Genomic DNA, 42,520 nt, shown 5'->3' on the forward strand with positions numbered 1-42,520 from the left:
CGCAGGCGCCCGTGCGAGTCTAGTCGGTGACGTCGTCGACCTCGGAGGAGCCTGCCCATGCCGCGCACGATCGCCACCACCCGCCGGATCGACCGCGAGGAGCTGCTCGAGCTGCTGCGCTCGCGTCACGACGGCGTGCTCGTCACCACCCGCTCGGACGGTTCGCCGCAGCTCAGCCCGGTGACGTACGGGGTCGACGGCGAGGGCCGGGTCGTCGTGTCGTCGTACCCGGAGCGGGCGAAGGCGGTGAACCTGCGGCGTCGTCCGCAGGCGTCGTTGCTGTCGCTCGCGCCGGGCTTCTCGGACCCGTGGGTGCAGGTGGACGGCGCGGCGGAGGTGATCGAGCTGCCGGACGCGGTCGAGCCGCTGGTCGACTACTACCGGGCGATCTCGGGCGAGCACCCGTACTGGGACGAGTACCGCGCGGCGATGGTCGAGCAGGGCAAGTGCCTGCTGCGCGTGACGATCACGCGGTGGGGCCCGGTGGCGACGGGCGGTTTCCCGGCCCGTCTCGCCGAGGGGTGACGTGACGCGCCGAGGGCTGACGTGACGACGGGTGCCGCGCGGGAGGGCCCGTTCCCCCCGCCGTGGCTCGCCCTGCCGGGTGCTGCGGCGCTGCTCCGGACGTTCCGCCGCGAGGACGCAGCACTGGGCGTCGAGCTCTCGCGCGTCGACGACGTCCCGCGCTGGACCTTCGTCCCTCCTCGCATGTCTGCCGTCGAGGCGGACGAGTGGGCCGCACGGGCCGTGTCCCGCGCGCGGGACGGCAGCTCGGCCCGCTACGTCGTCGAGCTCGACGGGCGCGCCGTCGGCACGGCCGGCCTGTCGGGGATCGACGGCGCCGCACCCGAGGTGTTCTACGCCCTCCTGCCGCGGGCGCGGGGTCTCGGGCTCGCGACACGAGCCGTCGCCTCGCTGGGCGCGTGGGCCCTCGCCGCCGGGGCGGAGGAGGTGCGGCTGGTGACGCGTCTCGGCAACGGCCCGAGCGAGGCGGTCGCGCGACGCGCGGGGTTCGTTCTCGTGGACGAGGCGACGGACCCGCGCGACGGCGCGTCGGTCCGTGTGTGGGCGCTGCGCGACGCGGGTGCTCCCCCGACGCTCTGACCACGGCTCAGAAGAGCACCTGCTCGACCCCGCTCCCGACGACGTCGAGCCCGTCGCCGTCGGTCGGCATGCCGGCGAGCGCCCCGGTGTGCCTGCGTGGGGTCGTGGCGGACGGCAGGCTCCCGGTCGGGTACGCGCCGTCGACGGGAGCGTGCTCGCCGCGCCGGTGGCGCCCGCCGACGCCCGCGGGTGCGCGGTGGCCGGAGACGGCGAACCCGCGCGCGACGAGCAGAGGCCGGACCCGGTCCCACAGCCAGGAGCGGTAGGCCTTCGTCGCGTGGGAGCCGCGGCCGTAGACGCGCTCGTACCCCGGCAGGAGGTGCGGGTGCTCGCGGGCGAGCCACGCGAGGTACCACTCGCGGGTGCCGGGCTTGAGGTGCAGGGGCAGGACGGTGACGCCGGTGGCGCCGGCGTCCTTCACGGCGTCGAGCAGGTCGGTGAGGGCGCGCGTGGAGTCGGTGAGCCACGGCAGGACGGGGGCCACCATGACGCCGCAGGGCAGCCCGGCGTCGCGCACCGCGCGGATCAGGTCGAGGCGTGCCCGCGGCGAGGGGGTCCCCGGTTCCACGGACGCCTGCAGCTCGGGGTCCAGCAGGGCGAGGGACACGCCGACGCCCACGTCGACGCGCCGGGCCGCGTCCGCGAGGAGGGGGAGGTCACGGCGCAGCAGGGTGCCCTTGGTGAGCACGGACAGCGGTGTGCCGGAGTCCGCGAGCGCCGTGACGATGCCGGGCATGAGGCGGTAGCGGCCCTCGGCGCGCTGGTACGGGTCGGTGTTGGTGCCGAGCGCGACGGGCTCGCGCGCCCACGTGCGTCGGGACAGCTCGGCGCGCAGGACCTCGTCGACGTTGACCTTGACGACGACCTCGCGGTCGAAGTCGTCGCCCGCGTCCAGGTCGAGGTACTGGTGCGTCGGGCGGGCGAAGCAGTACGAGCACGCGTGCGAGCAGCCGCGGTACGGGTTGACGGTCCACCGGAACGGCATGCGTGACATCGCGGGGACCTTCGACAAGGCGCTCTTCGCCGTCACCTCGTGGAAGGTGATGCCCGCGAACTCGGGTGTGCGGACGCTGCGCACGAGCCCGGCGCGCTCGAGCCCGGGGAGCGCGCCGTCGTCCGCCCCGATCGCCTGCCCGTCCCATCGCACCACCTCAGTCGAACACGTGTTCGAACCACGGTCAACCCGCACGCGATCACGACAGGAGGCGTCCGGTGCGTGAGACGCCGGGATTGTCCCGTCGCCCCGGAGGGCCTAGGGTCGGCGCGAACGCCCCCGGGGAGCGCACGAGCGCTGAGAGTGTAGGCCGGACACCCGTCCCTCCTGCAGACCCGTGGAACCTGATCTGGTTCGTACCAGCGAAGGGAGCAGGGCCGACGTCACCGTCCTCTGCGCGCTCGCGCCCGCGCCGTCGCGCGGGCCGGTCGCGCGGGAGGCCGGGGCGCGTCGTCGTGCACCCCTCGCCCCGGGGGCCCGACGAAGGGACACGCATGACCACCGGAACGCGGACGACGCCCGAGCCCGCAGCACCAGCCACCGGCCGCCGCGGCCGACGCGGCCTCACGCTCCACGAGACCGTGCTCGTCGCGGTCCTCGGCGTGGTGTTCGGGTTCGTGTACTGGGTCTTCGTGCAGCTCTGGGCCCCGCTGCAGATCGCCATGGGACCGCTGGGTGACCTGGCCTCGAACGTCCTCGCCGGCGCGTGGATCGTCGTCGGGCCGCTCGCCACCTACATCGTCCGCAAGCCGGGCGTCGGCATCCTCACGGAGACGCTCGCCGCGCTCGTCGAGGTGGTCTTCCTCGCGTCCCCCGCCGGGCCCCTCCTCCTCCTCGTCGGGCTGGTCCAGGGCGCCGGGGCCGAGGTCGCGTTCGCCGCCACCCGCTACCGCCGCTACGGGTGGTGGGTGTTCGTCGTGTCCGGCGTGAGCGCCGCGCTCGTGACGTTCGCGTTGAACGCCGTGCGCCTCGGCTGGCTCGGCCAGGACTACGCGATGCTGCGGCTCGGCATCCAGGTCGTCTCGTGCGTCGTGCTGTGCGGGATCGCCGCCCGCCTGCTCGGCGACGCGCTCGCCCGCACCGGCGCGCTCGACGCCTTCGCGATCGGGGCGGCGCGCCGTGCGTGAGCCCGCACCCGCACCCGCATTCGCACCCGGCCGCGCGCACGACCGTCGGACCGGCGGACAGGAGACCGACGCCGTCCGTACCGTCGGCCTGCGCGTCGACGTCGGCCACCACGGCACGCGGGTCGTCGACGACGTCACCACCACCGTGCCCGCGGGCGGCGCGCTGCTCGTCCTCGGCCCGTCCGGGTGCGGCAAGTCGACGCTCCTGCGCGCGATCGTCGGCGTCGTGCCGCACACCCTGCCCGGCGCGGTGACGGGCGAGCTGTCCGTCGTCGGGCAGGACCCGCGCGACGTCACGCCCGCCGCGCTCGCGGCCCGCGTGGGCCTCGTCCAGCAGCGGCCCGGCGACCAGCTGTGCCTCGACCACGTGGGCGAGGAGCTGCGGTTCGCGCTCGAGAACCGCGGCGCCGACCCGGACGGCATGGACGAGCGCGCCGCCGGCGCGCTGGCCGCCGTGGGTGCCGGCGCCCTGCACGACCGCCCGACCCACGCGCTGTCCGGCGGCGAGGCGCAGCGCGTCGCGCTCGCCGCCGCGCTCGTCGCCGACCCGTCCCTCGTCGTCCTCGACGAGCCCACGGCGCTCCTCGACCCCGCGGCCGCGCACGAGGTCGGCGCGCTGATCGCCGCGCTCGCGAGCGGCACGGGCGGCATCCGCAGCACGAACGGCACGAACGGCACGGACAGCGGCGTGGCGCCCGACGACGACGCCGCACCGGCGACGGGACGCACCGTCGTCCTCGTCGAGCACCGCCTCGACGAGCTCGGGACGCTGCCGGGGAGCACCCTCGTGCTCGGGCACGACGGTCGCGTCGTCGCCCAGGGACCCACCGACCACGTGCTGCGCGCGCACGCCCACGAGATCGCCGCCCTCGGGTGCTGGCTCCCCCTCGCCGTCCGGCTCGACGCCGCGGGCGCGCCCGGCCCGCTCGGCACGCCCGCGACCGACGCATGGCTCACGGACCTCGCCCGCCTGTACCCGGACCGGAGCCCGAGCACCACGCGCACCCGGGACGGCGCCGGCGCGCCGGTCGTCCTGCGCGCCCGGGGCCTCGCCGTCCACCGGGGCGGGGCACCGCGCCGGCGTCGCCGCGACGACGCGCCGCCGGTCGTGCGGGACGTCGACCTCGACGTGCGGGCGGGCGAGGTACTCGCGGTCGTCGGGCCGAACGGCGGCGGCAAGTCGACCCTGCTGCGCGGCCTCGCGGCGCTCGAACGCACCACCGGGGAGGTCGTCACGTCCTCCGGCGGTCCCGTCGCGATGGTGTTCCAGGACCCCGAGCACCAGCTCCTCGCCCGCACCGTGCGCGAGGAGGTCGCGTGGTCGGCCCGTCTCGCGGCGCTGCCCGACGCCGAGGAGCGCGTCGCGCACGCCCTCGACGCGTTCGGGCTCGTGGCGCTCGCCGACGCCAACCCGTTCCGGCTGTCCGGCGGGGAGCAGCGCCGCCTGTCCCTCGCCACGGCGACGGTGCTCGACCCGGACCTCCTGCTCGCGGACGAGCCGACGTTCGGCCTCGACCGCGCCCAGGCCGCCGCCACGGGCCGGGTGCTGCGCGCACGGGCCGACGCCGGCGGTGCGGTCGTGCTCGTCACCCACGACCTCGCGCTCGTGGCGGACGTCGCGGACCGGGTGGCCGTCGTCGTCGGCGGACGGCTCCGGGCGCTCGGCGCGACGCCCGAGGTGCTCGCCGACGCGGGCCTGCGCGCGGACGCGGCGCTGCGCCTCCCGCCCCTGCTCGACTGGTGGGCGACGACGGGCCGCTCCCTCGGCGTCCACCCTCGGCCCCTCGTCCGCGCCCTCGACGCGGCGGAGGCGCGCGCCGCCGGGCGCGCCCCGACGACCGTGCGCCCGCCCCGCGCGGCGACCGGGACCGCGGCATGAGCGCGCCCGGACCGACCGTCCTGGGCCGGTGGAACCCGACGGTCAAGCTCGCGACGCTCCTCACGCTCGGGACCGCCGTCCTGCTCGTCACCGACCCGGTGACGCCCACGGTCGGGTGGGTGCTCGTGCTCGTCGCGCTCCTCGTGCTCGGGCGCGTCCGCCTGCGCACCCTCGCCCTCGCGCACGTGCCGTTCCTGGGCTTCGCGACGAGCCTGCTCGTCGTCAACGTCGCGACACGGCCCGGCGGCGCGCCGGTCGACCTCGGACCGGTGACCGTCGGCGCGGACGGCCTGGGCATCGGCGCGTCGCTCGCGCTGCGCACCCTGTTCGTCGGGGCGCTCTCGCTCACGCTCGTCCTCACCACCGAGCCGGTCCGCCTCATGACGAGCCTGCACCAGCACGCACGGCTGCCCGCGTCGTGGACGTTCGCCGTGCTGGCCGCGCACCGCCTCCTCGCGGACCTGCCGGGCACGTGGCACACGATCCGCTGCGCGCAGGCGGTCCGCGACCCTCGGCGTACCCCCGGGACGCTCCCCCGCTCCCCGCGGGCCCTCGGGGCGGCCGCCTTCGCGCTCCTCGTCGGCGCGGTCCGACGGTCCGAGCGCATGACGATCGCCCTGGAGTCGCGCGGCCTCGGTTCCGGCCCGCGCACGACGTCGCGGCCCGTCCCGCTCGGCACGGCCGACGTCGCCGCCGCGGTCCTCGTGCTGCTGCTCGCCGCCGCGGTGATGGTCGTCGGCGTGCACGCGGGCTGGGTCACGGGTCTCGGCCGGCTCACCGCATGAGGCGCCCAGCAGGGACAGCGCCGCGGGGGCCGTCGCTCAGGCCGGGGCGACGACCGCCCCCTCCGCGGGCACGCCGCGCTCGACCTCCCGCACGACGCCGCCCCGCCCGGTCTCCCGGAAGGTGCGGAACGTGAGCGGCAGTCCTCGCGCCGTCGTGCCGTCGGGACCGTCCATCGTCTGGACGTGCACGTGCGGCTGCGTCGAGTTGCCGGAGCTGCCGCACCGGCCCAGCTCCTCCCCCGTCACGACCCGACGACCGGCCCGCACGCCGAGCGAGCCGGCGCGCAGGTGGGCGAGCACGACGAAGACACCCGGCACGTCCAGCGCGAGGACCACGTGGTTGCCCGCGAGCGCCGCGGCGCCGCCGCGCGCCCGGGCGGCCTGGGAGAGGGCGTAGCCGAGCAGCGCGAGGGGCGAGCGCCGGGCCCGGTGGTCGGGCTCGACGTCGTGCGCGGTGACGACGGTGCCCGGGGCCGGGGCGAGCACGGGGCGCCCGTAGGCGTGGAACCGCTCGGGCGGCTCGGTCGCGAGGGCGGTGCGCCAGTCGCGCACGGTCGCCGCGCTCCGCCCCTCGACCGCGACGAAGTCGATCGCCCACGTGGTGGCGAACAGGTGGGTCCCGTGGCTCGGGACGCGGCGTGCGGGGCTGTTGCGCACGAGCCACGTGCCCGTGAAGGGCAGGGCGAGCTCGACGTCGTCCGGCACGCCGCCCTCCCTCCTGCGCGCGGGCCGGGCCGCGCGGTCGCGTCAGTCGCCCGCGGGGACCACCCGGGGCCACAGGTCCTCGGCCGGCGGGGCCCACGTCGCGGCGTCGGCCTCGACCTGCTCGCCGGAGCGGATGTCCTTGACCTGGTCGGGCGTGCGGGTGCCGTCGTCGTCGACCCGGCCGGGGAACCACACGAACGGGATGCCGCGCCGGTCGGCGAAGCGGATCTGCTTGCCGAACTTCGCGGCGGCGGGCGCGACCTCCACGGGGATCCCGCGTGCGCGCAGGGCCGTGGCGACCGCGTCGGAGGCCGCGCGCGAGTCCTCGCCCGTGACGGCGACGACGACCGCGCTCGGCACGGCGCGCGTCGCGCGCACCAGGCCCGCGGACAGCAGGCGCGACACGAGCCGCGACACGCCGATGGACAGGCCGACGCCGGGGTAGGTGTGCGTGCCGTCGGACGCGAGGGTGTCGTACCGCCCGCCCGAGCAGATCGAGCCGAGCTGCTCGTGGCCCACGAGGACCGTCTCGTACACCGAGCCCGTGTAGTAGTCGAGGCCGCGCGCGATCTTCAGGTCGGCGACGACGACGCCGGGCGCGCGCACGCTCGCGGCGTCCAGGAGGGCGCCGAGCTCGGCGAGGCCGGTCTCGAGCAGGTCGGTCGCGGCGTCGTGCTCGGCCGCGAGCGCCCGGACGCGGTCCACGACGCCCGCGTCGTCGCCGCTGATCGCGGCGAGCGCGAGGCACGCGTCGGCCTGCTCGCGCGTCGTGCCCGCCTCGGCGACGAGGAGGTCGGCGACCCTCTGGGGGCCGACCTTGTCGAGCTTGTCGATCTGGCGCAGCACGTCGTCGACCGCGTCGATCCCGAGCCCGCGGTAGAACCCCTCGGCGACGCGCCGGTTGTTGACGAGGACGCGGACCTCGGGCACGCCGATGTCGCGCAGCGCGCCGAGGGCCTCGGCCATGACGAGCGGCAGCTCGACCTCGAAGTGGTACGGCAGCTCCCCCGCGCCGACGACGTCGACGTCCGCCTGCACGAACTCGCGGAACCGCCCGTCCTGGGGGCGCTCGCCGCGCCACACCTTCTGGATCTGGTAGCGCTTGAACGGGAACGCGAGGTGCCCGGCGTTCTCCAGGACGTAGCGCGCGAACGGCACCGTCAGGTCGAAGTGCAGGCCGAGCTGCTTGTCCCCCCGGCCCGACGGCGCGGCGTCGGCCCCGGTGTCCGCGCCCGGCTCCTCCTGGAGCCGGCGCAGGACGTACACCTCCTTGGACGTCTCGCCCTTGCGCAGCAGCTGGTCGAGCGGTTCGACGGCGCGCGTCTCGATCCCGGCGAACCCGTGGAGCTCGAACGTCCGGCGCAGCGTGTCGAGGACGTGCTGCTCGACGACGCGTCCGTCGGGCAGCCATTCGGGGAAACCGGAGAGGGGGGTGGGCCTGGCCATGGGCCCGATCTTTCCAGACGCCGCGGCGCACGCCGCAATCGGCGCCGCCGACGTCTCGGCGGGGGTCTCGGCGGGTGTCGGGGGGAGATCGGAGGGACTCGCGGATCTCAGGCGGCGAGGAACGGGTTCGTCGCGAGCTCGCGCGCCACGGACGTCGCCGGACCGTGACCGGGCAGCACGTCCCAGCCCGGGTCGAGCCGGCCGACGACGTCCCGCAGGGTCGCGGCCATCGTGACGCCGTCGCCGCCGGGCAGGTCCGTGCGCCCCACCGACCCAGCGAACAGCACGTCCCCGCTGAGGACCACGCCGCGCCCCGGCTCGCCCACCAGGTACAGCGTCGAGCCCTCGGTGTGCCCCGGCGCGCCCACCGCCCGCAGGACGAGACCGCCGTGACGCAGGACCCGCTCCGCCCCGGGGCCGGCGTCGAACGTCGTCACGTCGTCGGGCCGCCGGTAGTCCTCGGGCCGCGCTCCCGCCGCCCGCAGCGCCGCGCCGAGAGGTCCCGAGACGACCGGACCGTCCGCCCCGGCGCGCGGCGCCCCGTGCCGCTCGAGCGTGCCGAACGGGTCCTCGAGCCGGTAGGCGTCCGCGGCGTGCAGGAGGAACGGGACGCCCAGGCGCTCGCCGAGCACCGCGGCGTCCCACGTGTGGTCGACGTGGCCGTGCGTCGCGAGGACGGCCCGCGGCACCAGACCCCGGCGACGGACGAGCGCCACCACGTCGTCCGCGACGCCGGCGCCCGGGTCGACGACGACGCAGTCGCCGCCCGGCGCGCTCACCACCGCGCAGTTCGTGCCGAACACGGGCGCGACCACGACCTCGACCCGCACCTCCGAGCCCGTGCTCCCGTCCTCGTGCGAGCCGTCGTCCGTCGTCGCCGCGTCCATGCCCCGAGGCTAGCCGCGCCCCGGTCGATACCGGAACGTGACCTGCGGCGCGAGAATCCACGGGGCTGCAGCGCTCCGGGTGCCTAGACTGTCCCGTACCGACCACGGGCGCACCGGGGTCGACCGCGCGCGCCGTCACGGCGGACCGAAGGAGCTGGGGTGTCGACGAAGAGCAAGGAGCGCGAGCAGGCGCGCCGCCGCCAGGAGAAGTGGGAGCTGCACCAGGCGCAGCAGCGCGCACGGCGCCAGCGCGCGTGGTCCGTCGTCGGCGTCGTCGTCGCCCTGCTCCTCGTCGGCCTCGTCGTGTGGTGGGCGCTGTCCGCCGCCCAGGACACCGGCACCGACGCCGGAGGCGGAGAGGGCGGCGGCGACACGCAGACGTACACCCTGCCCCCGGCGTCCGCCGCCGAGGGCCGCGAGTGGACCTCGACCCTCACCACGAGCGTCGGCGACATCGAGCTGACCCTCGACGGAGCCGCCGCACCCCAGGCCGTCGCGAACTTCGTCGCCCTCGCCGAGGCGGGCTACTTCGACGAGACGTCGTGCCACCGCCTCACCACCTCCGGCATCTACGTGCTCCAGTGCGGCGACCCGACCGGCACGGGCACCGGCGACCCCGGCTACGGCTTCGGCCCCATCGAGAACGCCCCGGCCGACGACGTGTACCCCGCGGGCACCGTCGCCATGGCCCGCCAGGGCGGGAACGCCGAGTCGATGGGCTCCCAGTTCTTCCTCGTCTACGAGGACTCGACCATCCCGTCCGACGCGGCGGGTGGATACACCGTGTTCGGCACCATCACATCCGGCCTGGACGTCGTCCAGGCAGTCGCTGACGCGGGGACCGCGGACGGAGCCGGCGACGGCTCCCCCGCCACCCCGGTCACCATCGAAGGAGTTGAGACCCAGTGAGCGATCCCGCGAACAACGAGGCGAGCACGCAGGCTGCCCAGCCCGCGGAGTCGGACGCGACCGAACGGGTCGAGACGACCGAGGTGGAGAGCGCCGAGACGCCAGCCACCGAGGCCACCGAGGCCACCGAGGCCACCGAGGCCACCGAGGCAGCGTCGGCCGACGACGCCCTTGCCGCCGCCGAGGAGTCCGCGGGCACGCCGGACGCCACGACGACGGTCGAGGCGGAGGCCGAGACGAAGGTCGAGGCGGAGGCCGAGACCCGCGCCGAGGCGGCGCCGGCGCCCACCCCGGCCCCGCGCCCCGCGCCGCGGCCCGGCCCGCGCCCGAAGCCTTCCGCGGTCCCGCACCCGCCGCGCCGCCCCGCCGCGGCGACGCCCGCAGCCGCGCCGGAGGTCCCGGCCGTCCCCGCGCTCTCCGACGACTCGGCGGCGGCCAAGGCCGCGGCGGAGTTCGGTCGCGTCGACGAGGACGGCACGGTGTACGTCCGCGAGAGCACCGGCGAGCGCGCCGTCGGGCAGTTCCCCGGTGGCGACGCCGACGAGGCCCTGACGCTGTACGTGCGGCGCTACCTCGACCTGCAGGCCAAGGTGTCGCTCTTCGAGGCGCGGCTGTCCGGCACGGACCTGTCCGTGCGGGAGATCGACCAGACGCTGGCCCGCCTCGCCGAGGAGACCGCCGAGCCGCCCGCCGTCGGCGACCTCGACGCGCTGCGCACCCAGGTGGAGACGCTGCGCGGCGTCGCGGCCGAGCGCCGTTCCCAGCTCGAGTCCGAGCGTGCCGCGGCGAAGGCCGCCGCGCTCGCCGCCCGCACGGAGATCATCGAGGCGGCGGAGCGGATCGCGGCGACCGACCCGAGCCGGATGCAGTGGCGTCCCGCCGGCGAGGAGCTGCGCGGTCTGCTCGAGCGCTGGAAGGAGGCGCAGCGCAGCGGTCCGCGCATCGACCGGACGAGCGAGGAGGCGCTGTGGAAGCGGTTCAGCCACGCGCGGACCGCGTTCGACCGCGAGCGCCGTCACTTCTTCGCCGAGCTCGAGCAGCGCAACACCGCCGCGAAGGCGGAGAAGGAGAAGCTGGTCGCCGAGGCCGAGGCTCTCTCGACGAGCACCGAGTGGGGCCCCACCGCCGGCGCGTACCGCGACCTCATGGCCCGTTGGAAGGCGGCCGGGCGAGCGAGCCGCAAGGACGACGACGCCCTGTGGGCGCGCTTCCGCGCGGCGCAGGACGCGTTCTTCCAGGCGCGGGACGCGGCGAACTCCGCCACCGACGCCGAGTACGCGGCGAACCTCGAGGTCAAGGAGGCGCTGCTCACGCAGGCCGAGGCCATCGTGCCCGTGAAGGACCTCGCCGCCGCCAAGTCCGCGCTCCGCGACGTCCAGGAGCGGTGGGAGGAGGCCGGGCGCGTGCCGCGCGGCGACCTCCAGCGCGTCGAGGGCCGCCTCCGTGCGGTCGAGAACGCGGTGCGCGACGCCGAGCAGGCCCAGTGGACCCGGACCAACCCCGAGACGCGTGCGCGCGCCGAGGGGGCTGCGGCCCAGCTCGAGGCCGCGATCAGCGGTCTCGAGGACGACCTCGAGGCCGCGCGCGGCCGGGGTGACGCCCGGGCCGTGTCCGAGCTGGAGACGGCGCTCGCCGCGCGACGCTCGTGGCTCGAGCAGGTCGTGCGTGCCGCGGAGGACTCCCGCGGCTGACCCTCTCGGCAGGTCAGGGGCCGGTGTCCGTCCACAGACGGGCACCGGCCTCTGTCGTGCGGCGCCGGGGTGCGGCACGGTGGTCTCCCATGACCGCACACCTCGCCGCCGCCCCGTCCGGAACGCCCGCCGCGCGTGGTCCGTCCCCCGCCACCGGCTACCCGCCGCTCGCCCGGCTCCTCGTCGCTCGCGACCCGGAGGTCGGCCGGCTCGTGCGCGCCGCCGACGTGGGCGGCGGCGCTGCGTTCCAGGATCTCCTGCGGCGTGGTGCCCTCGTGCACGTCTGGGAGGACGTGGCCTCCCCGGTCCAGGTCCCGCGGACGCCTCTGCTGCGCGCGGCCGCGGTCCGCGACGTCGTCCCGTCGCACTGCGTCGTGGGTGGCGCGAGCGCGGCCTGGCTCCTGTGCGGCGGCCCCGCTCCCGCGCGTCTCGAGCTGCTGTACCCGCCGGGCACGCACCGCCCTGCACCGCGTCCGGGACGCACCGCCCGGCAGGCGGCGGTGCTGCAGGGCGAGGTGCTGCGGATCGGCGACGTCCGTGTCACGGGCGTGGTCCGGACCGCGCTCGACGTCGCGACGCGCGTCGACCCGGACGAGGCGCTCGTGACACTGCGCCGGCTGCGCGACGACCACGGGCTCGACCCTGCCGTGGCGGCCCGCTCGCTCGAGCTGCGCTACCGCTGGCCGGCGCGCGAGAGGGCGCGGACCACCCTCGCGGCCCTGCTCGCCGACGTCGGCGGGCCGGGCTAGGTTGGGCGGCATGGCCGCAGCGAAGGCTCCGCCGGTGGAGCTCGACGTCGACGGGCGCACGGTGCGCGTCACCAGCCCCGACCGTGTCGTGTTCCCCGCCCTCGGGGTGACGAAGCTCGACGTCGTGCAGTACTTCGTCTCGGTTGGGGACGGCGTCCTCGGCGCCCTCGTGGACCGCCCCACGACCCTCGAACGGTGGCCGAAGGGCGTGTTCGAGGGGGCCCGGATGAGCACCCGGACGGACAACAGCGGCGATGCGTTCTACCAGAAGCGCATCCCGAAGGGAGCACCCGAGTACGTGCGCACGGCCCGGATCGCGTTCCCGAGCGGCCGGACGGCGGACGAGGTGTGCCCCTCCGAGCTCGCGGTGGTCGCCTGGGCGGCGAACCTCGGCACGCTCACCTTCCACCCGTGGCCGGTGCGCGGCGGCGACGTGGAGGCCGTCGACCAGCTCCGCATCGACCTCGACCCGCAGCCCGGCACGGACTTCGACGACGCCGTGCGCGTCGCCCCGCACCTGCACGAGCTCCTCGACGAGCTCGGCCTCCCGGGCTACCCCAAGACGTCCGGTGGCCGCGGCATCCACGTCTTCGTCCCCGTCGCGCCCGAGTGGGACTTCGTCGCCGCGCGCCGCGCGACCATCGCGATCGGCCGAGAGCTCGAACGACGACTGCCCGAGCAGGTCACGACGAAGTGGTGGAAAGAGGAGCGCGGCGCCAAGATCTTCGTCGACTACAACCAGATGGCCCGGGATCGCACCATCGCGTCGGCATACTCCATCCGCGCCAACCAGCGGGCGACGGTCTCCGCGCCGCTGCGCTGGGACGAGCTCGCCGACGCCCACCCCGACGACTTCGACGTGCGGACCATGCCCGCGCGGTTCGCCGACGTCGGCGACCTGTTCGCCCCGCTGCGCGCCGACCGTACCGCGCCCGGGGCGTCGCTGGAACCCGCGCTCGAGCTCTCGCGCCGCGACGAGGCCGAGCACGGGCTCGGCGACCTGCCCTACCCGCCCGAGTACCCGAAGATGCCGGGCGAGCCGAAGCGCGTCCAGCCGAGCAAGGACCGCGACCGCCCGCGCGACGGCGAGGACTGACCGGGGAGCAGGTCATGTGGGCGGCGTCTCGCGGGGGTCGCACACGATGGTCACCGCCTCGTGACCCGTGACCCTGTCTGCCGGGAGCCACCCCATCGTCGTGCGCAACCACGTCTCGCCGTCCGTACTCGCCCCGGCAGGAAGGACGCACAGCGCGGTCAGTCCCCCGCCGACCGACAGGTGGGACGCGGGCGCGGCGGGCGCGGCGTCGGCGGACGGCTCCTGCCACGTCCCCGACTCCTCCCGGAGCGTGACGCGGGTGTAGGTGTGGCGCTCCGACTCTGCCGTCCGGTCCCCACGGTCCCAGTCCGCGACGAGGGTGCCGCGCTCGCTCTTCTGGAGCACCACGCGCGTCTCCCGCAGGTCGACCCACCCGTCCTCCGTGTAGGTGCGGTACGTGACCATGAACTCGTTGAGCCCGTGGCCCGTCGCCCGTGGCGCTCCCATCAGCTCGGCCCAGGCGTACGGAGCCCAGTCCTCCTCGAAGCTGTCGAGCGGGTACTGGCCTTGCGCCTCGGCGCTGAGCAACCGCCAGCCCCGCTCGGGTTCGGCTCCCCCGCTGCGGCCGTAGAAGTCCCGCAGCGACGACACCGCCTCCGCGTCGGAGACCGGGGCGAACTCCGCCCCGCAGAGGGGAGGGTGCCAGTCCCACGAGACGACGGAGCGCGTGCACGCCCCGTCCCGGATCTCCGGGACCGCCCAGGCCGCGAAGAGCAGGCCCAGGGCTGCGACCACACCTCCGGCGACCTTGCCGGGCGTCAGGCGCCGCTGGTCCGACCTGTCGTTCATGGGACGCCTCCTCCTGTCACGCCCCCGCAGGAGGAGAGAGCGCTCGCACCCCGGTCCCGGACACGACGCATGCGCGCGGGCGCACCCCGGCTCAGCGCGACGGCGCGGGTGCGGCGCCGGGGGCTCCCGGCAGGATCTCCGTCAGGTCGTAGGACACGGGCTCCTCCAGCTGGTCGTACGTGCACGACGCCGGGTCACGGTCCTCGCGCCAGCGCCGGAACTGCGCGGTGTGCCGGAAGCGGGTGCCCTCCATGTGGTCGTAGGCGACCTCGAGGACCCGCTCGGCGCGCAGCGGCGTGAACGACAGGTCCTTGCCCGCGCTCCACCGCGACACGGCCCCGGGCATGCGTTCGCCCGCGGGGTTCTCCCACCCCGCCCAGGGGTGCGCATCTGCCTCCGGCGTGCCGGGCTCGACGACGAGCGGGGCGAGCTCCGCGACGAGCGCGGCACGGCGCGCCGTGGGGAACGACGCGGCAACCCCGACGAACTGGAGCGCCCCCGCGTCGTCGTACAGGCCGAGCAGGAGCGAGCCGATCAACGGCTCCTGCGGCGTCGACGTCTTGTGCAGGCGGTACCCCGCGGGCACCACGTCGGCCTCGCGCCCGTGCTTGATCTTGAGCATCGCCCGCTTGTTCGGCTGGTAGACCCCGTCGAGGGGCTTCGCGACGACACCGTCGAGACCCGCCCCCTCGAACGTGTCGAACCAGGCGCGCGCCACCTCCGCGTCGCGGGTGCGCGGGGTGGCGTGGACGTCCGGACCGTCGAGGCCGAGCGCGTCGAGGACCTCGTGCCGACGCGACAGCGGCTCGCGGGTCAGGTCCTCGTCGTCGAGCGCGAGGACGTCGAACACGACGAGACTCGCCGGCGTCGACTCGGCGAGGAGCCGCACCCGGGACGCGGCGGGGTGGATCCGCTGCTGGAGCACCTCGAACTCGAGGCGACCGTCCTGCGCGACGACGATCTCGCCGTCGACCACGCAGCGCGGCGGGAGCGCACGGCGCGCCGCCTCCACGACCTCCGGGAAGTAGCGCTCCATGGGGCGGGCGTTGCGGCTGTCGATGCGCACCTCGTCGCCGTCGCGGTAGACGATCGCGCGGAACCCGTCCCACTTCGGCTCGTACACGTACCCGCCGGGGACGGCGTCCGCCTCCGGCACGTGCGGCACGGACTTCGCGAGCATGGGCAGGACGGGCGGCAGGACGGGCAGATCCATGGCCCCGATGCTGCCACCGGGCGGTGACAGCCGCCCGACGGCGCGCCCCGGCCCGGGCCGTGCGTGGGCGTCGCGGCCGGTCGCCGGCCGGAGGGGTCAGGCCGGGAGCGGCGGGGCGTGCTGGTCCGCGCGCGACCCCGTGATCCGGTAGACGTCGAACACGCCGTCGACCTTGCGGACCGCGCTGAGGACCTGCGCCAGGTGGCCCGGCTCGGCCATCTCGAACACGAACCGCGACATGGCGACGCGGTCGTTCGACGTCGACACGGTGGCCGACAGGATGTTCACGTGGTGGTCGGACAGCACGCGCGTGACATCGGACAGCAGGCGGGCGCGGTCGAGCGCCTCGACCTGGATCTGCACGAGGAACATCGTGTTGGAGCCCGTCGTCCACGCCACGTCGACGATGCGCTCCGGCTGGTTGCGCAGCCCCACCACGTTGTTGCAGTCGGTGCGGTGCACGCTCACGCCCTGCCCGCGCGTCACGAACCCGATGATCTCGTCGCCCGGTACGGGGGTGCAGCACTTGGCGAGCTTGACCCAGATGTCGTCGACGCCCTTGACCATGACGCCGGGGTCCCCGGTCCGGACACGGCGCGCGGTCTGACCCGGCCGGGCCGTCTCCGCGACGTCCTCGACCGTGCCCTCGTCCCCGCCCATCGACTGGACGAGCTTCGAGACGACGTTCGCCGCGGAGACCTGACCCTCGCCGATCGCCGCGTACAGCGCGGTGACGTCCGCGAAGCGCATCTCGTTCGCGAGGGCGACGAGCGTCTCGTGCGTCAGGAGCCGCTGGATCGGCAGGTTCTGCTTGCGCATCGCCTTGGCGATGGCGTCCTTGCCGTGCTCGACGGCCTCCTCGCGACGCTCCTTCGAGAACCACTGCCGGATCTTGTTCCGGGCCCGCGGGCTCTTGACGAACGCGAGCCAGTCACGGCTCGGTCCGGCGTTCTCCGACTTGGACGTCAGGACGTCGACCGCGTCGCCGTTCTCCAGCGTCGAGTCGAGGGGGACGAGACGGCCGTTGACCCGCGCGCCCATCGTGCGGTGACCGACCTCGGTGTGCACCGCGTACGCGAAGTCGACCGGCGTCGAGCCGGCGGGCAGCGCCATGACGTCACCCTTCGGCGTGAAGACGTAGACCTCCGCGCCGCCGATCTCGAAGCGCAGCGAGTCGAGGAACTCCGCCGGGTCCGCCGTCTCGCGCTGCCAGTCCACGAGCTGGCGCAGCCAGCGCATGTCGTTGGCCGCGGTGTCGTCCTTGGCGGTCTTCCCGCCCGACTTCGCCGTCTCCTTGTACTTCCAGTGGGCGGCCACGCCGTACTCCGCGCGACGGTGCATCTCGTGCGTGCGGATCTGGATCTCGACGGGCTTGCCGCCGGGGCCGATGACCGTCGTGTGCAACGACTGGTACATGTTGAACTTCGGCATCGCGATGTAGTCCTTGAACCGCCCCGGCACAGGGTTCCACCGTGCGTGCAGCGCACCCAACGCCGCGTAGCAGTCCCGGACGGTGTCCACGAGGACCCGCGCACCGACGAGGTCGTAGATCTCCGCGAAGTCGTGGCCGCGCACGATCATCTTCTGGTAGATCGAGTAGTAGTGCTTCGGCCGACCCGTGACCGTGGCCTTGATCTTCGCCGAGCGCAGGTCGGCCGTGACCTGCTCGCGGACCACCGCGAGGTACTCCTCGCGGGCCGGGGCGCGCTCGGCCACCAGGTGCACGATCTCGTCGTACACCTTGGGGTACAGGGCCTGGAAGGACAGGTCCTCCAGCTCCCACTTGATCGTGTTCATGCCGAGCCGGTGCGCGAGCGGCGCGTAGATCTCGAGCGTCTCGCGCGCCTTGCGCTCCGCGGACTTCGACGACACGTACTTCCACGTGCGGGCGTTGTGCAGGCGGTCGGCGAGCTTGATGACGAGCACCCGGATGTCCCGCGCCATCGCGACGACCATCTTGCGGACGGTCTCCGCCTGCGCGGCGTCGCCGTACGTGACCTTGTCGAGCTTGGTGACGCCGTCGACGAGCATCGCGATCTCGTCGCCGTACTCACCGCGCAGCTGGTCGAGGGAGTACTCGGTGTCCTCCACCGTGTCGTGCAGAAGGGCGGCGGCGAGCGTCGACCCGTCGAAGCCCAGCTCCGCCAGGATCGTCGCCACCGCGACGGGGTGCGTGATGTACGGGTCGCCGCTCTTGCGCAGCTGCCCCCGGTGCGCCTTCTCCGCCGTCGCGTACGCGCGCTCGATCGCCGACAGGTCCGCGCGCGGGTGGTTCGTCCGGACGGCCTGCAGCAACGGCTCGAGCGCCGGGCTCGCACCCCCGGTGCGGGTGCCGAAGCGGACGAGCCGCGACCGCACCCCACGGTTCGGCGTGCCGCTTCCCTGCCCCGGGGCGGCGGACGGCGCCTGCCCGCCCGGGCGCGACGTGCGCGTGTCCTCGCTCATGCGCCCTCCTCCCGCGGTCCGTCGTCTGCTGCGTCGGCCGGTACGCACCACGACGCACCGACCCGAGTGGCAATCCTACGACTCGACGTGCAGGAGGGTCGTCACCTCGCGTCCCGCGAGGCGTGCGCGCCCCCCGAGCCCGACGAGCTCGAGCAGGAACGCCATCCCGGCGACGACTCCCCCGCTGCGCTCCACGAGCTCGGCACCCGCCGCGGCCGTGCCGCCGGTCGCGAGGACGTCGTCCACCACCAGAACACGCGCACCCGGCGTCAGTGTTCCCGTGCGCAGCTCGATGGTGGCCGTGCCGTACTCGAGGTCGTAGGTGACCCGCTCCGTGGGTGGCGGCAGCTTGCCGGCCTTGCGCAGCGGGACGAACCCGACACCCAGGTGCGTCGCGAGCGGCGCACCGAGGAGGAACCCGCGGGCCTCCATCCCGGCGACCACGTCGACGTCGCCCGACGACGCGGCCACGGCGGCCAGCGCCGACACGACCGACGCGAACGCCTCGCCGTCGGCGAGAAGGCCGGTGATGTCGCGGAACGTGATGCCCGGGTGCGGGTAGTCCGGCACCGCGCGCACGAGGTCCAGCACGCGGGCCACCTGCTCGGGCGGGAGACCGGCGAGGCCGACGGCACGCAGTCCGTCGGCCTCGCCAGGCAGGATGTGCTCGGCCGTCATCGCGACCCGCGACGGCGACGCGGCTGCGCCTTGTTCCCCTGGTGCGCACCCGGTTGGAGCTGGCGACGGCCCTCCACCCCGGCGGCGGCGAGCACCGCGTCGTCGGCCCCCTCGTCGCCGAGCTCGGCGACACGGTCCGCCCGCAGGTCCACGACCTTGCGCGTGTGCTCGGCGATCGCCGGCTCACGCTCGCGCAGGGTGACCTCAAGCGGCGTCGCGAGGAAGATCGACGAGTACGCACCGACCGCCATGCCGACGAACAGCGCGAGCGCGATGTCGCGCAGCGTCCCGGCCCCGAGCAGGAACGCGCCGATGAACAGGATCGCCGCGACGGGCAGCAGGGCCACCACGGACGTGTTGATCGAGCGCACCATCGTCTGGTTGATCGCGAGGTTCGCGCGCTCCGCGTACGTGCTGCGGGTCTGGTCGAGGATGCCGGTGGTGTTCTCGCGCACCTTGTCGAAGACCACGACGGTGTCGTAGATCGAGTACGCGAGGATCGTCAGGACGCCGATCACGGTGGCGGGCGTGATCTCCCACCCCACGAGGGCGTAGATGCCGATGGTGACGATCAGGTCGTGGAACAGCGCGATCACCGCAGCGAGCGCCATGCGCCAGTTCCGGAAGTAGATCGTCATGACAAGGCTGACGAGCAGCAGGAACACGACGAGGCCGACGAGCGCCTTCTGCGACACGTCCTGACCCCACGTCGGGCCGATGAAGGAGCTCGTCACCTCGCCGGTCTCGACGTCGTACGCGGCTCCGAGGGCGACCCGCAGCTCCTCGACCTCGTCGTTGTCGAGCTCGGCGGTCTGGACGCGCACCGTGTCGCCGCCGACGGTCGAGATGCGCGGCACCTCGTCCGGGGCGACCTCGGCCACCGCGTCGATGGCCGGCTGCTGCGACGCGTCCGCCACGCCCGAGACCGTGAACTGGGAGCCGCCACGGAACTCGATGCCGAGGTTGAGGCCGCCGCCCGCGATCCGCACGCCCACGACCGCGAGCGAGAGGACCACCGCGATGATCGCGGCGACGAAGTATCGGCGTCGACGCCCGACGATCGCGTAGGACCGGCGGCCGGTGTAGAGGTCGTTGCCCCACTGGGCGAAACCGCTGGCCATCAGTGCTTCTCCTCGTTCTCGCCCTCGGACGCCTCGGCGTCCGTCGGCTGGTCCTCGACGGTGCCCGGAGCGGCCGCGGCGCGGCGCTCCGCGGCCCGACGCTCCGCGATGGTCATGCGGGCGGTGCCGCTCGACGAGCCGACACCGGCGCCGACCGTCTCCCGTGCCGGGGCGACCGGCTCGTCCTCCACGGCCGAGGCCGTGGCCTCCGCGCCGTCGCCCGTGCCCGTCGCGGGGGTCACGACCCTGCCGCGGCCCGCGTAGCGGATGCTGCGCGCGCCGAGACGGCGCGGGTCGAGGCCGGACCACGGGTGGCCCGTCGCGAAGAACTTCGTCCGGGCGAGCAGCTGGAGCAGCGGGTGCGTGAAGAGGAACACCACGACGATGTCGATGAGCGTCGTGAGACCCAGCGTGAACGCGAAGCCACGGACGCCGCCGACCGCGAGGAAGTAGAGCACGATCGCGGCGCAGAAGTTCACCGCGTCCGACGCGAGGATCGTGCGGCGTGCGCGCTGCCAGCCCTTCTCCACCGCGGAGTTGAGCGTGCGACCGTCGCGCAGCTCGTCGCGGATGCGCTCGAAGTAGACGATGAACGAGTCGGCCGTGATACCGATCGCCACGATGAGACCCGCGACGCCGGCGAGCGACAGGCGGTAGCCCATCGTCCACGACAGCAGCGTGATCACGCCGTAGGCGATGAGGCCGGCGACCCCGAGCGAGGCGACCGTGACCAGACCGAGCACGCGGTACTGGAACAGGGAGTAGATCACGACGAGCAGCATGCCGATGGCCCCGGCGAGCAGACCCTTCTGGAGCTGCTCCGAGCCGAGCGTCGCGGAGATCTGCTCCTGGCTCTGCACCTCGAACGTCAGCGGCAGCGAGCCGAAGTTCAGCTGGTTCGCGAGCGTGGCGGCGCTGTCGCGCGTGAAGGACCCGGAGATCTCGGCCTTGCCGTCGGGGATCGCCTGGTTCGACACCGGCGCGGAGATGACGAGGCCGTCGAGCACCATCGCGAACTGGTTCTGCGGCGTGGGCAGCGGGGTGATGCGGGTCGTGACCTCGCGGAAGGCGGCAGTGCCCTCGGAGTCGAACTCGAGGTTGACCACCCACTCGTTCGTCACGACGCCGTTCTGGCCCACGCGCAGGCCCGAGCTGGCGTTCTCGATGTCGGTCCCCTCGAGCTCGACGGGGCCGAGGACGTACTTCGCGAACCCGTCCGCGGAGCACGTGACGAACGCGCTGTCCGTGGGGCCGGAGTCGCCGCCTACGAGGTTCTCCGGGAGCGTGCAGTCGAGCGCGTCGAACTGCTCCTGGATCTCGGGCGTGATCTGGGCGAGGTCGCTCGGGTTCTCCGGGCGCTCCGCGGGCTCCTCCGTCGTGTCCGACGTCGCGTCGTCGGCCGGGGCGTCCGTCGCCTCGTCGGTGGCGGCGTCCGCGGACGCGTCGGCCGACTGGCCCTCGGAGGCCGCGTCCTCGGCGCCGTCCTCGGTGGCCGCGTCGTCCTCGGCCGCGGCGTCCTCCTCGGTCGTCGTCGGCGTCGGCGCCGCGACGGCCAGCACGGGGCGGAAGCGCATCTGCGCGGACGTGCTGACGAGGTCGATCGTCTCCTGGCTCGGCTCACCGGGGATGCCGACGACGATGTTCTGACCGCCCTGGCTGGTGATCTCCGCCTCGGAGACGCCCTGCGCGTCGATGCGCTGGCGGATGACGTTGATCGCCTGGGTGATGTCCTCGGACGTCGGCTCGGAGCCGTCGGTCGTCACGGGGCGCAGGATGATCTGGGTGCCGCCCTCGAGGTCGAGCGCGAGCCCCGGGAAGAGGCTCGCACCGCCGGGGTCGTCGGCCGTCTGCGGGTCGAGCTTCGTCCCTGCGAAGAGGCTGCCGAAGAGGGCGACCACGAGGACGCCCAGGAAGACGAGGGTCCGTACGGGCCTCGCTCGTGTGCTGCTGCTGGCCAACTGTCCGTCTCTTCTCGTGCGCGTGCGACGGGCCCCTCGCGGGACCCGCCGCGTCATGCCGGCCGCCGCGGCGGCCGGCGTCTGTCACTTGCCGTCGGTGCCCTCGTCGCGGCGGTCGCGGTCGTTGTCCACCCGCTCGTCCGTGAGGCCCGACAGGTCGTCCGGGACGACGACGTCGTCGCCGTCGTCCTTCGACGCACCGGAGGAGATGCTAGCCGCACTGCCGTAGGCCGCACCGGTCCCGTCCGTGGCGACGCTCTCCTCTGACTCCTCGGGGGTCTCCTCGACGGGCTCGTCGATGCGCTTGGCGATCGCGGCGCGCAGCCACCGGGTCCGGCTGCCGGGGGTCGACTCGATGGTGATGACGTCGGCCTCCTCGTCCACCTCGACGATCGTGCCGAACATGCCCGACCCCGTCATGACCTCCTGGCCCGGTGCGAGGTTGGCCCGGAAGTTCTGGGCCTCACGCTGCTGCTTGCGGGTGCGGCTGGTCATGAGGAACATCGCACCGGCCGCGAGGGCGAGGATGAGGATGAAGCTGATATCCATGACGGGGTCTCACGTGTCCTGTTCGTCGGCGGGGAGCTGCGCGGCAGTTCTGGGCTCGCGCACACGGACCCCAACGTGCCGTCAGGCCGTGGAGTTCCCCGCGGGTCCCGACCAGTCTAGGCCCTGCCCGGAGCAGCCTGTGACCACGGTCACCCGTCGAAGAGGGTACCCGTCTCGCGCGGGGGCGTGAGCCCGAGGTGCGCCCAGGCCGCGGGGGTCGCGACCCGGCCCCGCGGGGTGCGGCCCACGAGCCCTTCGCGGACGAGGTACGGCTCGGCCACGGTCTCGACGGTCTCGGCCTCCTCGCCGACCGTCACGGCGAGCGTGGTCAGGCCGACGGGACCGCCGTTGAAGCGCGTGCACAGCGCCGTGAGCACGGCGCGGTCGAGCCTGTCGAGGCCGATCGGGTCGACCTCGTAGACCTCGAGCGCGGCCCGCGCGGCGCGCAGGTCGAGGCTGCCGTCGCCGCGGACCTGTGCCCAGTCGCGCACGCGGCGCAGGAGCCGGTTGGCGATGCGCGGGGTGCCGCGCGAGCGCCCGGCGATCTCGCGGGCGGCGTCGGCGTCGAGCGCGACGCCGAGCAGACCGGCGGAGCGCACCAGCACCTTCTCGAGCTCGTCGCCCGAGTAGAAGTCGAGGTGTCCCGTGAAGCCGAAGCGGTCGCGCAGCGGCGCCGGGAGAAGCCCCGCGCGGGTGGTCGCGCCGACCGCGGTGAAGGGCGGCAGGCTGAGCGGGATCGCGCTCGCGCCGGCGCCCTTGCCCACGACGACGTCGACGCGGAAGTCCTCCATGGCCATGTAGAGGAGCTCCTCGGCCGGGCGTGCGAGGCGGTGGATCTCGTCGATGAACAGGACCTCGCCCTCCTCGAGGGAGGACAGGACGGCGGCGAGGTCGCCGGCGTGCTGGATCGCCGGCCCCGACGTCACCCGCAGCGAGGTGCCGAGCTCGGCCGCGATGATCATGGCGAGCGTCGTCTTGCCGAGCCCGGGCGGGCCGGAGAGCAGCACGTGGTCGGGGGCGCTGCCACGCGCGAGCGCCGCCTGGAGGACGAGCGAGAGCTGGTCGCGGACGACGCGCTGCCCGACGAACTCCTCCAGCCGGCGGGGACGCAGCGCGGCCTCGGCCGCCCGTTCGAGGTCGTCGGCGCCCGCGGCCACGATGCGCTCGGAGGCGAAGCCCTCGGTGCCGTAGGCGTCGGTGCCGACGCGGTCGAAGTCCGCCATGCTCAGCCCCTCTGCCCGCCGAGGACGCGCAGGGCGGCGCGCAGCGCCCCGGCGACGTCCGCGGCCTCGACGACGTCGACGCCCGCCTGGGCGAGCACGGTCGCCACGGCGTCGTCGGCGGCCTTGACGTTCCACCCGAGCCCGACGAGCGCCTCGACGACCTGGTCGCGGCGGTCCTCAGCGGCGGGGGCGGTGCCGACGGCGGCGGCACCGGCGGGAGCGTCGCTGCCGGTGGGGGCGCCGAGCTTGTCCCCGAGCTCGAGGGCGATGCGCTGGGCGCCCTTGTTCCCGATGCCGGGCACGCGGACGAGCGCGGCGATGTCGGCCCCGGCCACGGCGCGGCGCAGGGCGTCGGGGGTGTGCACGGCGAGCATCGCGAGCGCGAGGCGCGGACCGACCCCGCTCACGGTCTGCACGGTCTCGAAGACGGACCGCTCGTCGTCGTCCGCGAACCCGAAGAGCGTGAAGGAGTCCTCGCGCACGACGAGGCTGGTCGCGAGCCGTGCGCTCTCGCCGACGCGCAGGCCGGCGAGCGTCGCGGGGGTGGCGTGCACGAGGTACCCCACGCCGCCGACCTCCAGCACGGCCCGGTCGAGGTGCACGCTCGTCACGGTCCCGCTGAGCGAGGCGATCACGGGGGGTCCTCCGATCGTCGGCCGACGGCCCGGGCGGGCGCGCCGGACGGGTGCCCCCGGCACGCCTGCGAGCGTGGCCGGGCGATACGAACAGGTGTACGACGGGTCACTCTAGCCCGGGCCCCCGACGCGCCCTACGCACGCCCGCGGCGCGCCGTCCGCTCGGCGGCGGCCCAGGCGCGCTGGGCGGGGGTGAGCTCGTGCCGCTCGCCCCCCTGGAGCGCCCCGGCGGGGCGCCACAGGTGGCAGATGGCGAGCGCGAGGGCGTCCGCGGCGTCGGCGGGCCGGGGCGGTTCGGCGAGCCCGAGGATGCCGGCGACCATGCGCTGCACCTGCTCCTTGCCCGCGCGCCCGCTGCCCGTGACGGCGGCCTTGACCTCGGACGGGGTGTGCAGGGCGACGGGGACGCGCCGCCGCGCGGCCGCGACCATGGCGAGCCCGGCGACCTGCGCCGTGCCCATCACCGTCCCGACGTTGTGCTGGGCGAACACGCGCTCGACCGCGACGACGTCCGGCACGTGCTCGTCGAGCCACGCGTCGAGCCTCTCGGCGATGCGCAGCAGGCGCAGGTCCACGCTCGTCTCGGGGTCGGACCGCAGCACCCCGACGGCCACCATCTCGGCGCGCCGCCCCGGCAGGGAGTCCACGACCCCCACCCCGCACCGGGTCAGTCCAGGGTCCACTCCGAGCACGCGCACGCGCTCAGCCTTTCACGACCTGCCGCCACATCCGTCGAGGCACGCGGCGGGACCGACGAGACGACGCGGCTCCGGGCCGACCGCCCGCCGGACGCGGGGACGGGCGGGCGGGGTGCGCGCGGTCGTGGCGGGCCTGGCGGGAGCGCCCGAGGAACGAGGGCGCGGATGGTAGACCGCGCGCGCCCCGCCCGTCCGGCCTACCGACCACGCCGTGGGTCGAGCGAGGTACCGGTCGAGCGAGACGTCACTCGTCGTTCTCGAGCTCCGCCATCACCTCGTCCGACGCGTCGAAGTTCGCGTAGACGTTCTGCACGTCGTCGCTGTCCTCGAGCGCGTCGATGAGGCGCAGGATCTTGCGGGCGCCGTCGGCGTCGACCTCGACCTGCATGGACGGGTGCCACACGGAGTCGGCGGAGTCGTACTCGATGCCGGCGTCCTGGATGGCGGTGCGCACGGCGACGAGGTCGGTGGCCTCGCACAGCACCTCGAAGACGTCGCCGGCCTCGGAGACGTCCTCGGCCCCGGCCTCGAGGGCGGCGAGCATGACGTCGTCCTCGCTCACGCCGTCGGCCTTGGGCACGACGACGAGCCCCTTGCGGGAGAACAGGTAGGACACGGAGCCGGGGTCGGCGAGGCTGCCCCCGTTGCGGGAGAACGCGGTGCGGACCTCGGCGGCGGCGCGGTTCTTGTTGTCGGTGAGGCACTCGACGAGCACGGCGATGCCGTTGGTGCCGTAGCCCTCGTACATGATCGTCTGGTAGTCGACGGCGTCGGCGCCCTCGCCGGAGCCGCGCTTGACGGCGCGGTCGATGTTGTCGTTCGGGACGGACGACTTCTTGGCCTTCTGGATGGCGTCGAAGAGCGTCGGGTTGCCGGCGGGGTCACCGCCGCCGGTGCGGGCGGCGACCTCGATGTTCTTGATGAGCTTCGCGAAGAGCTTGCCGCGCTTGGCGTCGATCGCCGCCTTCTTGTGCTTGGTCGTGGCCCACTTGGAGTGCCCTGACATGCGTTCCTACCCCTTCGCGATCTGGACGAACCGCTCGTGCACGCGCGCGTCGCCGGAGATCTCCGGGTGGAACGACGTGGCGAGCAGCGGTCCCTGCTGGACTGCGACGATCCTACCGGCGGCCGCGTCGGGGATCCCCGGCGTGCCGTCGTCCGGGATCCTGGCGAGGACCTCGACGCCGGGTCCGACGTCCTCGACCCAGGGCGCGCGGATGAAGACGGCGTGCACGGGGACGGCGTGGTCCCCGAGCCCGGCGAGGGCGAGGTCGGTCTCGAACGAGTCGACCTGGCGGCCGAAGGCGTTGCGCCGCACGGTCACGTCGAGGCCGCCGAGGGTGCGCTGGTCGGCGGTGCCGCCGAGGAGGCGGTCGGCGAGCAGGATCATGCCGGCGCACGACCCGTACACGGGCAGCCCGTCGGCGATGCGGGCGCGCAGCGGTGCGTCGAGCTCGAAGATGCGCAGGAGCTTGTCGATGGTCGTGGACTCGCCCCCGGGGAGCACGAGGCCGTCGACCTGCGCGAGCTCCTCGGGGCGCCGCACGCCGACGGTGCGTGCTCCCGCGCTCTCGAGCGCCGCGCGGTGCTCGCGGACGTCGCCCTGCAGGGCCAGGACACCGATCGTGATCGTCACGAGGGGTGATGATACGTCGGGCCGTTGCTAGCCTCGGCGCCGTGACCTTCCCTCCTGGCGCCGGACCGTCCGCCCCGTTCCCGTCACCCGGGGGCGGGTACCCGCCTCCGCCGCCCGTGCGGCGCAGCACGCGGGGTGCGACGGTGCTGATCGTCGTCGGGTCGGTGCTGCTGGTCCTGGCGACGGGGGCGGGCGCGCTGGGCGTGTCGACGTTCCTGCGCGCGGTGCCGACGGGCGTGGTCGACGGCGCGGGCGGGCCGGGTCCGGACGCCCTGGCGTCGGGTGGTGTGCCCGGCGAGGCGCAGGTGTCGGTCGTGGCGGGTGAGCCGTACAGCGTGTGGGCGGTGGTGCCGGCGGGCGGTGCGCCGTTCGGCGCGGACGACGTGCGGGTGACGTGCCCGGACGGGGCGTTGACGGTGGGGCGTCCGTCGGTGTCGGGGAGCTCGGGGGCGGGGTCGTTCGAGGCGACGACGGTGGCGGAGGTGACGCCGGGCGCGTCGCAGACGTGCACGGTGGCGGTGTCGGGCGGGTCCGTCGGCGCGGGCACGACGTTCGTGGTGACGGACGGGTGGCGCTTCGGGGAGTTCTTCGCGACGGTGGGCGGGACGATCCTGCTGTGGTTCGTCGCGATCGGGGGAGGTCTGCTCGGGCTCGGCCTGCTCGTCGGCGGGATCCTGTGGCGCGTGGTCGCCCGTCGCTGAGGTCCCGGCGTCCTCCCCCGGGCCCTCGGGGGTTCGGTGGTGCCGCGCGTCAGTGCTCGCGCGCGAGCCCGAGGTGGCGCGTGGTGCCGTCCCAGCCGCCGAGGAGCGGTCGCACGAGGTCGGCGAGCCCGTCGGGGAAGACCTCGATCTCGACGCGGGCGAGGGCGTCGAGGTCCCACCAGCGCACCTCGTCGACGACGTCGAGCTCGACGTCGGTCCAGCCCTCGCGGCTGAGGTCGTGCCCGGCGAGCACGGCGCCGTGCAGCCGCGCGAGGTAGATGACCTCGTCCTGGCGGCAGTGCTGGCGGGAGAAGTCGAAGATCGCGCTGCGCGTGTACACGGGCCCGACGACCGCGGCGGGGTCGAGCTCGATGCCGGTCTCCTCGCGGACCTCGCGCACGGCGGCGGCGAGGTCGTCCTCGCCGTCGTCGATGCCTCCCCCGACGGTGAACCACCACGACCGCTCGGGCTGGTCGACGTCGTGCCCGCGCACGAGGAGCAGCCGGTCGGCGTCGTCGAGGAGCAGCACGCGGGCGCCGCGCCGGAAGTACAGGCCGTCGTCCCCGAGCACCCAGTCGGGGCCCAGGGACGACGGCGCGTCGGTGCGGTCGGTCACCGCGGCACCCGGGGCGTCGCGGTCGCCGGGTGGGACGTGGTCGTCACCAGCCGCGCTCGGCGAGCCGGTGCGGGACGGGGATGTCGTCGACGTTGATGCCGACCATGGCCTCGCCGAGGCCGCGCGAGACCTTGGCGACGACGTCGGGGTCGTCGTAGAACGTCGTGGCCTTGACGATCGCGGCGGCGCGCTGGGCCGGGTTGCCGGACTTGAAGATGCCGGAGCCGACGAAGACGCCCTCGGCGCCGAGCTGCATCATCATGGCGGCGTCCGCCGGGGTGGCGATGCCGCCGGCGGTGAACACGACGACGGGGAGCTTGCCCGTCGCGGCGACCTCCTTGACGAGCTCGTAGGGCGCCTGGAGCTCCTTCGCCGCGACGAACAGCTCGTCCTCGGGCAGCGAGGTGAGGCGGCGGATCTCGGCGCGGATGGTGCGCATGTGGGTCGTCGCGTTCGACACGTCGCCCGTGCCGGCCTCGCCCTTGGAGCGGATCATCGCGGCGCCCTCGGTGATGCGGCGCAGGGCCTCGCCGAGGTTGGTCGCCCCGCACACGAACGGCACGGTGAACTGCCACTTGTCGATGTGGTTGGCGTAGTCCGCGGGGGTGAGCACCTCGGACTCGTCGACGTAGTCGACGCCGAGGGACTGCAGCACCTGGGCCTCGACGAAGTGACCGATGCGGGCCTTCGCCATGACGGGGATGGAGACGGCCTCGATGATGCCGTCGATCATGTCGGGGTCGGACATGCGCGACACGCCGCCCTGCGCGCGGATGTCGGCGGGGACGCGCTCGAGCGCCATGACGGCGACGGCGCCGGCGTCCTCGGCGATCTTCGCCTGCTCGGGGGTGACGACGTCCATGATGACGCCGCCCTTGAGCATCTCCGCCATGCCGCGCTTGACCTTCGCGGTGCCGGTCGCGGCGCTCTCGGCGGGGACGTTCTGCTCGGACACGTTGGTCACCGGTACCTCACACGTTCGGTTCGGGGGAGCGTACGGCCGCCACGAGTCGACGGCCGGACCTCCGCGCGGTCGCGCCGACCGTACCCGACGGGCGGGCAGGGGGCGTGCGCGGTGGCGGGCACATGCTCGCACACCTGGTCCATCGTACTGCGGCGCGTCCCGCCTCAGGCCGCTCCTGCGGCCAGCTCGACCGGGCGCCCGAGGCCGACGGGCCACGCGTCGTCGAGCTCGACCGTGGCGGGCATCGGGGCGTGCCCGGCGACCCGGAACAGCCGGACCCACCACTTCGCCCGGACCCGCAGCGCCTGGGCGACGGCGCCGTTGTGGAACCGGCGCGCGAGCTGGGCGCGGTACCACGCGGCCGCGAGGTTGCCGAGCAGCTCGTCGGCGCCGGACGCGCGCAGCTCGAGGACGTCGTCGGGGTCCTCGAACGCGGACCGCAGGGTCGCGGACAGGTCCGACTCGGCGAGCGCCCGGGAGGGCGCCATCCCTCCCAGGAGCCGTCGCGGGCGCGGTTCGACGGTCTCCCCCAGGCCCGGGACGGAGCCGACGAGGCGGCGGGAGTCGGCGTCGTCGTCGAGCACGGCGTGCGCCGCCTCGGCGACGAGGACGGACGTCGCCGGGTCCAGCTCGCCGGACGCGGCGAGGTCGACGGCGGCCGACGCGCGGCGCACGAGCTGGGCGTCGAGGGCGAGCCGGGACGCCATGACCTTGCGGTGCAGGCGGTCGAGGCGTGACGCCGCGACCCACAGGAGCCACCCGAGGAGGGCGACGGCGGCCACGACGACGACCGCGATCTCGGACCAGGTCACGGGCGCTCCTCCTCGCGGCGTTCCGGGCGTCCTCGGCCGACGAGGCGGCCGCCGCGCAGGGAGCGCGGGTCCTCGTGCACGGGGATCACGGCCTCCGACGCCGCGAGGACGGTCTCGTAGACGGCCAGCACCTCGGCCGTCACGGTGGACCAGTCGAACCGCCGGACGAACGCCGAGGCCCGCTCGCGGTAGTCGGCCCGTCGCGCCGGGTCGGCGAGCACCTCGACGACGGTCTCGGCCAGCGCCGCGCCGTCGCCGACGGCGAACAGGGCGCCGGCCGCGCCGTCGTCAAGCACGCGACGGAACGCGCCGAGGTCGCTCGCCACGACGCACGCGCCGGCGCTCATGGCCTCGACGAGGACGATGCCGAAGCTCTCCCCGCCGGTCTGGGGCGCCACGTAGAGGTCGACGGACGCGAGCATGCTCGCCTTGTCCTCGTCGCTGATGCCGCCCAGGAACTCGACGGACGCGGCGTGCTCCCCCAGCGCGGCGACGGCCTCGTCGCGGCCGGTGTCGCCGCGGCCCGCGACGAGGAACCGTGCGCCGGGCACGCGCGCGAGGATGCGCGGGATCGCGTCGGTGAGGACGGGCAGGCCCTTGCGCGGCTCGTCGAGGCGGCCGAGGAAGGCGATCGTCGGGGCGTCGGGGGTGCCCTGCCAGCGTGCCTGCGGCGCGGCGTCCGCGAACGTGTCGACGTAGACGCCGTTCGGGATGACCACCGCGTCGCCGCCGAGGTGCTCGACGAGGGTGCGGCGCGCGTCCTCGGAGACCGCGATGCGCGCGTCGATCTTCTCGAGCCCCTGGCGCACGAGCGGGTACGCCACCTGGAGCGCGCGCGACCGCACGAGCGACGTGTGGAAGGTCCCGACGATCGGCCCCTGGGCGATCCACAGCGCGCTCATGGACAGCGACGGGTTGACCGGCTCGTGCAGGTGCAGGACGTCGAACCGTCCCGCGTCGAGCCAGCGCCGGACCCGCCCGACGGTCCGGGGACCGAACGAGACCCGCGCGACGGAGCCGTTGTAGCGGACCGGGATCGCCCCGCCGACCGGGGTGAGGTAGTCGGGGACGGGGGTGTCGTCGTCCGCGGGGGCGAGGACGGACACGTGGTGGCCCTGCGCCATGAGCGCCTCGGCGAGGTCGCGCACGTGGAACTGCACGCCGCCGGGCGCGTCGAACGAGTACGGGCACACGATCCCGACGCGCAGGCTCATGCCGCACCCCCGGGTGCCTCGCCCGCGGCCTCCTTGGTGCGGGCGTAGCGCTCGGGGTCGAGGTCCTCGACGAACACCTTCTGCAGCATGTGCCAGTCCTCGGGGTGCTCGCGGATCGCGACCGACAGCGCGTCCACCCAGCCCTGCGTGAGGGCCGCGACCTGCTCCGCGCGCGGCACGCCCGCAGGAACCTCGACGCGAGGGAAGAACCGGATGACCAGGCCCCACGCGGTCCCGGCCGCCCGCCGGCGCTCGCCCCGCAGGCGCTCGTAGTAGATGCCGGTGGGGACCAGCGGCGTGCCCGTGCTCACGGCGAGCGCCGCGGGCCCGGCGGCCACGCGTGCGCGACGGCCGAACAGGTCGACCTCCACGCCGCGGGCCGTGAGGTCGCGGTCGGCCAGCAGCGGGATGATGCGGCCCGGTCGGCTCGCGCCGCGCACGAGGTCGCGGAACACGTCGCCGTCGCCGAGGGCGAGGATCTCCAGCCCGATCGAGGTGCGGAACGCGAGGAACTCCTCGAACAGCTCGGGCGGTTCCAGGCGCTCGGCGACGGTGAGGACGGGCGCGATGTTCGGGGTCGCGAACGCGCCCGCGAGATCCCAGTTCCCCTGGTGGGCCAGCGCGAGCACGGGGCTACGGTCCCCGTCGAGGTGCACGGTGAGGTTGTCGTAGTCGACGAGCCGCACCCGGGCCGTCACCTGCTCCGGGCTCCAGGCCGGGAGGGTGAACGCCTCGCGGTAGTAGCGCATGTACGAGCGCATCCCGGCGCGGGACAGGCGGCGCAGCTCGCGGGGTCGCAGGCCCGGGCGGACCCGCGCGAGGTTCTTCTCGAGCTGGCGCACCCCGCCCCCGCGGGCGAGCCACGCGACGTCGGCCACGGCGGTGAAGACGCCCCGCAGGACCGGGTCGGGGACCTTGTGCGCGTGGCGCCACGCGAACGTGAACGCCTTCCCGGAGTCGAACCCCATGCTCAGCGGGCACCTTCCGTGTCGTCGGGACCGGCGGCGCCGGCGAGGGCGAGGGCCTGGCGGCGCACGGTGGCGACGCGCTGGACGATCGTCACGGCGCTCGCGAGCGCGAGGAGCCCGAGCACGACGACGAGCACGACGGCGGGGACGCCCAGCCCGACGAGCCCGGTGGCGACGAGCGCGGCGACGAGCCGGTCGGCGCGCTCGGCGATGCCGACCTGGGCCGTCATGCCGACGCTCTCGGCGCGGGCGCGCGCGTAGGGCACGACGGCGCCGAGCGCGAGGCACGCGAGCGCCGCCCCGGTCCCCCACGCGGCGAGATCCGGGGTGAGGCGGTCGTCGTCGGCGCGCACGAACCACAGCGTGAGGCCGACGAAGATCGCGGCGTCGGCGAGCCGGTCCAGCGTGGAGTCGAGGAACGCGCCCCAGGGCCCGGACCGCCCGGCGCGGCGGGCCATCACGCCGTCGAGCACGTCGGCGAACGCGAAGACCATGACGACCATGGTGCCCGCGAAGAGGTGCCCGGTCGGGAAGAGCCACAGCGCGCCGGCGACGGCGCCGAGCGTGCCCACGAGGGTGACGACGTCGGGGCTCACGCCGAGCCGGAGCAGGAGCGCGGCGAGCGGGGTGAAGAGCCGGGTGGTGAGCGCACGCAGGCGTCCGAACATCAGGCGCCGCCCTCCGTCCGGCCGGGACCCGCGGGCGCGGGCCACGCGGCGGCGAGCTTCGCCCGCGTGTCGGCCAGGAGCTCGGGGACGGCCTTCGTGCGCCCGACGACGGGCAGGAAGTTCGCGTCGCCCGTCCAGCGCGGCACGACGTGCTGGTGCAGGTGCGCCGCGATCCCCGCCCCGGCGACCGCGCCCTGGTTCATGCCCAGGTTGAAGCCGTGCGGGGCGGACACGGCCCGCACGACCCGCATCGCGGTCTGCGTGAGGTGCGCGACCTCGACCGTCTCCGCGTCGGTGAGGTCCGTGTAGTCGGAGACGTGCCGGTAGGGCACGACCATGAGGTGGCCGGGGTTGTACGGGTACAGGTTGAGCACGACGTACGCCGCCCGGCCGCGCGCGACGACCAGCCCGTCCTCGTCGCTGCGCTCCGGGGCGCGGCAGAACGGGCACGCGCCCGCCGTGTCGTCGGCGGGCCTGTCCTGCCCGCCGATGTACACCATGCGGTGGGGCGTCCACAGGCGCTCGAGCCCGTCGTCGAACCGGGGGTGGTCCTCCGGCGGCTCGACGACGGGCCCGGGAGCGGCGCCCGGCTGCTCCTCGCTCACGGGCGCTCAGACCTGCACGCGGTCGCGCACGGCGGTGACGATGCGCTCGATCGCCTCGGCGACCGGCACGCCGTTGTCCTGGCGGCCGTCGCGGTAGCGGAAGGACACCGCGCCGGCCTCGACGTCCTCGCCGCCCGCGATGAGCGTGAAGGGGACCTTCTGCGTGCTCGCGTTGCGGATCTTCTTGCCGAACCGGTCGTCGGAGTAGTCGACCTCGGCGCGGATCCCCTGCGCGCGCAGCTGCGCGACGACGTCGGCCAGGTAGTCGTTGAACGGCTCCGCGACGGGCACGGCCACGACCTGGACGGGGGCGAGCCACGCCGGGAACGCGCCCGCGTAGTGCTCGAGCAGGACGGCGAAGAACCGCTCGATCGAGCCGAAGAGCGCACGGTGGATCATGACGGGCCGCTGGCGCGAGCCGTCCGCCGCCGTGTACTCGAGGTCGAACTTCTCGGGCAGGTTGAAGTCGAGCTGGATGGTCGACATCTGCCACGTGCGGCCGATGGCGTCCTTGGCCTGGACGGAGATCTTCGGGCCGTAGAACGCGGCGCCGCCCGGGTCCGGGACGAGCTCGAGGCCGGAGGCGGTGGCGACCTCCTCGAGGGTGCGCGTCGCCTCCTCCCACGTCGCGTCGTCGCCCACGGACTTCTCCGGGTCGCGCGTGGACAGCTCGAGGTAGAAGTCGTCGAGGCCGTAGTCCTTGAGCAGGTCGAGCACGAACGTCAGGAGCGAGGTGAGCTCGTCGCGCATCTGCTCGCGCGTGCAGTAGATGTGCGCGTCGTCCTGGGTGAACCCGCGCGCGCGGGTCAGGCCGTGCACGACTCCCGACTTCTCGTACCGGTACACCGTCCCGAACTCGAACAGCCGCAGCGGGAGCTCGCGGTAGGAGCGGCCGCGCGCGTCGAACACGAGGTTGTGCATCGGGCAGTTCATCGGCTTGAGGTAGTAGTCCTGCCCCGCGCGCTTGACGTTGCCGTCGTCGTCCACCTCCTCGTCGAGGTGCATCGGGGGGTACATCCCGTCCGCGTACCAGTCGAGGTGGCCCGAGGTCTGGAAGAGCTTCGCCTTGGTGATGTGCGGGCTGTTGACGAACGAGTAGCCCGCCTCCACGTGCCGCTTGCGCGAGTACTCCTCCATCTCCATGCGGATGATGCCGCCCTTGGGGTGGAAGACCGCGAGGCCCGAGCCGATCTCCTCGGGGAAGGAGAAGAGGTCGAGCTCGCTGCCGAGACGGCGGTGGTCGCGGCGCTCGGCCTCGGCGAGGCGCTCGAGGTACGCCTTGAGCTCGTCCTTCGTGGGCCAGGCGGTGCCGTAGATCCGCTGCAGCTGCGGGTTCTTCTCGCTGCCGCGCCAGTAGGCGGCGGCCGAGCGCATGAGCTGGAAGCCGTTGCCGAGGAGCTTCGTCGACGGCAGGTGCGGCCCGCGGCACAGGTCCTTCCACACCACGGTCTCGGACTCGCGGCCCGCGCCGCGCACGTTGTCGTAGATCGTCAGCTCGGCGCCGCCGACCTCGACGGAGCTGCCGTCGTCGTCCGACGCACCGCCCTTGAGCCCGATGAGCTCGAGCTTGTACGGCTCGCCGGCGAGCTCGGCGCGCGCCTCGTCCTCCGTGACGACGCGGCGGCGGAACGTCTGCCCCTCGCGCGCGATGCGCGCCATCGCCTTGTCGAGCGCCTTGAGGTCCTCGGGGGTGAAGGGCGTCTCGACGTCGAAGTCGTAGTAGAAGCCGTCGGTGACGGGCGGGCCGATCCCGAGCTTCGCGTCCGGGTTGACCTGCTGCACGGCCTGGGCGAGGACGTGCGCGGCCGAGTGGCGCAGCACCGCGAGACCGTCCGGCGAGTCGATCGTCACGCCCTCGACCTCGTCGCCGGGCGCGAGCGCGGTGTCGAGGTCCTTGAGCACGCCGTTCACGCGCACGACGACGACGTCGCGGCGGTCGGCGAACAGCTCCGTGCCCGTCGTGGCCGTCTCCACCGTGGCCGTCCCGGTCTCGGGGGCGGTGGTGACTGGTGGCTGGACGACGTCCGACACGTGCTGCTCCTTGCAGGGCGGGAGGGCGCCGTCGCGGCGTCCTCGTGAGCGGGTTCGTCGAGACGCCGCGCAGGTCCGGGCGCTCGAAGGGGCGCCGTCGTCGACGGCGCCCCTCGATCGTACCGACCCCCGCAGGGGGGACGAACCGGGTTCCGGGCCCGGCGCGTCGGCGGGCTACTGGTCGTTCGCCTGCTTCGCCTTGTCGGCGAGGGTGTCGACGTGCTTGTCGACCGAGTCCGGCGCGACCCCCTTGATCGCGCCGGCGACCTGGTCGATCCGTTCGTCCGTGAGCTGCTCCTTGGCCTTGCCGAGCAGGTCGCCCAGGCCGCCCTGGCTCTTCGGTGTCTCGCTCATGGCTGCTCCCTCCGGTGGTCGTGCCCCGCGCCGTCGCGCGGTGGCACCGTGCTCCTCGGACGCTACCCAGGCCGCGGCGCTCGCGCCTCACGACGACGTCCACCGCCGCATCCGCGGTCGTCTCGCGCGCTCCCACGCCGCCGCGAAGCCCTCCAGGGCCGCGTCCGCCCGCTGCCGCTCGACCCCGACGAGCAGCCCGTGGCTGAACCCGTTCTCCCCGGAGAGGTGGGCCTGCATCCCGAGCGTGCGCAGGGCGCGGCCGAGCCCGACGGCGTCGTGGCGCTCGCCGAGGGCGTCCTGGACGGCCTCCAGCCGCCGGGCGAAGCGCGCCGCGTGCCTGCCGGTCCGGCCGGGCAGCGAGGGCGCGACGACCTCGCCCGCGTACCGGGCGCGCTTGGCCGCCTTGCGCACGTCGTGCAGGAGCTCGTCGTACCGGTCCCCCGCCCCGGGGTCGCCCGCGAGCGCCTGCGCCGCCTCCGCCCGGTGGCGGGTGCGCCGCCAGGCCCTGCGCACGTGCCGCGGGAGCTCGTCGGCGGCCGGGCGGTCGGCGCGCGGGGACAGGGGCGGTGCCTCGGCGAGCGCGTCGAGCGTGTCGAGGAGGGTCAGGTAGCGCGCGCCGTCCATCTGCCCGACGGCGTCGCGCAGCGCGGCCCGGTACCGCGCGTCGAGCTCGTCGACGACGTGGGCGCGCACCGGGCCGACGACGAGCTCGGCGGGCAGGGCGTCGAGCACCGTGCGCACCCGGTCGCGCGCGACCTCCGCGTCGCGGGCCTCGCCGAGCACCTGCCCCCACCACCGCAGGGCGTCGCGGACGGGTTCCGTGCGCTCGCGGTCGAGGAGCGGGCGGAAGGTCGCGAGCGCGCTGCGCAGGCGGCGGGCGGCGACGCGGGCCTTGTGCACGGCGTCGGGCACGTCCCGGCGGACCGCCGGGTCGAGCCGGACCAGCTCCGCGACCTGCTCGCGCACGTGGTGCACGACGACGTCCCCCGCCGTGGGGTGGTCCGGCAGCGGCCCGGCGTCGCCGCGGGGCCCGAGGTCCGGGTCCCCCAGGGCGCGGGAGAGCTTCGGCGCGGCGGGTCCGGGCCGGGCACCGGAGTCGACGAGGGCGTCGACGACGTCGTCGAGCAGGCCGGCGGGGTCGGCGGCGTCGAGGCCGTCCGGTGCGAGCTCGACCTCGACCTCGCGCCACGCGCCGGTGCGCCCGCGCGGCGCGACGAGGCGCTCGCCCGTCACGCGGTCGTCGGCGACCTCCACGAGCACGCGGTCGGCGGCGTCGAGGATCACCGTCACCCCGCGTCGGGTGCGGACGCGTGCGACGGCGACGAGCGGTGCGCCCCGGGCCAGCCCGCGGACGAGGGCGGCGAGCTCGTCCGGCGGCACCGGGCCGCCGTCCACCGTGGGCTCGTGGGCAGGTTCGTGGGTGGTGTCCGACGGCGCGTCGCCGCCGAGCGGTCGGCGCACCTCCTCGCGATCCCCGCCGGGCAGGGGGAGCTTGAGGTGCCACCCGGCGTCCTTCCCGCCGCTGCGACGCCGCAGGGTGACGCCGCGGGCGAGCAGGCGCAGGCCGACCGTGTCGAGGTACACGGCGTCGAGGTCGACCGGGTCGAGCAGGCGCGTCGTCAGGCCGTCGAGCCGAACCGGCGGCACGCGCCAGCCGTCCGGCACGCGCAGCGTGCGCTCGACCTCGCGGTACGACACCCCGGCCTCCCTCGCTCCGGCCTCGTCCGAGGTTACGAGCGGGTGGGCGACCACGCACCGGGGCACGGGGGCACGGGGGCACGGGGAAGGGCGAGCCATCGGCTCGCCCGTCTCAACGTATAGCGCCCGGGGGGTCGTGCGGCAACGCCCCCCGAGGGGCGCAGAATCGCGGTCCGGACCGGCCCACGGTGCGCAGGGAGAGCCCGCCACGCGCCGTCGGACCCGGCCGGTCTCCCGTCCCCCCCAGCGTGCGGAGCACACCTCGTGACCCTGACCACCGCAGTGTTCGACCTGCCCGACGGGCAGGCCGCCAAGGCCGACCCCGCTCTCGTCGGCGACGACGCCCGCCACCTCGCCGCCGTCGCCGACGCCGTCGCCGCGCAGGTCGCCGTCCTCGCCGACCGGCTCGACGTCGCACGCCGCTCCCCCGCCGGGCACGGGCAGGCCGCGCTCGACCGCGACCAGGAGGTGCACCGGCTCACCGCGCGGCTGCGCACCCTGCGGCGCCACGGCCCCGACCTGTGCCTCGGCCGGTGCGTCCCGGCGGACGGGGGCGACCCGCTCTACGTGGGTCGCGTCGGGCTGCACGACGCCGCGGGGCGCCAGCTCCTCGTCGACTGGCGCTCCCCCGCGGCCGAACCGTTCTTCGCCGCGACGACCGCGCGTCCTCTCGGCCTCGCGAGCCGGCGTCGCTACCGGTGGACCGACGGGCGCGTCACCGACTACTGGGACGAGGCGTTCCTCGCCGACGGCGGCACGGACACCCACCTGGCGCTCGACGACGACTCGGCGTTCCTCGCGAGCCTCGCCACCCGCCGGACCGACCGCATGCGCGACGTCCTCGCCACGCTCCAGGCCGACCAGGACGCGATCGTGCGGGCCGGGTCCGCGGGCGCTCTCGTCGTCGACGGCGGGCCGGGCACCGGCAAGACCGTCGTGGCCCTGCACCGCGCCGCCTACCTGCTCTACGCCGACCCGCACCTCGGCCCCGGGCGCGGCGGGGTGCTCGTCGTCGGGCCGAGCCGCCCGTACCTCGCGTACGTGGCCGACGTCCTGCCCGGTCTCGGCGAGGACGGGGTGCGGACCTGCACCGTCGCCGACCTCGTCCCCGAGGGCGCGACCGCGCGGCCCGAGGCGGACGCCGCCGTCGCGCGCCTCAAGGGGTCGGCCGACCTCGTGCGTGCGATCGAGCCCGCCGTCGCGTTCTCCGAACGGCCCCCGACCGAGGGCATGGAGGTCTCGACCCCGTGGGCGGACCTGTGGCTGTCGACGACGGACTGGGCCGAGGCGTTCGCGTCCCCCGAGCCCGGCACCCCGCACAACGAGGCGCGCGACGACGTGTGGGACGCCCTCGTCGCGGTCCTCGCCGACAAGCACGCCGACTCCGCGCCCGACGTGCCCGCCGCGGACGTCCTCGCCACCCTGCGCGCCGACCGCGACCTCGGCGCCGCGCTCAACCGCGCGTGGCCCCTCGTCGAGGCGACCGACCTCGTCGCGGACCTGTGGTCCGTCCCCGCCTACCTGCGGCTGTGCGCCCCCTCGCTCACCGCGGACGAGGTCGCCGCCCTGCAGCGCGACGACCCGACCGCGTGGACCCGCTCCGACCTGCCCCTCCTCGACGCCGCCCGACGACGCCTCGGCGACCCCGAGACGTCCCGGCGTCGCCGCCGCCGGGCGGCCGGGGTCGCCGCGCGGCGCGCACGGATGGACGACGTCGTCGCCGACCTCGTCGCGAGCGACGACAGCGAGATGTCCCTCATGTCGATGCTGCGCGTCGACGACCTGCGCGACGCGCTCGACGCCGACCCCGGGCTCGGCGACGCCACGGCGGACCCGCTCGCCGGACCGTTCGCGCACCTCGTGGTCGACGAGGCCCAGGAGCTCACCGACGCGGAGTGGCTGACCGTCCTCGCACGCTGCCCGTCCCGCAGCCTCACCGTCGTGGGCGACCGCGCCCAGGCCCGGCGCGGCTTCCCGGAGACCTGGCGCGAACGCCTCGCGCGCGTCGGGGTCGACGTCGTCACCGAACGCGGCCTCACCGTCAACTACCGCACGCCCGCGGAGGTCATGGCGGCAGCCGAACCCGTCGTCCGCGCGGTGCTGCCCGACGCGAACGTGCCGACCTCGGTGCGCACCGCCGGGGTCCCCGTGACCCACGGCCGCGCGGCCGACCTGCCGGCCGTCGTCGAGGCGTGGCTCGCCGACCACGAGGGCACCGCCTGCGTGATCGGCCCGCCCGCCGCCACGGGCCGCCTCGCGAAGACCCTGACCGACGACAGCGACGGCCGCCTCCGCGTGCTCGAGCCCGCGCTCGTCAAGGGACTCGAGTTCGACCTCGTCGTCCTCGTCGACCCGGACGGCCTCGGCACCGGGACGGCAGGTGCCGTCGACCGTTACGTCGCCATGACCCGCGCGACCCGGCAGCTCGTCGTCCTGGAGCCCTGAGCCTGCCCTCGGTCGCTCTCCCGGGACACGACGAAGGCCCCCGACCAGCGCGTACGCGGTCGGGGGCCTTCGTGCTCGGTGGGCGATACTGGGTTCGAACCAGTGACCTCTTCGGTGTGAACGAAGCGCGCTACCACTGCGCCAATCGCCCGAGTGCGAGGTCGATACTAGCCTGGACCGGACCGGATCGGAAAACCGGCCTGCGCGCACCTGTCGGGCGCGCCGCCGGAGGACCACGTCACGGGTCGATCCGCTCCCGACGCCGCCGCTCGAAGAGCTCGCGCGCGGCGAGGGAGACGGTCCCCGCCTGGACGTCGACGCCGTCGATCCAGGTCACGGGCTGGGCGTTGCGCACGGACCCGGTGAGCAGGAGCTGGGCGCGACCGTCGCTCACCTCGTCGAGCACGTCGAACGGCAGCTCGCCGGGGCGCGCCTCGCGCACGGGCAGCCCGTCCTCGGCGGCCCACTCCAGGAGCAGCTCGCGTGTGATCCCGGCGAGGCAGCCGGTGGTCAGCAGCGGGGTGACGAGCTCGCCGTCGCGCTCGACGAACACGTTCGCGCCGGTGCCCTCGCAGAGCTCGCCGCGGGTGTTCGCGAGCAGGGCCTCGTCCCCGCCCCGTGCGACGGCGTCGGCGAGCGCGACGACGTTCTCGGCGTACGACGTCGTCTTGAGCCCGGCGACCGCGGAGCGCTCGTTGCGCGTCCACGGGGACCGCACGGCCCGGCCGCGGGCGACGATCGTCGCCGGGCCGGCCGCGACGACGAGGGTCTGCGCGCCCGGCGTGCGGCCCGAGCCGAGGGGGCCGATGCCGGCGGTGAGGGTGATGCGCAGGCGTCCGACCGCGCCCGCACCCGCGTCGGCGCGGGTGCGCGCCTCCTCGAGGACGGCCGCGACGGCGTCGCGCACCGCCGCGTCGTCGGGCGCCTCGAGGCCCAGGCCGGCCGCGGAGCGCGCGAGGCGCCGCAGGTGGCGCGTGAGGGCGAACGCCTGGTCGTCGAAGACCGCGCACGTCTCGAAGACGCCGTCCCCGACCGTGATCCCGTGGTCGACCGCGCTCAGCGCGGCCTCGCCCGGGGAGACGACGCGCCCGTCCGCCCACACGACGAGGTTCTCGGGCGGTGCGGTCGGGGCTCCGGGCGTGGGCAACGGCGTCGTCATGGGTCCAGTGTGCCGGAGGCGAGCGCGACGAGGCGGCGGGCCTTGAGCTCCGTCTCCTCCCACTCCCGCGCCGGGTCGCTCCCCCACGTGATGCCCGCGCCGGTGCCGAACCGCAGCACGCCGTCCGACCACCAGAACGTGCGGATCCCGACGGCGAGCACGGCCTCGTCCCCGTCGACCCAGCCGACCGCACCGCAGTACGGGCCGCGCGGCACCGTCTCGAGCTCGGCGATGAGGCGCAGCGCCGACGACTTCGGCGCCCCGGAGACCGACGCGGGCGGGAAGGTCGCGCCGAGCAGCCGGGCCCAGCGGTCGGGGGCGTCGAGCACGTCGTCGCGCACCCGACCGGCGACCCGGCTCACGAGGTGGACGAGACCGGGGTGCTCCTCGACCGCGAGCAGGTCGGTCACCTCGACCGTGCCGGGCCGGCACGCGCGCTGCAGGTCGTTGCGCACGAGGTCGGTGATCATGACGTTCTCGGCGCGGTCCTTCGCGGTGAGCCCGTCCGCCGTGGTCGCCGTGCCCTTGATGGGTCCCGAGGTGAGCACGCCGTCGGACAGCTCGAGGAACAGCTCCGGGGACGCGCTGACCACCCACACCGGGTCGACGTCGCCGCCCGCCGGGACGTGCAGCACGCCCGCGTACGGGGCCGGGTTGCCCCGTGCCAGACGCCGCGCGAGGGCCTGCGCGTCGGGCTCGCCCCCCGGCCCGGGCCCGTCGGCGGCGAGCGGTGCGGCCAGCACCCGGCACACGTTCGCCTGGTAGACCTCGCCCTCGCGCACCTGGGCGCGCACGTGGGCCACGGCCGCCTCGTAGCGCTCGCGGTCGAGCGAGCTGGACCAGGAGGCAGGGTCGGGACCGTGCCAGCCGTCGTCGGAGGGGTGCGCGCGGCCGGGGTCGGGCCACGCGGCGCCGGGCTCGACACGCTCGGCGAACCGCCACGCCCGCACCCGCCCGCGCTCGGGCGCGTCGAAGTCGGCGACGACGAACCAGGGCCCGTCGTCGAGCAGACGCTCGGGCGACCGGGCCACGTCGACGCACTCGACGGCGTGGCGCGCGGCGCGACCGGCGAACCGGGCCGCACCGGTCCCGGCGGGCGTCCTCCCTGGTCCTGGCACGGGACCACGCTACCGACGGCCGGGCGGCGGGCCGTGCCGCCCGGCAGGTGGCCTGCGCCACGTCCGGCGAGGCCGGTTGGACGTCGGGCGCCGGAGTCGACTAATGTCTGGGACGCGCCGGAACGCCGGGGACACCGCGAGGTGGTCCACCGACACGCTCCGGCCACGCGGATGTGGCTCAGTTGGTAGAGCATCACCTTGCCAAGGTGAGGGTCGCGGGTTCGAGTCCCGTCATCCGCTCGGAGGCCCACTCCATCCGCTCCTCGGAGCGGCGGAGCAGGTCGTGGTGGAGTGGCCGAGAGGCGAGGCAGCGGCCTGCAAAGCCGTATACGTGGGTTCGAATCCCATCTCCACCTCGCAGCAGCACCCCGGGCGATTGGCGCAGCGGTAGCGCGCTTCCCTGACACGGAAGAGGTCACTGGTTCGATCCCAGTATCGCCCACCCCACGAAGGCCGTCCTGGACCACGTCCAGGGCGGCCTTCACCCGTCCCCGGGGAGACCGCCCGGCGGATGCGGGTTCCGACCGAAAAGTCGGCTAGTATGTGGGACGCACCGGAACGCCGGGCCTCGACCAGAGGTCTCACGTCGGTCCGGGCACGCGGATGTGGCTCAGTTGGTAGAGCATCACCTTGCCAAGGTGAGGGTCGCGGGTTCGAGTCCCGTCATCCGCTCGAGGCCCACTCCTCGCCCGTCTCCCCCCGGAGCGCGGGCGAGGTCGTGCTTCACGGTGGAGTGGCCGAGAGGCGAGGCAGCGGCCTGCAAAGCCGTATACGTGGGTTCGAATCCCATCTCCACCTCGCAGCAGCACCCCGGGCGATTGGCGCAGCGGTAGCGCGCTTCCCTGACACG

The 42,520-nt window shown here is 74.9% G+C and carries 39 protein-coding genes, 6 tRNA genes and 1 riboswitch; of the genes, 16 read left to right on the forward strand and 29 right to left on the reverse strand.

Features of this window, described 5'->3' with window-relative positions; genetic code table 11:
* The first annotated feature begins 57 nt into the window (after positions 1–57).
* Positions 58–525, forward strand: coding sequence for a PPOX class F420-dependent oxidoreductase (locus LGQ04_RS13660; RefSeq protein WP_229244462.1), 468 nt, complete (start codon positions 58–60; stop codon positions 523–525).
* Between the two features lie 21 nt (positions 526–546).
* Positions 547–1,104, forward strand: a complete 558-nt coding sequence (locus LGQ04_RS13665; RefSeq protein ID WP_229244463.1) for a GNAT family N-acetyltransferase — start codon at positions 547–549, stop codon at positions 1,102–1,104.
* 7 nt (positions 1,105–1,111) lie between these two features.
* On the opposite strand, the gene LGQ04_RS13670 is transcribed toward LGQ04_RS13665, so the two are convergent.
* Positions 1,112–2,251, reverse strand: a complete 1,140-nt coding sequence (locus tag LGQ04_RS13670) for an Rv2578c family radical SAM protein (RefSeq protein WP_229244464.1) — start codon at positions 2,249–2,251, stop codon at positions 1,112–1,114.
* Positions 2,252–2,368: 117 nt separating this feature from the next.
* A riboswitch (TPP riboswitch) is annotated at positions 2,369–2,488 on the forward strand.
* Positions 2,489–2,592: 104 nt separating this feature from the next.
* Here LGQ04_RS13670 and LGQ04_RS13675 point away from each other — a divergent pair.
* Genes LGQ04_RS13675 through LGQ04_RS13685 form a run of 3 tightly spaced genes read left to right on the forward strand, consistent with a single transcriptional unit; the run spans position 2,593 to position 5,889 of the window.
* The gene (locus tag LGQ04_RS13675) at positions 2,593–3,225 is read left to right on the forward strand and encodes an ECF transporter S component (RefSeq protein WP_229244465.1); all 633 of its coding nucleotides are present in this window, start codon (positions 2,593–2,595) and stop codon (positions 3,223–3,225) included.
* Positions 3,218–5,104: an ABC transporter ATP-binding protein gene (locus LGQ04_RS13680; protein ID WP_229244466.1), complete on the forward strand. Its 1,887-nt coding sequence runs from the start codon at positions 3,218–3,220 to the stop codon at positions 5,102–5,104. Before LGQ04_RS13675 ends, LGQ04_RS13680 begins: the two co-directional genes overlap by 8 nt.
* Positions 5,101–5,889 carry an energy-coupling factor transporter transmembrane component T family protein gene (locus LGQ04_RS13685; protein ID WP_229244467.1) on the forward strand — a complete coding sequence of 263 codons (789 nt, stop codon included), beginning with the start codon at positions 5,101–5,103 and terminating at the stop codon, positions 5,887–5,889. The genes LGQ04_RS13680 and LGQ04_RS13685 overlap by 4 nt, the downstream gene beginning before the upstream one ends.
* Before the next feature lie 36 nt (positions 5,890–5,925).
* Here LGQ04_RS13685 and LGQ04_RS13690 read toward each other — a convergent pair whose 3' ends face one another.
* The 3 genes from LGQ04_RS13690 to LGQ04_RS13700 form a co-directional block, all read right to left on the reverse strand.
* Positions 5,926–6,594 (reverse strand): M23 family metallopeptidase, encoded by a 669-nt coding sequence (locus tag LGQ04_RS13690; protein WP_229244468.1) that lies wholly within the window; start codon positions 6,592–6,594, stop codon positions 5,926–5,928.
* 42 nt (positions 6,595–6,636) lie between these two features.
* Positions 6,637–8,040 (reverse strand): histidine--tRNA ligase, encoded by a 1,404-nt coding sequence (gene hisS, locus LGQ04_RS13695; RefSeq protein ID WP_229244469.1) that lies wholly within the window; start codon positions 8,038–8,040, stop codon positions 6,637–6,639.
* Positions 8,041–8,147: 107 nt separating this feature from the next.
* Positions 8,148–8,927: an MBL fold metallo-hydrolase gene (locus tag LGQ04_RS13700; RefSeq protein ID WP_229244470.1), complete on the reverse strand. Its 780-nt coding sequence runs from the start codon at positions 8,925–8,927 to the stop codon at positions 8,148–8,150.
* 159 nt (positions 8,928–9,086) lie between these two features.
* Between LGQ04_RS13700 and LGQ04_RS13705 the strand changes: the two genes are divergently transcribed.
* The 4 genes from LGQ04_RS13705 (at position 9,087) to ligD (ending at position 13,372) form a co-directional block, all read left to right on the forward strand.
* Positions 9,087–9,836 carry a peptidylprolyl isomerase gene (locus LGQ04_RS13705; RefSeq protein ID WP_229244471.1) on the forward strand — a complete coding sequence of 250 codons (750 nt, stop codon included), beginning with the start codon at positions 9,087–9,089 and terminating at the stop codon, positions 9,834–9,836.
* Positions 9,833–11,527, forward strand: coding sequence for a DUF349 domain-containing protein (locus LGQ04_RS13710; protein ID WP_229244472.1), 1,695 nt, complete (start codon positions 9,833–9,835; stop codon positions 11,525–11,527). The genes LGQ04_RS13705 and LGQ04_RS13710 overlap by 4 nt, the downstream gene beginning before the upstream one ends.
* Before the next feature lie 89 nt (positions 11,528–11,616).
* Complete coding sequence (locus LGQ04_RS13715; protein WP_229244473.1) at positions 11,617–12,276, forward strand: hypothetical protein; 660 nt, start codon at positions 11,617–11,619, stop codon at positions 12,274–12,276.
* Between the two features lie 10 nt (positions 12,277–12,286).
* On the forward strand, positions 12,287–13,372 hold the full coding sequence (gene ligD / locus LGQ04_RS13720) for a non-homologous end-joining DNA ligase (RefSeq protein ID WP_229244474.1): 1,086 nt from the start codon (positions 12,287–12,289) through the stop codon (positions 13,370–13,372).
* Between the two features lie 12 nt (positions 13,373–13,384).
* On the opposite strand, the gene LGQ04_RS13725 is transcribed toward ligD, so the two are convergent.
* The 12 genes from LGQ04_RS13725 to pdxT form a co-directional block, all read right to left on the reverse strand.
* Positions 13,385–14,161: a hypothetical protein gene (locus tag LGQ04_RS13725; protein WP_229244475.1), complete on the reverse strand. Its 777-nt coding sequence runs from the start codon at positions 14,159–14,161 to the stop codon at positions 13,385–13,387.
* Between the two features lie 91 nt (positions 14,162–14,252).
* A complete protein-coding gene (locus tag LGQ04_RS13730) occupies positions 14,253–15,374 on the reverse strand; it encodes an ATP-dependent DNA ligase (RefSeq protein ID WP_229244476.1) in 1,122 nt (373 codons plus the stop codon).
* Between the two features lie 96 nt (positions 15,375–15,470).
* Positions 15,471–17,819: a RelA/SpoT family protein gene (locus tag LGQ04_RS13735; protein ID WP_229244477.1), complete on the reverse strand. Its 2,349-nt coding sequence runs from the start codon at positions 17,817–17,819 to the stop codon at positions 15,471–15,473.
* 75 nt (positions 17,820–17,894) lie between these two features.
* Complete coding sequence (locus LGQ04_RS13740; RefSeq protein WP_229244478.1) at positions 17,895–18,497, reverse strand: adenine phosphoribosyltransferase; 603 nt, start codon at positions 18,495–18,497, stop codon at positions 17,895–17,897.
* A complete protein-coding gene (gene secF / locus LGQ04_RS13745; RefSeq protein WP_229244479.1) occupies positions 18,494–19,618 on the reverse strand; it encodes a protein translocase subunit SecF in 1,125 nt (374 codons plus the stop codon). Before secF ends, LGQ04_RS13740 begins: the two co-directional genes overlap by 4 nt.
* Positions 19,618–21,576: a protein translocase subunit SecD gene (secD, locus tag LGQ04_RS13750; RefSeq protein WP_229244480.1), complete on the reverse strand. Its 1,959-nt coding sequence runs from the start codon at positions 21,574–21,576 to the stop codon at positions 19,618–19,620. The genes secF and secD overlap by 1 nt, the downstream gene beginning before the upstream one ends.
* 84 nt (positions 21,577–21,660) lie before the next feature.
* A complete protein-coding gene (gene yajC, locus LGQ04_RS13755) occupies positions 21,661–22,125 on the reverse strand; it encodes a preprotein translocase subunit YajC (RefSeq protein WP_229244481.1) in 465 nt (154 codons plus the stop codon).
* Between the two features lie 149 nt (positions 22,126–22,274).
* A complete protein-coding gene (ruvB, locus tag LGQ04_RS13760) occupies positions 22,275–23,348 on the reverse strand; it encodes a Holliday junction branch migration DNA helicase RuvB (protein ID WP_229244482.1) in 1,074 nt (357 codons plus the stop codon).
* 2 nt (positions 23,349–23,350) lie between these two features.
* Positions 23,351–23,983, reverse strand: coding sequence for a Holliday junction branch migration protein RuvA (ruvA, locus tag LGQ04_RS13765; RefSeq protein WP_229244483.1), 633 nt, complete (start codon positions 23,981–23,983; stop codon positions 23,351–23,353).
* 134 nt (positions 23,984–24,117) lie between these two features.
* Complete coding sequence (gene ruvC / locus LGQ04_RS13770) at positions 24,118–24,681, reverse strand: crossover junction endodeoxyribonuclease RuvC (protein WP_229244484.1); 564 nt, start codon at positions 24,679–24,681, stop codon at positions 24,118–24,120.
* Between the two features lie 244 nt (positions 24,682–24,925).
* Positions 24,926–25,687: a YebC/PmpR family DNA-binding transcriptional regulator gene (locus LGQ04_RS13775; protein ID WP_229244485.1), complete on the reverse strand. Its 762-nt coding sequence runs from the start codon at positions 25,685–25,687 to the stop codon at positions 24,926–24,928.
* A 6-nt stretch (positions 25,688–25,693) separates the two neighbouring features.
* Positions 25,694–26,317 (reverse strand): pyridoxal 5'-phosphate synthase glutaminase subunit PdxT, encoded by a 624-nt coding sequence (gene pdxT, locus LGQ04_RS13780; protein ID WP_229244486.1) that lies wholly within the window; start codon positions 26,315–26,317, stop codon positions 25,694–25,696.
* Between the two features lie 41 nt (positions 26,318–26,358).
* Between pdxT and LGQ04_RS13785 the strand changes: the two genes are divergently transcribed.
* Complete coding sequence (locus LGQ04_RS13785; RefSeq protein WP_229244487.1) at positions 26,359–27,018, forward strand: hypothetical protein; 660 nt, start codon at positions 26,359–26,361, stop codon at positions 27,016–27,018.
* A 49-nt stretch (positions 27,019–27,067) separates the two neighbouring features.
* Here the strand turns inward: LGQ04_RS13785 and LGQ04_RS13790 are convergent, their stop codons facing one another.
* From LGQ04_RS13790 to LGQ04_RS13835, 10 genes are all read right to left on the reverse strand, one after another.
* Positions 27,068–27,634, reverse strand: coding sequence for an NUDIX hydrolase (locus LGQ04_RS13790; RefSeq protein ID WP_229244488.1), 567 nt, complete (start codon positions 27,632–27,634; stop codon positions 27,068–27,070).
* A gap of 43 nt (positions 27,635–27,677) precedes the next feature.
* Entirely contained in the window at positions 27,678–28,589 is a 912-nt protein-coding gene (gene pdxS / locus LGQ04_RS13795) for a pyridoxal 5'-phosphate synthase lyase subunit PdxS (protein WP_308016407.1), read from the reverse strand.
* A 173-nt stretch (positions 28,590–28,762) separates the two neighbouring features.
* The gene (locus LGQ04_RS13800; protein ID WP_229244489.1) at positions 28,763–29,410 is read right to left on the reverse strand and encodes a hypothetical protein; all 648 of its coding nucleotides are present in this window, start codon (positions 29,408–29,410) and stop codon (positions 28,763–28,765) included.
* Positions 29,407–30,618 carry a glycosyltransferase family 4 protein gene (locus tag LGQ04_RS13805; RefSeq protein WP_229244535.1) on the reverse strand — a complete coding sequence of 404 codons (1,212 nt, stop codon included), beginning with the start codon at positions 30,616–30,618 and terminating at the stop codon, positions 29,407–29,409. The genes LGQ04_RS13800 and LGQ04_RS13805 overlap by 4 nt, the downstream gene beginning before the upstream one ends.
* A 2-nt stretch (positions 30,619–30,620) precedes the next feature.
* Positions 30,621–31,592, reverse strand: a complete 972-nt coding sequence (locus tag LGQ04_RS13810; protein WP_229244490.1) for a phosphatidylinositol mannoside acyltransferase — start codon at positions 31,590–31,592, stop codon at positions 30,621–30,623.
* 2 nt (positions 31,593–31,594) lie between these two features.
* On the reverse strand, positions 31,595–32,260 hold the full coding sequence (gene pgsA, locus LGQ04_RS13815; RefSeq protein ID WP_229244491.1) for a phosphatidylinositol phosphate synthase: 666 nt from the start codon (positions 32,258–32,260) through the stop codon (positions 31,595–31,597).
* On the reverse strand, positions 32,260–32,778 hold the full coding sequence (locus tag LGQ04_RS13820; RefSeq protein ID WP_229244536.1) for an HIT family protein: 519 nt from the start codon (positions 32,776–32,778) through the stop codon (positions 32,260–32,262). The genes pgsA and LGQ04_RS13820 overlap by 1 nt, the downstream gene beginning before the upstream one ends.
* Positions 32,779–32,871: 93 nt before the next feature.
* Positions 32,872–34,896, reverse strand: coding sequence for a threonine--tRNA ligase (gene thrS, locus LGQ04_RS13825; RefSeq protein ID WP_372470073.1), 2,025 nt, complete (start codon positions 34,894–34,896; stop codon positions 32,872–32,874).
* A gap of 174 nt (positions 34,897–35,070) precedes the next feature.
* Complete coding sequence (locus LGQ04_RS13830; protein WP_229244492.1) at positions 35,071–35,250, reverse strand: hypothetical protein; 180 nt, start codon at positions 35,248–35,250, stop codon at positions 35,071–35,073.
* Positions 35,251–35,337: 87 nt separating this feature from the next.
* On the reverse strand, positions 35,338–36,948 hold the full coding sequence (locus LGQ04_RS13835) for a CYTH and CHAD domain-containing protein (RefSeq protein WP_229244493.1): 1,611 nt from the start codon (positions 36,946–36,948) through the stop codon (positions 35,338–35,340).
* A gap of 264 nt (positions 36,949–37,212) precedes the next feature.
* Here LGQ04_RS13835 and helR point away from each other — a divergent pair, with 264 nt between their 5' ends.
* Positions 37,213–39,393, forward strand: a complete 2,181-nt coding sequence (gene helR, locus LGQ04_RS13840; protein WP_229244494.1) for an RNA polymerase recycling motor ATPase HelR — start codon at positions 37,213–37,215, stop codon at positions 39,391–39,393.
* A gap of 79 nt (positions 39,394–39,472) precedes the next feature.
* Here the strand turns inward: helR and LGQ04_RS13845 are convergent.
* The 3 genes from LGQ04_RS13845 to LGQ04_RS13855 all read right to left on the reverse strand — a co-directional run bounded on the left by LGQ04_RS13845 (position 39,473) and on the right by LGQ04_RS13855 (position 41,670).
* Positions 39,473–39,544 (reverse strand) — tRNA-Val (locus tag LGQ04_RS13845).
* 87 nt (positions 39,545–39,631) lie between these two features.
* Positions 39,632–40,552 carry an aminotransferase class IV gene (locus tag LGQ04_RS13850; protein ID WP_229244495.1) on the reverse strand — a complete coding sequence of 307 codons (921 nt, stop codon included), beginning with the start codon at positions 40,550–40,552 and terminating at the stop codon, positions 39,632–39,634.
* On the reverse strand, positions 40,549–41,670 hold the full coding sequence (locus tag LGQ04_RS13855; protein WP_229244496.1) for a chorismate-binding protein: 1,122 nt from the start codon (positions 41,668–41,670) through the stop codon (positions 40,549–40,551). Before LGQ04_RS13855 ends, LGQ04_RS13850 begins: the two co-directional genes overlap by 4 nt.
* 167 nt (positions 41,671–41,837) lie before the next feature.
* Here LGQ04_RS13855 and LGQ04_RS13860 point away from each other — a divergent pair.
* The 5 genes from LGQ04_RS13860 to LGQ04_RS13880 all read left to right on the forward strand — a co-directional run bounded on the left by LGQ04_RS13860 (position 41,838) and on the right by LGQ04_RS13880 (position 42,468).
* Positions 41,838–41,910: transfer RNA gene (locus LGQ04_RS13860), tRNA-Gly, on the forward strand.
* Between the two features lie 45 nt (positions 41,911–41,955).
* Positions 41,956–42,026, forward strand: a tRNA-Cys gene (locus LGQ04_RS13865).
* 14 nt (positions 42,027–42,040) lie between these two features.
* A tRNA-Val gene (locus tag LGQ04_RS13870) sits at positions 42,041–42,112 on the forward strand.
* Positions 42,113–42,269: 157 nt separating this feature from the next.
* Positions 42,270–42,342 (forward strand) — tRNA-Gly (locus tag LGQ04_RS13875).
* A 55-nt stretch (positions 42,343–42,397) separates the two neighbouring features.
* Positions 42,398–42,468, forward strand: a tRNA-Cys gene (locus LGQ04_RS13880).
* The last annotated feature ends 52 nt before the right edge of the window (positions 42,469–42,520 follow it).

The sequence above is a fragment of the Cellulosimicrobium marinum genome (genome assembly GCF_020551945.1).
Classification (GTDB): domain Bacteria; phylum Actinomycetota; class Actinomycetes; order Actinomycetales; family Cellulomonadaceae; genus Cellulosimicrobium; species Cellulosimicrobium marinum.

Coding starts and splice junctions, on each gene's coding strand:
- LGQ04_RS13715 (WP_229244473.1), top strand. CDS start 11,617: ATGACCGCACACCTCGCCGCCGCCCCGTCCGGAACGCCCGCCGCGCGT.
- hisS (WP_229244469.1), bottom strand. CDS start 8,040: ATGGCCAGGCCCACCCCCCTCTCCGGTTTCCCCGAATGGCTGCCCGAC.
- ruvB (WP_229244482.1), bottom strand. CDS start 23,348: ATGGCGGACTTCGACCGCGTCGGCACCGACGCCTACGGCACCGAGGGC.
- LGQ04_RS13700 (WP_229244470.1), bottom strand. CDS start 8,927: ATGGACGCGGCGACGACGGACGACGGCTCGCACGAGGACGGGAGCACG.
- LGQ04_RS13725 (WP_229244475.1), bottom strand. CDS start 14,161: ATGAACGACAGGTCGGACCAGCGGCGCCTGACGCCCGGCAAGGTCGCC.
- LGQ04_RS13735 (WP_229244477.1), bottom strand. CDS start 17,819: ATGAGCGAGGACACGCGCACGTCGCGCCCGGGCGGGCAGGCGCCGTCC.
- LGQ04_RS13685 (WP_229244467.1), top strand. CDS start 5,101: ATGAGCGCGCCCGGACCGACCGTCCTGGGCCGGTGGAACCCGACGGTC.
- yajC (WP_229244481.1), bottom strand. CDS start 22,125: ATGGATATCAGCTTCATCCTCATCCTCGCCCTCGCGGCCGGTGCGATG.
- LGQ04_RS13830 (WP_229244492.1), bottom strand. CDS start 35,250: ATGAGCGAGACACCGAAGAGCCAGGGCGGCCTGGGCGACCTGCTCGGC.
- LGQ04_RS13775 (WP_229244485.1), bottom strand. CDS start 25,687: ATGTCAGGGCACTCCAAGTGGGCCACGACCAAGCACAAGAAGGCGGCG.
- LGQ04_RS13810 (WP_229244490.1), bottom strand. CDS start 31,592: ATGGGGTTCGACTCCGGGAAGGCGTTCACGTTCGCGTGGCGCCACGCG.
- LGQ04_RS13660 (WP_229244462.1), top strand. CDS start 58: ATGCCGCGCACGATCGCCACCACCCGCCGGATCGACCGCGAGGAGCTG.
- LGQ04_RS13850 (WP_229244495.1), bottom strand. CDS start 40,552: ATGACGACGCCGTTGCCCACGCCCGGAGCCCCGACCGCACCGCCCGAG.
- LGQ04_RS13675 (WP_229244465.1), top strand. CDS start 2,593: ATGACCACCGGAACGCGGACGACGCCCGAGCCCGCAGCACCAGCCACC.
- LGQ04_RS13740 (WP_229244478.1), bottom strand. CDS start 18,497: ATGACGGCCGAGCACATCCTGCCTGGCGAGGCCGACGGACTGCGTGCC.
- ligD (WP_229244474.1), top strand. CDS start 12,287: ATGGCCGCAGCGAAGGCTCCGCCGGTGGAGCTCGACGTCGACGGGCGC.
- pgsA (WP_229244491.1), bottom strand. CDS start 32,260: ATGTTCGGACGCCTGCGTGCGCTCACCACCCGGCTCTTCACCCCGCTC.
- secF (WP_229244479.1), bottom strand. CDS start 19,618: ATGGCCAGCGGTTTCGCCCAGTGGGGCAACGACCTCTACACCGGCCGC.
- LGQ04_RS13730 (WP_229244476.1), bottom strand. CDS start 15,374: ATGGATCTGCCCGTCCTGCCGCCCGTCCTGCCCATGCTCGCGAAGTCC.